Raw genomic sequence first — 57,671 nt, 5'->3', positions numbered from 1 at the left:
AAGAGTTAGTGCTGAAGAATTAGCTTATATACAACAGGATGATATTGCGGATAGTAAATTAGAAGGCTATGTAGCTGAAACTAAAACAAAAGTTTCTCTTGCAGATTGTTTTAAATACAAACAAACCTGGGCTTTTGCTTTTGGTAAATTTATGACAGATGGTGTTTGGTGGTTCTTTTTATTCTGGACTCCGGCTTATTTAAGTTCTGTTTACGGAATGGATTCAACTGAAGCGGCATTGCCATTATTTGTATTGTACATGATTACTTTATTGTCAATTATTGGTGGATGGCTTCCAACTTATTTCGTAGAAAAGAAAGGGATGAATCCATATGAGGGAAGAATGAGAGCGATGCTGATTTTTGCTTTTTTTCCTTTGTTAGCGTTGATTGCACAGCCATTAGGGTATATCAGTTACTGGGTGCCGGTAATTATTATAGGAATCGCAGGTGCGGCTCACCAATCATGGTCGGCTAATATTTTTACAACAGTTGGGGATATGTTTCCTAAAAAAGCAATTGCAACCATTACTGGAATTGGAGGTTTAGCAGGGGGTATTGGTTCTACTTTAATTAATAAAGGTTCCGGATTATTATTCGATTACAGTAAAGATACAAACATGTCTTTTATGGGGTTCCAGGGAATTGAGGCTGGGTATTTTATCATTTTTTCAATTTGCGCAGTATGTTATTTGACAGGCTGGATTGTTATGAAATCTTTGGTTCCTAAATATGCTCCGATTACTGATCTTTAAAAGATTAACACAAGCTAACTAATTAACCAACCAAACCAAACCAGATTATGAACCAAACCAACGCAGCGATAGGAAAATATCGCTGGACAATATGTAGCTTAGTTTTCTTTGCTACAACCGTAAATTATTTAGATCGAAATGTAATCAGTTATTTAAGACCTTTTCTTGCAGAAGCTTTTCATTGGACTCCGGAACAGGAAGTAATCGATTACTCTAATATAGAAATAGCTTTTAAAATCGCCTATGCATTAGGTATGCTGGTTGCAGGAGGGATTATTGATAAATTAGGTACAAAATTAGGTTATGCATTAGCAACCGGTTTATGGAGTTTAGCAGCAGTTGGTCATGCTTTAGCAACGGGTACAGGGGGATTTATAATTGCGCGTGTATTTTTAGGGATTACAGAAGCAGGAAATTTTCCTGCCGCTATCAAAGCAACAGCCGAGTGGTTTCCTCAAAAAGAGCGTGCTTTAGCAACTGGAATTTTTAACTCAGGAAGTAATATTGGAGCTATCATTGTTCCTTTATCGGTACCATTTATAGCTGAAAATTATGGTTGGCAATGGGCTTTGATTGCAACTGGTGTCATAGGGTTTATATGGCTGATTTTGTGGTTTATTTTTTATGAAGTGCCTCAAAAACAAAAGAGATTATCACAAGCGGAACTGGAATATATAAATGCTGATAAAGTTGATGTGATTGAAGCAGAGGATACTGAAAAAGTTTCCTGGTTGAAATTATTAAGTTTTCGTCAGACCTGGGCCTTTGCAATTGGAAAATTGCTAACAGATCCGGTTTGGTGGTTTTATTTATTCTGGTTGCCTGATTTTCTGATGAAACAATATAAGCTTTCGACTACCGAAATTATTTGGCCATGTGCTTTAGTTTATGTTATTGGAAGTGTTGGAAGTATTTTTGGAGGCTGGCTTCCGTTAAAATTAATTGAAAAAAACTGGCCAGCTTATAAAGCTCGTAAAACAAGTATGCTGCTTTATGCATTTGCAGTTTTACCGGTTTTATTTTCTCAATATTTAGGAACGATAAATATGTGGTGGGCTATTTTGGTAATTGGTTTAGCGGTTTCGGCTCATCAGGCCTGGAGTGCTAATATTTTTACAACTGTGTCCGATATGTTTCCTAAAAAAGCAACTGCTTCGGTTACAGGAATAGGGGGGATGTTTGGAGCTGTTGGTGGAATTTTATTAACCGCGGTAGTTCAAAAAAATATGTTTGTTTATTTTACTAAAATCGGTAAAATTGAAACAGGATACTTTATAATGTTCTGTATTTGTGGAGGTGCTTATTTATTAGCTTGGCTTATCATGCATATTTTAGTTCCAAAAATGAAAAAAGTAGAAGTGTAATAATTACACAAATAAATTTTCATTTGTATTATGATATTTAAATATAAAAATATAATTTTGTGCAATCGATTACATTAAAAATAAAAATATGACAAAATATAGTTCCAGATACGCATCAAGCCCAGAAGCTGTTAAAAAATATGATACTCAGGAATTGAGAAATGAATTCCTGATTGATGATTTGATGCAGGAAGATGAAGTAGTATTGGTTTATTCTCATTATGACAGATATATTACAGGTTCTGCTGTTCCTGTAAAAGGAGATTTAGTTTTAGAAACCATTGATCCCCTAAAAGCTCCATATTTTTTAGAAAGAAGAGAAATAGGGATTATTAATGTTGGAGGAAATGGTTCTGTAATTGTTGAAGGAAATGTATATGAATTAGGATTTAAAGATGCCTTATATATCGGTAGCGGTAACAAAGAGGTTATTTTTAAAAGTGATGACAGTAATAATCCGGCTAAATTTTACATCAACTCTGCACCGGCACATACAACTTACCCAACGGTAAAAGTAAGTCTGGCAGAAGCGAATAAATTACAATTGGGTACTATGGAAACTGCAAATCACCGTACCGTAAACCAAATGATTATTGGAAGTGTAGTTACTACTTGTCAATTACAAATGGGAATGACAGAATTACGTCCGGGAAGTGTTTGGAATACAATGCCGGCACACGTTCATGATCGTCGTATGGAGGTTTATTTCTATCTTGACATTCCGGAAAATCAGGCGGTATGCCATTTTATGGGACAGCCTCAGGAAACAAGACATATCTGGATGAACAATCATCAGGCAGTAATTTCTCCGCCCTGGTCTATTCACTCGGGTTCCGGAACAAGTAATTATACTTTTATCTGGGGAATGGCTGGTGAGAACTTAGATTACGGAGATATGGATGTTTGTAAAATCACTGATTTAAGATAAGAATCATGACAAATTTATTTGATATAAAAGGAAAAGTTGCCCTTATCACAGGAAGTACTCATGGTCTGGGAATGGCAATGGCAAAAGGATTAGGTCAGGCCGGAGCAACAATTGTTGTAAACGGAAATTCTTCTCAGGAAAAAATTGATGCTGCAGTAAAAGAACTTCAAAGTGAAGGAATCAATGCTGTTGGATATAAATTTAATGTAACAGAGGAAGAACAAGTTAAAAACGCTGTCCAAAAAATTGAAGCTGAAGTTGGACCTATTGATGTTCTAATCAACAACGCCGGAATTATTAAAAGAATCCCGCTAATCGATATGGAAGTTGCTGACTTTAGAGAAGTAATTGATATAGATTTAGTGAGTCCATTTATTGTTTCTAAGCATGTTGCTAAAGGAATGATCGAAAGAAGACAAGGGAAAATCATCAATATTTGCTCTATGATGAGTGAATTAGGAAGAAATACTGTTTCTGCTTATGCTGCTGCAAAAGGAGGTTTGAAAATGCTGACTAAAAATATGGCGACAGAATGGGCTAAATACAATGTTCAGATTAACGGAATCGGACCTGGTTATTTTGCTACTGAGCAAACTAAGCCAATACGAGTTGATGGACATCCTTTTAACGATTTTATCATCAGCAGAACACCTGCTGCGAAATGGGGAGATCCAAGTGATTTAGCTGGAGCTGCAATATTTTTGTCATCAAAAGCCAGTGATTTTGTTAATGGTCACATTTTGTATGTTGATGGAGGAATTCTTGCAACAATCGGAAAACCATCCAACGAAGAATAATTTTCAAATTATATTTTAAAATAAGACATGAGCTCTAATAAAACATTCATAAACGATAATTTTTTACTTGAAAATAAATACGCTGAAGAATTATATCATAATTATTCAAAAAATCAGCCAATTATTGATTATCACAATCACTTAAATCCACAGTTTATTACCGAAGATAAAATTTTTGATAATATCACAAATGTGTGGATAAACGGAGATCACTACAAATGGCGTGCAATGCGTACATTAGGAGTTAATGAGCAGTTTATTACAGGTAATGGTTCCGATAAAGATAAATTTCTGAATTGGGCAAAAACGGTTCCGTATACAATGCGTAATCCTTTGTATCACTGGACTCACTTAGAATTAGCGCGTTATTTTGATATCTACGATTTGCTAAATGAAAAATCAGCTGAAAGAATATATGAGGAAGCTTCTGCAAAAGTAAATTCAGCAGAATACAGTACACGCAATTTGCTTAAAAAAGTAAATGCTGAACTGGTTTGTACTACTGAAGATCCAATTGATACTTTAGAGTTTCACCAAAAATTAAACAGTAATCCTTTTGAAACTAAAATGAGCACGGCTTTCAGGCCTGATAAAGCTATTTTGATTTCAAATGACGGTTACAATGCTTATCTGGACACATTGGGGGATGTGTCCGGAGTAGCAATCAATACTTATGCTGATTTACTTTCTGCATTAAGAAAAAGAATTGATTTCTTTAGTGCAAACGGATGTAAGTTAAGTGATCACGGTTTAGATCAGATTTATTTTGAGAACTTTACTGAATCTGAAGTAAATGCAATTTTCAAAAAGAAAAGAGAAAATCAAACAATAACTCCGGAAGAAGCGTTGAAATTCCAAAGTGCTGTATTGTTGTTTTTGTCTGAAACATACCATGAATTAGGATGGGTTCAGCAGTTTCACTTAGGAGCTTTGCGAAATAATAATGCGCGTATGCACAGAATTTTAGGACCGGATACAGGTTGGGATTCTATCGGAGATTATCCACAGGCTCAAAAATTATCTGCTTTCTTAAATGCATTAGACAGTAAAGATAAATTAACAAAAACGATTATTTATAACTTAAATCCTGCTGATAACGAAGTGATGGCTACCATGATTGGTAACTTTAACGACGGAAGTGTTAGAGGAAAAGTACAGTTTGGATCAGGATGGTGGTTTTTGGATCAGAAAGACGGAATGACTAAACAATTAAACGCCCTATCAAACATGGGATTAATTAGCTGTTTTGTTGGAATGCTGACAGATTCAAGAAGTTTCTTATCTTTCCCAAGACATGAATATTTCAGACGTATTCTTTGTAATCTTCTTGGAGACGAAATTCAAAGAGGTGAACTTCCTGCAGATATGGAATGGATTGGAAAAATGGTTTCTGATATTTCATATAATAATGCAAAAGAATATTTTAAATTTTAATTAAATATTGATAATGAGTAAAGTAGTTGCATTCGGCGAAATAATGTTGCGTTTTTCTACAGAAAGGCATTTGCGTTTTTCTCAGGCTAAAGCGTTTACAGCGTCTTATGGCGGAGGTGAATTTAACGTTTGTGTTTCTTTGGCGAATTACGGAATTAATGCAGAGTTTGTTACCAGATTGCCTGAAAACGAAATTGGTTACTGCGCAGTGCAGGAAATGCGTAAAATGAATGTTGAATCTAAAAGTATTGTTTACGGCGGAGAACGTTTAGGGACTTACTATTTAGAAACAGGAGCAGGAACCAGAGGAAGCAATGTGGTGTACGATCGCGCGCATAGCTCGATGGCAACGATTCAAAAAGGAGATATTGATTGGAAAAAAGTACTTGAAGGTGCTACCTGGTTCCACTTTAGCGGAATTTCAGCTGCAATTTCTCAAAGTGCTGCAGAAGCTTGTCTGGAAGCAGTTCAGATAGCGCATGAATTAGGATTGACCATTTCATGTGATTTGAATTATAGATCAAAATTATGGCAATATGGCAAAACACCAAGCGAGGTTATGCCTGAGTTATTAAAATACAGTCACGTTATTTTAGGAGACATTGATACAGCTTATTTTATGTTAGGAATCCCTAAAGTAAACCCGGATTATCAAGACGAAAAATCATTACCGGCTTTATATTCTAAGTTATATGAGCTTTGTCCGAACTTAAAAACTGTGGCAACTACATTACGTTATTCCGTTAGTGCTTCTCATCAAAGAATCGGAGGTGTTTTATTTGACGGGAAAACCATTTTTAATGCTGCTGTACAGGAAGTAACTCCTGTAATTGACAGGGTAGGTAGCGGTGATGCATTTATGGGAGGATTAATCTACGGATTAGTTGAGTATAAAGAGGATAAACAAAAGGCATTAGATTTTGCAGTAGCTGCTTGTTGCTTGAAACATACAATTGCCGGAGATTACAATTTAGTTACATTAAAAGAAGTTGAAAACATGGCAGGAGGAAACTCTGCCGGATTAGTATCAAGATAAATAAAGTATGGCAAAGTATTCAAGAATTGAAGTAGCTCAGACGATGAAAGACAACGGGATGGTTCCTTTGTTTTTTCATTCGGATATTGAAATCAGTAAAAAAGTATTAAAAGCGTGTTATGATGGAGGTTCCAGATTAATGGAATTTACAAGCAGAGGTGATTTTGCTTTTGAGGTTTTTGGAGCATTAAATAAATACGCCCTGGCTGAATTGCCTGGAATGATGCTAGGTGTTGGTTCTGTTACTGATGCTGCTGCAGCTTCATTATACATGCAGCTTGGGGCTAATTTTATCGTAACTCCGGTATTTAGGGAAGATATTGCAATAGCATGTAATCGTAGAAAAGTGTTATGGTCGCCTGGTTGTGGAACGCTGACAGAAATTGCAAGAGCAGAAGAATTAGGCTGCGAAGTGGTAAAATTGTTTCCTGCGGATATTTACGGACCAGAGTTTATTAAAGCAATAAAAGGACCTTGTCCTTGGACGACTATTATGCCAACAGGAGGCGTTTATCCAACTGTAGAAAGTTTATCTTCATGGTTAAATGCGGGTGCTACCTGTGTGGGTCTTGGATCACAATTGATTTCAAAGGATTTGCTGGATAAGCAGGATTTTGAAGGATTAAAAAATAAAGTAAGTGATGTGTTGAACATCATAAAAGATATCAGAAAAAAATAAATAAGGAATAATTAGTTTGTTCCTTATTGTAAAGCAGTTTTTTTTAGAGTTTTAAAGGTTGTAATTGAACATTACGCTTGAAAAATAAAGCTTGTCACTCCTCACAGCAAGCTTTATTTTAATCTTTACAAGTGTAATGTTTCTTTTACAATAAAAAACGGATAAGGGATTAATGAGGTTATTTATAACACTTTTAAGAGAAGATTTAAAATGAAAAAATTAAATAGAGTAAATACAGGATTAGAAAAATTAAATCCAATTAAAGTAGTTCAGTTTGGAGAAGGTAACTTTTTAAGAGCTTTCGTTGATTATGCTTTTCAAAGATTAAACAATGAAGTTGATTTCAATGCCGGTATTGCAATTGTTCAGCCATTGAAAGATGGTATGGTAAACATGATTAACGATCAGGATGGTCTTTATACTTTGTTTATGAACGGCATTAAAAAAGGGGAAAAAATACAAGATATTCAGTTAATTTCTAATATTGTAAAATCTATAAATCCATATAATGATTTTGCAGATTATTTAGCATTAGCAAAAGAAGAAGAACTTCAATTTATTGTTTCAAATACTACTGAAGCTGGAATTGAATTTCTTGATACAGATACTCCGGATATGCAACCGCCAGCAGCATTCCCTGCAAAGTTGACGGTTTTGTTACACGAAAGATTTAAACATTTCAATGGAGATGCTTCAAAAGGACTGACTATCATTCCATGTGAATTGATTGATTATAACTCAGAAACGCTGAAAAAATGTATCTTACAATATTGTGATTTATGGAAATTAGAGGATTCATTTAAAACATGGGTTTCAGAAGCGTGTACGTATCACAGTACTTTAGTTGACAGAATTGTACCAGGATATCCAAGAGCTGAAATTGAAGATTACAACAGCAAATTAGATTATCAGGATAATTTAATTGTTGCTGCTGAACCATTTTTCCTTTGGGCTATCGAAGGTGGTGAAGATTTAAAACAAAAGCTTCCTTTTCATAAAACGGATTTGAATGTGAAAATCGTTGATGATATACGTCCTTTCAAAATGATCAAAGTTCGTATTTTGAATGGTGCACATACAGCAATGGTTCCTACGTCGCTTTTGTATGGTAACAAGTTAGTAATGGAGACTGTTAATGGAGATTTTACCGGGAAATTTGTAGACAATGTTATCAGTGAAATCAGCGAAACCCTTGCTATGGACAAAAATGAAATCACGGCCTATTCTGAAGAAGTAATGGATCGTTTTAAAAATCCATTTATCAAACACGCATTGGCTGATATTGCTTTAAATTCTATCTCAAAGTTCAAAGTAAGAGTTTTACCTAGTTTATTAGGATATTATAATACAAACAAAAAACTGCCTGTAAGTCTGACTTTTTCATTAGCTTCTTTAATCCAGTTTTACAAAGGAACATGGAACGGTGAAGTATTGCCTGTAAAAGATACTCCGGAATTAGTTGAAGCATTTAAAAATGCATGGCAATTAGGAGCTTTAGATTCTGTTGTAGCTGCTGTTTTAGCTAACACAGATTTTTGGGGTGAAGATTTAACAAAAATTAACGGTCTGTCTGAAGCATTAGTAGTAGCTTTAACTGAAATTGAAGCTAACGGAATTGAAAAAGGTTATGCTAATTTCAGCGCTAAAAACTAATTAAAACCTTTTTAAAATTATTATCATGCAAAAGAAATTAATAAAAGTAAATCCAATAGATAACGTAATTGTCGCTTTAACCGATTTGGTACAAAACGAACAAATTACATTTGAAGGAACTACAGTTTCACCAACAACTGATGTTAAAGCAAAACATAAAATCGCAGAGAAAGATTTTGCAATTGGTGATGAAATTATAATGTATGGCGTTTTGGTAGGAAAAGCTGTAGAACCTGTAAAAAAAGGAGAAGTAATTACCACCGAAAATGTAAAACATCAAAGTGAAAAAGTTTTTCGTAAAACTGGAAGTTTAGGTTGGACTCCACCAAATATAGATCGTTGGAAAGATAAAACTTTCAACGGATACCACCGTGCTGATGGACAAGTTGGGACCAAAAATGTATGGTTGTTTATTCCATTGGTTTTTTGTGAAAACAAAAATATCGAAAAACTGAAAGATATTTTTGAAAACGAATTATTGCCAAAAAAAGAAGTTTCTTATAAAAATTTATTACGTTCTTTAATTGAAGAAAAAAGCGTAGAAGAAGTTGCTGATAGAAAATCAAATGAAAATCTTTTAGATAATGTTGAAGTTAAATTCATTAATCATCAAGGTGGTTGTGGTGGAATTCGACAAGATTCGGAGTTGTTGGCAAAACTGCTTGCTGGATATGTAAACAATCCAAATGTTGCCGGTGCAACTGTTTTAAGTTTAGGTTGCCAAAATTTGCAAGTAGAGATTTTCAAAAACGCATTGAAAGAAATAAGTCCGAATTGTGATAAAGAAATTTTGATCTATGAGCAACAACAAATTGGTACTACCGATAAAATGTTTCAAATGGTGATTAAAGATTCTTATGAAGCCATTAAAAGAGCTAATAAAATCGAGCGTAAACCTGCTCCTGTTTCAAAAATAAGTATTGGTTTGGAATGTGGTGGATCTGATGGATTTTCAGGAATTTCTGCTAATCCGGCATTAGGAGTTGTTTCCGATATTTTCGCAGCTTTAGGAGGGAAAACTATTTTGGCAGAGTTTCCGGAATTATGTGGCGTTGAACAAGAATTGATGAACCGATGTGTGGATGAAGAAAAGGCAGACAAGTTTTTATCTTTGATGAAAGCTTTTGAAAAATCAGTTGTAGATGCAGGTTCAGGGTTTGATATGAACCCGTCTCCAGGAAATATTAAAGACGGATTAATTACCGATGCCATGAAATCTGCCGGTGCATCTAAAAAAGGTGGAACTGCACCTATCGTAGATGTTTTAGATTACGGTGAATATATTTCAAAACCAGGGTTAAATCTTCTAAATACACCAGGAAATGACGCCGAATGTACCACAGGATTAGTTGGAGCGGGAGCAACAGTTGTTTTGTTTACCACAGGTTTAGGAAATCCGATGGGTAATCCAGTTGCACCCGTTGTGAAAATTGCTTCAAACACGGCATTAACTAACAGAATGTCGGATATCATCGATTTCAATGCTGGAACTGTGATTACTGGTGAAAAAAACATTACCGAAGTTGGAGCAGAAATCGTAGATTATATTATAGAATTGGCAAGCGGAAACGTAGAAACAAAAGCAGATCAACTGAAACAAGATGTATTTATTCCTTGGAAAAGAGGAGTTTCTTTATAAAATTTTCCGCCATATAAGTTATATTAAGTTAATTTTATACACTATGTTTAGTAAAAAAGGCAGCTCAATTTAGAGCTGCCTTTTGATTTTTGAATCTAAATGTACTTTTGAGTATTTTTGCTATTATGCGTAAAAGTAAAATGAACTTATATAACTTATATGGTAGAAAAATTTAAAAGGTAGTTCTTGTTGAAGATTTACGAATGTGTAATTCAGGAGCAAGAACTACCTTTTTTTCGATTTTAATGGCGTCGGTTTTGTCTACCTGTTCTAAGAAAACACGTGCTGTCATTCTTCCCATCTCGAGTGGAGACTGATCTACTGAAGTTATGGAGAGTTCCATGAACTTAGTAAAAGGCTCATTACTGAATCCAGCCACGCAAAAGTCATTAGGGATACTTATATTTCTTTCTTTTAATTCCTGAATAGCTCCTAATGCAGCAAAATCACTTGAAGAAAATATAGCGTCTGGAGGGGGTTCAAGTTGTAATAAAATATCTATTGCCTCTTTTCCTGATTCTACACTACTTTTAATAGGGATGACATATTCTTCTTTAAAAGGTATTCCGCTATCTAGTAAAGCTTGTTTATATCCTAAAAATCTATTTTTGAATATGTCAAGAGATTGATCTCTGGAAAAATGAGCAATGTGTTTACATCCTTCATGAATTAGATGTTTTGTTGTAAGATATCCACCTTTGAAGTCATTAATTGTCACAGAGCTAACTCCATCAATGTTTCTGCTTCTATCAAAGAAAATTAAGGGGACATTTTTTTTTAATACGTTCAAAAATGCATCATAGTTTTGATCACTAACATCTGTAACAGACATTAAAATACCATCTACCTGTGCATCTATTAAAGCATATAGATTTTCATTTTCCCTTTTTGGATCATCATGAGTTTGTGAAATAATTACATGATAGCCATGAGGATAAAGTTCTTCTTCAATTCCTCTAATTACAGTTCCGAAAAAATTATTATCAACACGAGGAACTATAATTCCTATATTATTGCTTCTTCCGCTTTTTAAGGCCAAAGCTAATTTATTTTGCTTATAGTTCATTAAATCAGCTGTTTCCTGAACTAGTTCGCGTGTACTTTTTTTGATCTTAGGGCTATTATTTAATGCTCTTGAGACCGTAGCAGCAGTAATATTAAGTCTTTTGGCAATATCGTAAATAGTGGTTTTCTCGCTCATTCAAAAATTTATCTGATTATTTTTTCACAAAAATACCTTTTTTTTGAATAATTCAATGTAAATTGTTATCGATTACTAAAATAACATTTGTAAGATTAATTATCTAGTAATAATAGAATGTTTTACTTATAATTTTGTGATAAAGGAAACTATTTTTATAAAAAAAAATTAATACAAAAAGTATATTACTAAATAAATTAGTAGAAAATAAAAATAAATAGGTTTTAATGATATAACTGGTTATTTGTCATGTATTTATGTTTTTTATCTCTAATGTTGGTTAAGATTAAAACTATAATTAATTAGTGGTAAAACTAAGAGTTTATTCTTGTTGAAGATTTACGAATATGCAATTCAGGAGCCAAAACTACTTTTTTTTCAATTTTAATGGTTTCTGTTTTGTCAACTTGTTCCAGAAAAACTCTTGCAGACATTCTTCCCATTTCCAGTGGTGACTGATCTACTGAAGTTATAGAAAGTTCCATAAACTTGGTAAATGGTTCATTACTAAAACCTGCTACACAAAACTCGTTCGGGATATTTATGTTTCTTTCTTTTAATTCCTGTATAACTCCCAGTGCAGCAAAATCACTTGATGAGAATACAGCATCAGGTGGAGTTTCAAGTTCTAATAAAATATCTATTGCTTCTTTTCCAGCTTCAAGACTACTTTTAGACTGAATAACATATTTTTCGTTAAATGTGATTCCGTTGTCCAATAAAGCTTGTTTGTATCCCAAAAATCTATTTTTAAAAATTTCCAATGATTGATCACCAGATAAATGCGCAATATGTTTACATCCTTGATTAATTAATTGTTTTGTGGCAATGTATCCCCCTTTAAAGTCATTAATGGTTACTGAACTTACACCATCTATATGTTTGCTTCTGTCAAAGAATATCAACGGGACATTTTTTTCTAACACATTATGAAAAGCATTATCATTTTCATTAGTAACATCGGTAACTGACATTATAATGCCATCAACTTGTGCATCTATTAATGTGTAAAGGTTTTCGTTTTCTCTTTTAGGATTTTCATGAGTTTGACAAATAATAACCTGATAGCCGTGTGGATAAAGTTCTTCTTCAATTCCTCTAATGACAGATGCGAAAAAATTACTGTCAATACGAGGAACAATAACCCCTATGTTATTACTTTTCCCACTTTTTAAAGCCAGAGCCAATTTGTTTTGTTTGTAATTCATCGAAGCGGCTGTTTCAAGTACCAATTCTCTTGTACTGTCTTTTATTTTCGGATTATTATTTAAGGCTCTCGAAACCGTTGCTGCAGTGATGTTTAGCTTTTTGGCAATATCATATATGGTTATTTTCTCACTCATTCAAAAAAAATATTTTGATTATTTTAACACAAAAATACATTTTTTTTGGATATCCCAAGATAAAATGTTATCGATTACCTAAATTCTTTTTTTGATTTAAAACAATGGAACAATAATAAAAAATTATGTGTTTTTTTACAATAAGTGTAAATTAATTTTATAATTAAAATTGAATACATAAATTATATAGAAATAAATTTGTTGTATTCAATCTATTTTTCTATTTTCGTGTAATCGATTACATAATCGATGTAATCTTATTTTTATAATGGAAATATTTCACAAATGAATGTTTTTGAAAGCTTAAAGTGTAATTCAATTTTTCTTGTTATAACTTCTCTTTTTCTGTCATGCGGTGGCAAGGTTACCGATGCTTCAAATTCCCCGTGGGAAAGAATGGATTTGATTGTTAAAAGTATTCCTCAGGCTAAATTTTTAGAGAATAGTTATAATGTTATAGATTATGGCGCAATTGCTGATGGAGTAACAATTAATACCGTAGCTTTTGAAAAAGCGATAAAAGCATGTGCTGAAAATGGCGGGGGAAAAGTAATTGTTCCGACTGGTAAATTCTTGACAGGAGCAATACATTTGGAGAGCAATGTAAATTTACACTTAGAAGATAATGCTGAAATTCTGTTTAGTACAAATCCAAAAGATTATCCAATAGTTCATACTTCTTGGGAAGGAACAGAGTTGATGAATTATTCCCCTCTTATTTACGCTAAAAATAAAACCAATGTAGCTATAACTGGTAAAGGCACTTTGAATGGTCAGGCCAATTCTGCTAATTGGTGGGTCTGGTCAGGTGGTAAAAGTTATGGATGGGAAAAGGGAATTCCATCTCAAAATGATCCTGCCAATCGTGAAGTTTTAGTTGATATGGCTGAAAAGGGTGTTCCGGTAGAAGAAAGAATTTTTGGAGAAGGACGTTATTTGCGACCTAATTTCATTGAGTTTTTTGAATGTAATACTGTTTTAATAAAAGACGTTAAGGTTATCAATGCTCCTTTTTGGATTTTGCATCCAATGAAATCCAATAACATAATTATTGACAGTGTTACAGTAAATAGTCATGGTCCAAATAATGATGGATGTGATCCTGAATACTCACAAAATGTAATTATAAAAAATTGTATTTTCAATACCGGAGACGATTGCATTGCTATAAAATCTGGTAGGGATGCTGACGGAAGAAGAGTTGCGTTACCAAGCAAAAATATAATAGTACAAAACTGTAAAATGATTGATGGTCATGGAGGTGTTGTTATTGGCAGTGAAATATCTGCAGGTGTTAATAATGTTTTTGTAGAAAATTGTATTATGGATAGTCCAAATCTTGACAGGGCAATACGTATTAAAACAAATTCTAAACGAGGAGGAGTAATTGAAGATGTTTACGTTAGAAATTTGGATGTAGGTACTGTTAAAGAATGCGTTTTGAAATTAAACATGTTTTATAATGTATACGGTTCGCAGACAGGAAATTTTATTCCGGTTATAAGAAATGTAATTTTGGAGAACGTGAAAGTAAAAGAGGCTGGAAAATATGGTGTTTGGGCAGAAGGATATAAAGAGTCGCCGGTAGAAAATATTGTACTTAAAAATGTTAATATTGAAAAAGCAGATTCAATTTATTTATTGAAAAATGTAAAGAATTTTAATTTTATAAATACTTACATCAATGGAAAAAAGGTTGAATCCATCAAAAATTAAGTTTAAGAACTCTCTGTAATTAGTTTAAATGGCGAATTTTTATTAAATTTTAGTTTTAGGATTGTTTGTTTTATTTGTTGAATTAGTTTAAAAATGAGTTTGATAAAGTATCGAATTTCTTTCTTAACTAAGTTTTGTTAGTTATGAAGAACATTTTGTCAGTAGGATTGTTGTTTTTTTTATCAAATGCTATTTTGGGGCAAAGTACTTATCCTGTGGATAGTTCGTATACTATAGTAGCTACTTATACTAAATTGATAAAAAAGTATCCTTTCATAAAAATAACTGAAGAAGTAAAAAATAATAATGTTAATCAAATTAATGACGTTGTTTATAATGATAATAAAAACAGACCATTACATTTGGATGCATATTTTAGTACAATTAAAAAAAGAAACCCTGCTGTAATCATGATTCATGGCGGAGGCTGGAGATCCGGTAATAAGAGTCAGATGAAGGCTTTGGCGCAGGAAATTGCTTCAAAAGGTTATTCTTGTTTTGCAATAGAATACAGATTGTCATTAGAAGCTAAATATCCAGAAGGAATTCTTGATGTTAAAAATGCAATTAGGTTTATAAAAAATAATGCTAAAAAATTTAAAGTAAACCCAAATAGGATTGCTGTTTTAGGATGTTCTTCAGGAGGGCAAATGGCAGCTTTGATTGGAACAACAAATGATAATCCAGATTTTGACGATGTTCAGAATAAAAGCAAATATTCATCAAAAGTAAATGCAATTATTGATATAGACGGCGTTTTAGCTTTTAAACATCCAGAATCTTCTGAGGGAGAAATGGCAGCTTTTTGGTTGAAGGGGACTTCGACAGAGAATCCTGAAAATTGGAGAAATGCTTCTGCTTTAACACACACAGATAAAAACACACCGCCAATATTATTTATAAATAGCAGTATTGATAGATTTCATGCAGGAAGGAACGATATGATTGCGATTTTAAATCAGAATAATATTTATAACGAGTTTCACACAATTAAAGATTCTCCTCATTCATTTTGGTTTTTTAATCCCTGGTTTGATGAAACAGTTCTTTATGCAACCCGCTTTTTGGATAAAATTTTTTAAAAATATGAGAAGCGATTAGGAAGTAGTAGTTGAAACATTAAATTCTAAAATTAAATATTAACAACATGATAATTTCTCAAAAAATTAATTTCTATAAAAACGTAATTATTCTGTTGCTTCTTTGTTCTGGGAAAGTAATTGCGCAGAATATAGATCAGAGTCAGATTGTTATTTCTGATAATTTAAAATGGTCAGAAAGAATGGCATTATCAATAATTAAAAGACACCCAGAAGCATGGAAAATTGATAACCACGAAGCACCGAAATGGGATTATAAAATTGGTATGATTTTGACGGCCTACCAGAAACTATATAGTAACACAAACAATGCGAAATATTATGACTACGTAAAAGAATATGCGGATGTGTTTATTGATGAAATTGGTGGAATCAAAAAGTTTAATCCTGAAAATCATAGTCTTGATAATATAAATGCAGGTAAAATACTTTTTGATTTATACTATAAAACAAAAGAAGGAAAATACCTGACAGCATTAAAAACATTAAGGAATAATTTTGATGACTACCCAAGAACACCATCTGGAGGGTTTTGGCATAAAAAAATCTATCCTAATCAAATGTGGTTAGACGGTTTGTATATGGCAGAGCCTTTTTATGCAAGATATACGGCCGAATTTGAGAAAGGTGAAAAATTAAACGATGTAGCTCATCAATTTGAACTTCTTCACAAACATACATTTGATGAAAAAACAGATTTGTATTTTCACGCTTGGGACGAAAGTAAACAAATGCCTTGGGCTAATAAAGAAACAGGAACGGCTCCTCATATTTGGTTGAGAGCTCTTGGATGGTATGGAATGGCGTTAGTTGATGCATTAGATTATTTTCCCAAGGATCATCCAAAACGTAGTGAATTGATAGGTTATCTAAATGAATTAGCAATTGCAGTAAGCAAATATCAGGATAAATCCGGTTTATGGTATCAAATTCCAAATCTGCAAAAGCAAAAAGGGAATTATTTAGAATCGTCAGGTTCTTCAATGCTCGTGTATGCGCTTGCTAAAGGAGTACACAAAGATTATTTGCCTCTTAAATTTGAAAAAATTGCCAATAAAGGCTTTAATGGATTAATAAAGAATGTTATTAAAGTAGATAAAAATGGTGAAGTCCACATTACCCAAGTATGTGGAAGTGCGGGATTAGGAGGGAATCCTTACAGAGACGGTTCATTCGAATATTATATGAGCGAAAGAATTGTTACCGATAATTCTCATGGATTAGGAGCTTTTCTGCTGGCAGCAATAGAATTAGATAAATAGAATTTTCAATATATTCAAAATAAATTACTATGTTAAGCAACACATTAAATACCTTAAAAGTAGCCACACTTTTTGTTTTATTCACTTTCTTTAGTTGTAAAACGGCTTCCCCTGAACCTGTAAAAAATACTGAATCGCAGAATTATACTGTAATTTCAAAAGACTTAAAGTGGTCTGATAAAATGGCTTTAACTTTAATGAAACGCCATCCTGAATCCTGGCAGATAGATGATTCTAAAGCTCCAAAATGGGACTATGTTCATGGTCTTGTTTTGTATTCATTTGAAGAATTGTATAAAAAGAATCCAGATTCAAGATATGCAGCTTATGTACAGGGATATCTGGATGCTTTGATTGAAAATGACGGAACAATTAAAACATATGAAATGCAGAAGTATAATATAGATATGATTGTTGCCGGCCGTTTGCTTTTTAATGCGTATAATAAAACTAAAGAAGAAAAATATTTAAAAGCAATGCAGTTATTGCGCAAGCAATTAGCTGATCAGCCAAGAACACAGTCTGGAGGATTTTGGCATAAAAAAATCTATCCTAATCAAATGTGGTTAGATGGTTTGTATATGGGAGAACCTTTCTATGCTCAATATACAGCAACTTTTGAAAATGGAAAAAGTCTGGATGATATTGCGCATCAATTTGAACAAATTCAATTACATGCTACAGATCCAAAAACAGGATTGTTATTTCACGGCTGGGATGAAAGTAAGCAAATGCCATGGGCTGATAAAGAAACAGGAAATTCTCCAAATTATTGGTCAAGAGCTCTTGGCTGGTATGTAATGGCTTTAGTTGATGCATTGGATTATTTTCCAAAAGACCATCCAAAACAAAAAGAATTAGTTGGCTATTTGAATAATGTTGCAGAAAGTTTAGCAAAGTATCAGGATAAATCTGGTTTGTGGTACCAGGTAACGGATAAAATGGGTAAGGAAGGAAATTATTTGGAAGCTTCAGGCTCATCAATGTTTGCGTATGCATTTGCAAAAGGGGCTAATAAAGGTTATTTACCATCAAAATTCAAAAAAATGGCAAACCATGCTTTTGATGGTTTGACTACCCAATTAATAAAAGTTGATGCTGATGGTACAATTACCTTGACACAGGCCTGTCAGGTAGCTGGGCTTGGAGGAACTCCATACAGAGATGGTTCCTATGAATATTATGTAAATGAAAAAAAGAAAGATAATGACCCAAAAGCTACAGGGCCTTTTATATTAGCGGCATTAGAGTTAAACAGATAAGTATAATTTTTTTTTAATGAAATTTATAAAAATAACGTTTCTTTTTTTGTGTTTCACAGGAATACAGATCTTAACAGGACAGGAAAAAAATGAAAATAATTTTTCGAAGGTCTGGGTTGCTGATCAAGGTAACGGCACGTATAAAAATCCTATTTTATATGCCGATTATTCAGATCCGGATGCTATTAGGGTTGGGGATGATTATTACATGACAGCGTCATCATTCAATTGTGTTCCAGGACTGCCTATCCTTCATTCAAAAGATTTGGTAAACTGGAAATTAATTGGTTATGCACTTTCAAAACAAAAGCCTTTAGAGGTTTACAATAAAGTTCAGCATGGAAATGGTGTCTGGGCTCCATGTATTCGTTTTTATAATAATGAATTTTATATCTATTATCCTGATCCCGATTTTGGAATTTATGTTGTGAAAGCTAAAAAAGCAGAAGGCCCTTGGTCAGAACCGATTATGGTAAAAGAAGGCAAAGGCCTGATTGATCCAACACCGTTATGGGATGAGGATGGTAAAGCATATTTAGGTTATGCTTTTGCTGGAAGCCGTGCAGGAATAAAAAGTGTTTTGGCAGTTTGTTCAATGAGTTCGGATGGTTTGTCTGCCCATAATGATGATGTCATGATTATTGACGGGCATACTACAGATGAAGTAACTATTGAGGGGCCTAAGTTTTACAAAAGAAATGGCTATTATTACATATTCGCTCCTGCAGGAGGAGTAGCCACTGGCTGGCAAACGGTTATGAGATCCAAAAATGTATATGGACCTTATGAAAAAAGGAAAGTTATGGATCAGGGAAAATCAGCTGTAAACGGTCCTCATCAGGGAGCCTGGGTTCAGACACAAACAGGGGAAGATTGGTTTATTCATTTTCAGGATCAGTTTGCATACGGAAGAGTAGTTCATTTACAGCCTATGAAGTGGCAAAATGACTGGCCGGTGATTGGAAATGACGAAAATAAAGATGGTACTGGAGAGCCTGTTATGGCTTATAAAAAACCAAATGTAGGTAAAAAAATATTTCCTATTGAAACGCCACCGGAAAGTGATGAATTTAATAAACCAAAACTTGGGCTGCAATGGCAGTGGCATGCAAATCCACAGATTACCTGGGGACTTCCTACAGCAATGGGATATTATAATTTAAATTGTATTCCTGTTCCTAAAGATTATAATAATCTGTTTGATGTTCCTAATTTACTTTTACAAAAATTCCCTTCGGATGAGTTTACTGCAACAGCAAAAATTACGTTTAATTCCAGATTTGATGGTGAATATGCAGGATTGGTAATTATGGGTCTGGATTACAGTTTTTTATGTCTGAAACAAGAAGAAGGTAAACTGTTTCTTTCTCAAAGAACAGCTTTGAAAGCGGATAAAAAAGGGATTGAACTTGAAAGTAAAAAAATTGCAATAAAGGATAAAACAATTTACCTGCAAGTAAAAGTAAAAGCAGGCGGAATATGTAATTTTTTATATAGCATAGATGGACAAAAATTTAACTCTGTTGGCGATAATTTTACTGCACGAGAAGGCAAATGGATTGGTGCTAAAATAGGATTTGTGGCACTTAGAGAAGGTGTTATAAATGATGCTGGCAGTGTTGCAATAGATTGGTTTAGGATAACCAATTAAAGCAGAAAAAATAAATAACTAAATAAATAACCAAAATTAATTAACTAAATGAATCAACTTAAAAAAACAGTATTATTACTTTTAATAAGTACGAACTGTTATGTTAACGCACAGGAAAAAGCTAAAAAATGGCCGGATTTAATTATAAAAAGTTACTCAGCCTGGTTTGGTTCTGAAGAAGGTAAAAAAGTAGGTGAAAATGTTCTGCTTTATCAAAGAGATATTGGCGGATGGCCAAAAAATATCCAAATGTTGAAAGAATTGACTGAGGAAGAGAAAACTAAACTATTAGAACTAAAACCATCAGGAAAAGACTGTACAATAGATAACAGAGCAACAACCCAGGAAATACTTTTTGTATCTAAAATGTACGCTCAGACAAAAGATGAAAGATATAAAGATTCATTTTTAAGAGCTGTAAATTATTTACTTTCAGCGCAATATCCTAATGGAGGATGGCCTCAGTATTTTCCATTAAAAAAAGGATATTATACGCATATTACTTATAATGACAATTCAATGGTTGATGTTTTGAATGTATTAAAAGAAATAGCAAATCAAACTGAATATTACAGTATTAAACCATCGCAGGAAATTGTTGATAAAGCTAAAATAGCTGTTGAGAAAGGAATTGATTGCATCTTAAAAACCCAATACAAACAAAATGGTGTTTTAACTGTTTGGTGTGCACAACATGATGAAGTTACTTTTGCTCCAGCTGATGCAAGAGCTTATGAACTTGCTTCATTAAGCGGAAAAGAATCTGCAAAAATTGTATTATTTTTAATGTCTGTTGATAATCCTTCACCTGAAATTAAAACTGCTATTGTAAGTGCATATAACTGGTTTGAAAAAACAAAAATTACGAATCTTAGAGAAGAGCGAATATACGATGCAGATGGTAAAGTTATAGGTAAAAAAATGTATCCAACTGATGAGGTTGCGCCAATTTGGCCAAGATTTGCAGAACTTGATACAAATGAGGCTTTTTTCTGTGACCGTGACGGAATTAAAAAGAAATATATAACTGATATTGGTGAAGAAAGAAGAAATGGTTACTCGTGGTATTCTAATGAACCTAAAGAAGTTTTGAAAAAATACAAAAAGTGGTCAAAAAAAAATAATTTAGAAAAAACTGAATCAGAGTAATTCTATAATAGTAATTGATTGAGCATTTCCTTTGTGTTAAACAGTGAATTAGGATTTTGCCTGCAAAAATAAAAATTATGAATATTAGACTTTTTTTTCTGGTATTGTTTTCAACTGTTTCATTTGCTCAGGACAATAAATTTCCAACGGCAAAAGTAGATTCAATTGTAAGTGCAATTCAACTACCCAAAATTCCTTCGTATCAAGTTAATGTAGCGAAATTAGGAGCCAAAGGAGACTCTGTTTCTGATAGTAAGCCCTTTTTTGATAAAGCAATGGCATTGTGTAAGAAGAATAAGGGAGGAACTATTACAGTTCCAAAAGGAGTTTATCTTTTAAAAGGACCAATTCATTTTGTAAGCAATGTCAATTTAAAAATTGAGAAAGGCGCGAAAATTAAATTTAGTGATAAGCCTGAGGATTATTTACCAATGGTTTTAACCAGCTGGGAAGGTACAATACTTTATAATTACAGCCCGTTAATTTATGCATATGATTGTACCAATATTGCATTAACCGGTGAGGGAATTATTGATGGAGAAGGTGGTAAAACATGGAAAACCTTTAAATCTCAAGAAGGAAAAGGTAAAGAGCTGAGCCGGGAAATGAATCATAACAATGTTCCTGTCAATGAAAGGAAATTTGGGACAGGTTATTTTTTGCGTCCACAAATGATTCAGTTTTTTAACTGTAAGAATATTTTAGTCGAAAATATCCGTATTGAAAATTCTCCTTTTTGGTGTCTGCATTTATTAAAATCACAAAGTATAACCGTTAGAGGATTAAGTTATAAGTCATTGAATTACAATAATGATGGTATAGATCCTGAATATGCAAAAGACGTTTTGATCGAAAATATAACTTTCAATAACGGTGATGATAATGTAGCAATAAAAGCAGGAAGAGATCATGAAGGAAGAGCTAATGCAGTTACCCCAAGTGAAAATATTATTATTCGAAACTGTAATTTTAAAGGGCTTCACGGAGTAGTTATAGGCAGCGAAATGTCCGCTGGAGTACAAAACGTTTTTGTTGAGAATTGCAAAACCACTGGTTATTTAAAAAGAGGTATTTATTTAAAAACCAATGCTGACAGAGGAGGTTTTATAAAAAATGTTTTTGTTCGAAATATCCAGTTAGATGAAGTAGAAGATTGTCTTTATATCACAGCCAATTATCACGGAGAAGGAAAAGGATTTCAGTCTGAAATATCAAATGTTTCGTTTTCTGATATTTTATGTAATAAAGCCTCTGCCTCAGGGATTGTTATTCAGGGATTTGCTGATAAAAAGATCAAAAACATCTCTTTAAATAATATTGAAATTAAGTGGGCTAAAAATGCGATATCAAGTACAAATGCTGAGAATGTAATTCTGAATGAAGTTTTTATCGGAGAAAAAGCTACAGTTCCTTCAGCAGCAAAATAGTTTATTAAAAAATAAAAAATGAAACATTATATCTTAATTCTTTGGTTGATGTCAGCCACTTGTTTTGCACAAAAAACAACTGTTTATACCATTGGAGATTCAACAATGGCGAATAAAAAAGATCCGGAAAAAAACCCTGAACACGGTTGGGCTCAGGTATTACAACCTTTTTTTAAAGATAATATTATTATCGACAATAGGGCTTTAAATGGAAGAAGTACCAGAAGTTTTATAGCTGAAAAACAGTGGGATGCGGTATACCAAAAACTAAAAAAAGGTGATTATGTTTTTATTGAGTTTGGGCATAATGATGGGAAAAACATGGATTCATTACGTTATACAAACCCGCATACGGCTTACAGACATAATCTAATCCGTTTTGTAAAAGAAAGCCGTGCAAAAGGAGCAATTCCAATTTTACTGAGTTCAATTGCAAGAAGAAATTTTAATGAAAAAGGAGTGTTAATTGGAACTCACGGGGATTATCCTTTAGAAACCAGGTTGGTTGCGCAGGAATTTAATGTTCCTTTTATTGATTTGGAATATTTTACCGAATTATTAGAACAATCTTATGGACCTGAAAAATCAAAAGAGTTGCATTTACATTTCAAAGCAGGAGAAAATCCATATTATAAAGACGCTAAAGACGATGATACACATCTTTCTTTAAAAGGAGCAACAGAAATTGCACAAATAGTTGTTGAGCAAATAAAACTTTTAGAAGATTCTTCTGTTGAAACACTTAAGAAGGGAATTAAATAGCCTGAATAATCTTTATTAAATAAAATCGTATCCGGATAGGCTTTTTTACAGTTACGGATACGATTTTATATTTATAGCAAATGGAATAATTAAGCGAATGTTATTTTTTTTGTAACGGACTAACAATTTGAACATTCTGAAAAACAATGGCCCCTTTTACGACACCTGCAATAGTGCTCCTTAAGGCATCAATGATTTGCATTTTTAATTCGCTTTTAGGATAAATTAAACTCACCTCACGTGCAGGTTTTGGTTCTTTGAAATTACGAAGTTTTAATTTATCGGAGTCCTTTAAATCCAGTGTGTGTAAGTACGGAAGTAATGTTGTGCCCAAACCTTCATCTGCTAATTTTATTAGTGTTTCAAAACTTCCGCTTTGAATCTGGAAATTGTTTTGATCAATATCAGTTCCATTTTTGCATAAATTTAAAATACCGTCCCTAAAACAGTGTCCATCTTGTAAAAGTAAGATTTCATTGATGTTTAAGTCAGAAACTTCTATTTCGTCTTTTTGAAAACTGGAATGGTGTTCAGGAATATAGGCTACAAAAGGTTCAAAATACAATACAATTTCTTTTATTTTTTCGTCTTCAAGTGGGGTTGCAGCAATAGCCGCATCCAAATGACCGTTTTTTAGTTTTGTAATAATTTCATCGGTATTAAGCTCTTCAATCAAAAGCTTTACTTTTGGATATTTTTTTATAAAATTATTTAAAAACATCGGTAAAAGTGTAGGCATGATTGTTGGAATAATTCCTAAACGAAACTCACCGCCAATAAAACCTTTCTGCTGTTCGACAATATCCTGAATACGATTTGCCTCATTTACAATATTTTTTGCCTGATTTACAATTTTCTGACCAATATCTGTAAGTTGAATCGGTTTTTTGCTTCTGTCGAAAATTAAAATATTCAATTCTTCTTCAATTTTTTGAATCTGCATACTTAAAGTAGGCTGAGTCACGAAACATTTTTCTGCCGCTAATGTGAAATTTTTATGCTCGGCTACTGCTAAAACATATTGTAGTTGAGTTATAGTCATTTTAATAGTATTTTGTGATGCAAAAATAAGAAAATATAATTTTTCATTATAATTATTGCAAGGAAGTTATTTTAGATTTGTAAAAAGAATTGAAGAATTGTATATCTATTCACAATTAAAAATAGATAGGATAGCCGAACGAGTTTTAACGATTTGAGGAGCTCCATTCATACTTTAGAAGATTGAATTTATCGTCAGGAAACACTTCAAATGACGAAAAAGCAGTTCAATTAATAAAATACATTCTTATCAGATTTGCTTAAAACTGAAAGAGAAATTTTGAATAAGTCAGGAAAAATTAGCGATGAAGGTACAAATTATATGATGAATGTCTGGCTGGAAGAAGAGTTTTAATATGTTGTTTATGAATTGTTTGAAAATATGAATAGTCAAATGTATATATTCAGCTTTTTTACAAATGTTAAATTTCTATAAAATTTTTAGCTTCATACTTTGATTTTATCTGTTAAAAGTTATTTTTGCTTGAATGAAACTAATCGCTCGCATATTATTATTCATATTCATTGCTTTTTTAGCAACGCCAACAGTTGTGACGTTGATGAAGAAGAGTAATGATACATCTATGTTTTTTAGTTTTTCTGAAGAAGAGCACTCACACAAAGAACTTAAGGCAGCCGTTTATCCGGTAATATTGCAACATGAAGTTGCAATACCTCTTTATATACAGAAAAAAACAATAGTGTCTGAAAATATTGTCAAACTAGACAATATTTCTCCCAGCATATTTGCACCACCTCCAAACTTAGTGTAATACTTCCGATTATTTTAAACTAACTGTATTTGTAGTAAATATAGTAGATCTTTAATGTATCAATTTTTAGTATTGTATTATGTCAAAAAAAATTAATCTTTTTGCTAACCTTAAATCTGATTTTGCTTCAGGTTTGGTGGTTTTCTTGGTCGCTCTTCCATTGTGTTTAGGTATTGCAATGGCTTCCGGTGCACCTTTGTTTTCTGGAATCATTGCAGGTGTTATTGGAGGTATTGTGGTAGGTTATTTAAGCCAGTCACATATTAGTGTTTCCGGACCAGCAGCTGGTTTAACAGCTATTGTTTTAACCGCCATCACTGATTTTGGTGCTTTCGATGTTTTTTTACTATCAGTTTTTATTGCAGGATTAATTCAATTAGCATTAGGGTTTTTAAAAGCCGGAAGTATATCGAATTATTTTCCAACTAATGTAATTGAAGGAATGCTTGCCGGTATCGGTATTATTATTATTCTAAAACAAATACCGCACGCATTTGGTTACGATTCAGATTTTGAAGGGGATCAGGCTTTTATTCAAAATGATGGAAGCAATTCATTTTCTTTTCTATTTGATGTTGTTAATCACATTCACTTAGGAGCTGTAGTAATTTCATTAATTTCACTTGTGGTTTTAATTTCCTGGGATAAAGTCCCATTTTTAAAGAGATTAAAATTAGTACCAGGTGCCTTGGTAGCAGTTATTCTGGGGGTTTTATTAAATGAATTCTTTATATCGTCAGGAAGTTCGCTTGCAATTGCAAAAGAACATTTAGTTTCGTTACCGGTTCCAAAATCTTTTGATGATTTTAAGTCCATTATTATTACGCCAAATTTTAGTGCAGTTACAAATCCTCAAGTTTGGGTCGTAGCCATTACAATTGCCATTGTAGCTTCTATCGAAACGTTGTTGTGTATTGAAGCTTCTGACAGAATGGATGTTCAAAAGCGCTACACAGATACAAATGTAGAATTAAGAGCTCAGGGTGTTGGTAATATGTTAAGTTCCCTTTTAGGAGGATTGCCAATGACATCTGTAGTTGTGAGATCATCTGCAAATAATAATGCTGGAGCAAAATCAAAAATGTCTTCAATTATTCATGGTGTACTTTTATTAATTAGTGTTTTGTCTATTCCGGCAATATTAAATAAAATTCCATTGGCAACATTAGCTACAGTTTTGATTTTGGTAGGATATAAATTAGCAAAACCTGCTACATTTTTACATTTCTGGCATAAAGGAAAATATCAGTTTATTCCCTTTATTGCAACCTTGGTATTTGTTGTTGCAACAGATTTACTAAAAGGTGTGGCGTTGGGAATTATAATCAGTATCGTTTTTGTATTGAGAGGTAACCTAAAAAGAGCTTATATCTTCAAAAAAGAAGAATACGAAGATGGAGACATTATTCACATCGACTTAGCTCAGGAAGTATCATTTTTGAATAAAGCTGCTATAAAACAAACACTAAGTGAAATCCCTGAAAACTCTAAAGTTATCATCAATGCACATGATACAGAATATATTGCCCATGATGTATTGGATTTAATCAGAGAATTTAAAGAAACTCGTGCTATTGATGAAAATATCAAGGTAAAACTGAAAGGTTTTAAAGAAGCTTACGAATTAGAAAATACTCCGGATAATAATAATCATGTTTCTATTGAACACTATTATGATGTAGCAAAGAGAGTATTAGTGAAAAAAGAAGAAGCAAAAGAAAAATTTTAAAACAAAATAAATAATTAATGTATTTCTAAAAGAGAGCGGAATCTTAAAATTTAGATAACTTTACATGAGTTCTTTTGTAATTGTTATCACACAGAAATACCATTCAAAAAAATAAAAAACAATGATAGAGTTTTATAAACAAATACTTGAAAACAACAAAAAATGGGTCGAAAATTCATTAGCAAAAGATCCTAATTATTTCGCAGATTTAGCAAAAGGACAAACTCCACCATTGTTATGGATAGGTTGCTCTGACAGTCGTGTTCCTGCTAATGAAATTATTGGAGCAAAGCCAGGTGAGGTTTTTGTACACCGAAATATTGCCAATATGGTCGTACACTCAGATATGAATATGCTAAGTGTTCTGGATTATGCGGTAAATGTTTTAAAAGTAAAGCATGTAATTGTGTGTGGACATTACGGCTGTGGAGGTGTAAAAGCAGCAATGGGGAACCAATCTGTTGGAATTATTGATAACTGGCTTCGTCATATTAAGGATGAATACCGTCTGCATGATAAATATCTGAATTCTATTCAGGATGAGGATGCACGTTTTAATGCTTTTGTTGAAATTAATGCTAAAGAACAGGTTTATAACCTTGCCAAGACTTCAATCGTTCAGGGAGCCTGGAAAAATGGTCAGGATTTAATGCTTCACGGATGGGTTTATGGATTAAATTCTGGTTTTGTAACAGATTTAAATGTAACAATCAGTTCGAATGAGGAGCTGGATCAGGTTTATCAATTAGATCTTTAATCAGACATAAAAAAAATCGCCCCATAAGAGGCGATTTTTTTTATTCGTTTTCATCCAGATTTTCATTGAAAGCAGAGGGCAACATTGTTGGAATAAATTTTATTAAAATTGGTAATAATAAACTTCCGCCCGGGAGTAAAAAAATGGTTAGTGAGGGAATCGTTTTACAGATATCCAAAAGCTGTTTTTTTACTTTTTTCTTTTCCTTGGCATCCAGATCTCTTGTTGTAGAGTACGCCAAAAGAACCATTAATTCTTTACTTTGAACAATTTCCTTAACCAGTCTGTTTTTGTTTCGGATAATCAGTTTTACGACTGTGTGCGTCATCTGGTCGTAAAAGTGTTTTACCGGATTAGAATAATTAAAATATGGAATTTTCTTTTTGTGCGTTGTGATGAATAAATTGGTTGTAGCAATACTTTGAGTTACGAAATCATCAGAAACCTTCATCATTGATCCTAACGAATATAAAAAGTAAGCTTCTTCATTTTCAACCACGCCGTCGCTCCATAAAGCCATTCCAGCCATATCGATTAAATAATAATGCTCTAATTTATTATCGAAATAACTTAGGGTTAAAGTTTCTAAAGTATCAACAGTAACTTTTGAAAATTTTGAGTACCGTATAGAAGCTTCAAAAAGTTTAATTAATAAGTCGTCGTGTTGAGATTTTACTGTTTTAGTTTTTAATGCTAATCCTACAATTCCAAGAACCGTTTCTTCAATTCTCTTGAGATATTTCTCCGGAATTGCGCCATGTTCTAAATATTGTCTAAAAGCCAGTACATCTATAAATAATAAAGCATTGGTTACAAGATGTGAGAAGTTTTTACTAATGATACTGTCATTGGTTTGAACTCTCTGATCAATTATATTTTCTAATGATAATGATGGAGTGTCTTTTGGAAGCAAAATTTTAAACAAACTAAACCCTTCCGGATTCATTTCTTTATAAAATTTTAGAACTTCAGAAATAAAGTTATTCGGCTCTGAATTTCTTTTTTCAAGGCAAAAAACATGATATAATGTATTTAATAAAGCAATTTTAGAAATCTCGGTCTTAAACCAGCCTTTTATAGGAATTGGGATTTGAGAATCAATAGAGATAATATGTCCATAGATAAAGCCTGTTTCTCTAACTTTATAGTAAAATGAATCTGCAGTCTCAAAAGGAATCGCTTCTGAGAACTTTTGTTCATTAAAAAATTTATCTATCCAGCCAGGTGCCGATGGGTTAATCATTAACTTGAGTTTGAGGATACAAAGCTATACCTTTTTCTTGTGTTAAGATTGATTTTTAAATGAAATAACCACTAGATTTTGTGAAATAGTGGTTATTAAGTTTTTAATTATTTAATGATGCCTGCACAAGCTACTCTGCCACCTGCATTGCCGGTTGGTTGAGTAGTAAAATCATCAGCACCCTGATGAACAATTAATCCTTTTCCTAAGATATTTTTAGTTTCATCATCACCGCCAATAGCCCATTCATCAGTCGTCATCGTTATAGTTCCGTTTCCATCAGCATCTGCTGTAAAATTACCAATGTCGCCTTTATGATATTCGCCAACTCCCCATTTTCCATGTTTTTTGAAAGTTGGATTCCAGTGTCCACCGGCAGAACTTCCGTCAGCAGCTGTGCAATCTGATTTTTCGTGAATGTGAATTGCATGGACACCCGGCTGTAAACCCGCTATTTTTGCCGTAAAAGTTACTTTGCCATTTTTTTCTGTAAATGTTGCGGTTCCTGTAACTTTACTATTGCTTTTTGGCTCTAAAGTTACAGTCAGCGTTTTAGCATCATTTGATTTTGTACTGGTCTTACAGCCAATTATTAAGGCAGTAATTATTGCGAACGAAACAATTATTTTTTTCATATGTGTGGCATTTAAATTAATGATAAGTAAATTTAGCATAAAACATAAGATATTCTTTAAGCATTTACGTTAAAAAAATCCAAAACTATTCGATGTTATTTAATTAACTTTAAACATAAAGCTTAGAAATATTGCTTAAATTAGTATTTGTTTTTAACGAAAAAAATATGCTTCTACGGTTTTTAAATTGTTGATTTTTAAAATTTTAATATTATGATAAAAAATATTTTTATCCTTTTTTTCTTTGGTTTTCTGTTAATTTCCTGTAATGTTTTTAAGTGCAAAAAAAAGGATGTCCTTTCTAAACTGGAAGGGAATTGGGAACTTAGTTATATCACTGGACCAAGAATTGCTTTTGAGGGGTTATATCCGAATAAAAAACCTTCAATAAATTTCAATACTAAAGAAAATTTGGTTTCGGGCAATAACAGCTGTAATTCTTATACAGGTCAACTTAATGTCTCTGAAAACAAAATTAATTTTAAGGAACCTATGGTTACAACCAAAATGATGTGTATAGATGGACAGGGCGAGCAGGTTTTTATGAGTACTTTGTCTAAAGTGACTTCCTATAATGTTACTGATGATGGAAGAACTTTAAATTTTATTTCTGGTAATATTGAAACGATGCGATTCACAAAAAGATAAAACCTACTTTCTTAAACTATAAAATATAATTTATGAAAACTAAAGTATTTGTTTTATTAGTCATATGCTCTTTTTTAATTTTTCCTGTATTGGCACAGGAAAAATCTAAAAAAGCACTTAAAGCAGAAAAAGAATTAGAGAAACAAAAAGAAATTAAAGGTCTTATCGATTCTAAGAATTTTGTTTTTGAGGCACAAAAAGTTATACCTCAAGGAGGCGGACTTTTAAATTTAGATTATAATACTTATTTTTTAAAATTCAACGAAACCAGGACAACTTGCGATTTGCCATTTTTTGGACGTGCATTTAGCGTACCTTATGGAGGAGGTGATGGCGGTGTAAAATTTGAAGGCATTCCTGAGGGTATCCAAGTTGAAAAAAAGAAAAAATCCTATAATATAAAAGCAACTGTAAAAGGTAAGGATGATGTTTATAATCTTTTTATGATTGTTTTTTTTGATGGGAGTGCATCTCTTTCAGTCAATAGTAATAACAGGGCATCGATTTCTTATGATGGGGAAATTGAGGCACCAAAACCTGAAGAAGTTAAAAAGTAGGCTCCGTAGTTTGGTTTAAAAAAAATTAAAATCCGCATTTGTTTCGGGACAAATGCGGATTTAACAAATTAAAAGCTAAAAAACTATTTTTGAATTAGAAGCAGTATGAATTTTCTACTACTAATTTTTCTGCGATTTTTTCTCTCAACGCTACTACATTTGGAAGATTAGTGTATTTTGTAAAACGTTTTAATCCCATTAACATCATACGTTGTTCGTCACCTTCTGCGAAAGAAGCAATTCCTTCTTTTCCTCTTGAGTTTACAATATCTACAGCTTTGTACAAGTATAATTTTGCCATAGCGATTTGCTCTTGTACTTTATCTTCTCCTTGAGATTTTGCTAATTTCTCCGTTCTCAAAATTGTACTTTCGGCCATATAAATTTCGATTAAGATATCAGAAGCAGCCATTAATAATTGTTGGTGAGAATCTAAATCCGGACCATATTTTTGAACAGCACTTCCTGCAACCATTAAGAAAACTTTTTTCAGGTTAGCCACGATTCCTTTTTCTTCTGCAAATAATTCAGAGAAATCCGGAGTATCAAAAGAAGGGATTCCCATTAATTCTTCCTGAACTTTCATTGCAGGCCCAAGTAAATCAACGTGACCTTTCATTGCTTTTTTGATCAGCATACCTACCGAAAGCATTCTGTTGATTTCGTTTGTACCTTCATAAATACGAGCGATACGGGCATCTCTCCATGCACTTTCCATTGGAGTATCTTCAGAGAATCCCATTCCACCGAAAATCTGAATTCCTTCATCAGCACAATTCTGAACATCTTCAGAAACTGCTACTTTCAGGATAGAACACTCAATAGCATATTCTTCAACACCTTTTAATTCAGCTTCCTGGTGAGAAGTTCCTTCTGCTTCACGAGCAGCAATTCTGTCTTCGATATCTTTTGCAGCACGGTAAGAAGCACTTTCTCCGGCGTAAGCACTAGTTGCCATTTCAGCCAGTTTAGAACGGATAGCTCCAAAGCTTGCAATAGCAGTATTAAACTGAATTCTTTCATTAGCATATTTTACAGCTCCGGAAGTAACTCTTCTTTGGGCATCTAAACACGCAGCAGCCAATTTAATACGTCCAACGTTTAAAGCATTCATAGCAATTTTAAAACCGTTTCCTCTTTCAGACAACATGTTTTCAACCGGAACTTTCGTATCGTTAAAGAAAACCTGACGCGTAGAAGATGCACGAATTCCTAATTTATGCTCTTCTTCATTCATAGAAATTCCGTTTGAAGGATCGTTTTCTACGATGAAACCAGTAATGTTTTTATCATCTCCAATACGAGCAAAAACGATGAAGACGCTACAGAAACCTGCATTGGAAATCCACATTTTTTGACCTGTAATTTTATAATGCGTTCCATCTTCAGATAAAACAGCTTTAGTTTTTCCTGAGTTAGCATCAGATCCTGCGCCTGGCTCAGTTAAGCAATAAGCACCGAACCATTCTCCAGAAGCTAATTTTGGAACATATTTTTTCTTTTGTTCCTCAGTTCCATAAAGTGTAATTGGCATAGTTCCAATTCCGGTATGAGCACCAAAAGCAGTAGAGAAAGATCCGGTTGCTCCAGAAATGTAGTCACAAACTAACATTGTAGATACGAATCCCATTCCTAATCCGCCGTATTCTTCAGGAACCGCAACTCCTAAAAGTCCCAATTCACCTGCTTTGCGCATACTTTCTTCTGTAAAAGCGTAATCTTTGTTCTCGAAGCGATTTTTGTTAGGCCAAATTTCTTTGTCAACAAACTCTTTTACAGAGTCACGCATCATTAACTGCTCTTCAGAGAAATCTTCTGGAGTAAAGATGTCCTCACATTTTGTTTCTTTAACTAAAAACTGACCACCACGTGTTACGTTTTTTTCGATTGTATCTGCCATTGCTTATGTTTTTTGTATGTTTTTTATTTATGGTTTTTGTACACAATCTTGTCATTTGGACGAAGGAGAAATCTTCGCAAGTAGCTCTACAAAGATTAACAGCTGTGTGGATAATCGTCGCGGAGATTTCTCCTTCGTCGAAATGACAAACTGAACGTATACTTTACTTAATAATATTTTCTTATAATACTTCGTAGATTCCAGCACTTCCTTGCCCAGTTCCCACACACATACTCACAATTCCGTATTTACTACCTCTGCGTTTCATCTCATCGAATAACTGAACAGAAAGTTTAGCTCCTGTACAACCCAGAGGGTGACCTAAAGCTATGGCTCCACCGTTTACGTTTACTATATCCGGATTTAATCCTAACTCGCGAATAACAGCCAAAGACTGAGAAGCAAAAGCCTCGTTTAATTCGACTAGCTCAATATCTTTCAATTCTAAACCAGCTTGTTTTAAGGCTTTCGGAATTGCTTTTACAGGACCAATACCCATAATTCTTGGTTCAACACCAGAAGAAGCAAAGTTTACCAAACGTGCAATTGGTTCAAGGTTTAATTCTTTTACCATTTCTTCACTCATGATTAAAACGAAAGCAGCACCGTCGCTCATTTGAGAAGAGTTACCAGCAGTTACACTTCCGTCAGCAGCAAAAACTGGTTTTAAACCTGCTAAAGCTTCTTTAGAAGTTCCAGCTCTTGGTCCTTCGTCTTTATTTACAACGTATGATTTTGTTTCTTTTTTACCATTTTCATTGATGAAAGTCTGCTCAACAGTAATTGGAACAATTTGTTTGTCAAATTTTCCTTCTGCCTGTGCTTTTAATGCTTTCATGTGAGAGTTATAAGCAAACTCATCCTGATCTTCTCTTGAAATTTTATATTGATTGGCAACCGCTTCAGCAGTTAAACCCATTCCCCAGTAATAATCTTCGTGACCTGCAGCAGCAACTTTATAATCCGGAGTTGGTTTGTAACCGCCCATCGGAATAAAACTCATGCTTTCTGCACCACCGGCAATGATACAATCTGCCATTCCTGACTGGATTTTAGCAGTCGCCATTCCGATAGTTTCTAATCCTGATGCGCAATAACGGTTTACAGTAACACCAGGAACATCTTCAACTTTTAATCCCATTAATGAGATCAAACGTCCTACGTTAAGTCCTTGTTCTGCTTCTGGCATGGCATTTCCTACCATAACGTCGTCGATACGTTTTTTATCGAAATTAGGCAGTTCGTCCATCATAAACTGGATCGTTTCTGCAGCTAATTCGTCAGGTCTTTTAAATCTAAAAACACCTTTTGGAGCTTTTCCAACTGCTGTTCTATATGCTTTTACTATATATGCTGTTTTCATAAATGATTGTATTAAGATTGGAGAATTAAGTATTAAGATTTTCCAATTGTTTTGTTGATATTATCTTTTAATGATCTTTGAAATGAAAAATTCATATTCGAAACTTCTACTAACTGATTAATAGTTGGTTGAATTAAATCTTCACTAACAAGCTTAAGTCTTTTTGCAAGTATTAATTGTGTTATTAATTCGAATGTTGAGCCATTTGCAATTCCTAAAAAGTGCATGAATTCTTTATCTGAATTTCTACCTGAACCTTCTGCAATATTTGAAGGAATAGAAACAGCACATTTTTTTATCTGATGAATTAAATTGAATTTTTCGTCATTTGGTAATAATGAAGAAATCTCATATACATGAACTGCAATATCCATTGCTTTCTGCCAAATCTTTAATTTTTCAAATTGGTGCATTTCTTAATACTTAATTCTTATGACTTAATACTAATTTCTCAAAGGTTTTCCTTTAGTTAACATATATTGAATTCTCTCTAAAGTCTTACGCTCAGTACAAAGAGATAAGAAAGCTTCACGTTCGATATCTAATAAATATTGCTCCGATACTAAAGTTGCTTCAGATAAATCACCACCAGCCATTACATAAGCCAGTTTGTTTGCGATTTTTTTATCGTGCTCAGAAATGTATTTTCCAGCCTGCATTTGATCTGTTCCAACTAAGAACATACCCAAAGCTTGTTTTCCTAGAACTTTAATATCATTTCTTCTGATTGGCTGTGTATAACCCGCTTCAGCTAATAATAATGTATGTTTTTTAGCTTCAGCGATCTGACGATCTTTGTTTACTACGATAATATCTTTACCATGTTGAAGAAGTCCGGTGTCAAAAGCCTCATAACCAGAAGTCGAAACTTTTGCCATAGCGATAGTTAAGAAATACTCTTGAAGAACGTTTAATTCCACATCATTTTTGCGGAATAAATCAGATGCTCTTAAAGTCATTTCTTTAGAACCACCACCACCAGGGATAACTCCAACACCAAATTCAACTAATCCCATGTAGGTTTCTGCAGCAGCAACCACTTTATCAGCGTGTAAGCTCATTTCGCATCCACCACCAAAAGTCATTCCGTGAGGAGCCACTACAACTGGAATAGAAGAGTAACGAACGCGCATCATCGTGTCCTGGAACAATTTGATTGCCATGTTCAATTCGTCGTATTCCTGTTCAACTGCCATCATGAAAATCATTCCGATATTAGCTCCAACAGAGAAATTCGCTGCCTGGTTTCCAATAACCAATCCTTGATATTCTTTTTCAGATAAGTCGATTGCTTTATTGATGGCTTGTAGAACATCGCCACCAATAGTATTCATTTTAGATTGGAATTCTAAGTTCAAAATTCCATCTCCTAAATCCTGAATGATTGCACCGCTGTTGCTCCAAACTTTTTTGCTTTCGCGAATGTTGTTCAGAATAATGAATGAATCTTGTCCAGGAACTTTTACTTGTGATTTTGTTGGAATATTATAGAAATAAGTCGCTCCTTCTTTTACAGAATAGAAACTATCGCTTCCAGAAGTCAGCATTTCATTAACCCATGCAGCAGGCTCTAAACCTTCAGCTTTCATGATTTCAATTCCCTTGGCAACACCAATGGCATCCCAGATTTCGAATGGACCATTTTCCCATCCAAAACCAGCTTTCATGGCATCGTCAATTTTGTATAATTCGTCTGAGATTTCAGGAATTCTGTTGGATACATAAGCAAACATTCCGGCGAAACTCTTACGGTAGAATTCTCCCGCTTTGTCTGTTCCTTTCACTAAAACTTTAAAACGATTGATAGGTTTATCGATTGTTTTAGTTAATTCTAAAGTTGCAAAATTTGCTTTTTTAGCAGCGCGGTATTCTAATGTATCTAAGTCTAAAGAAAGAATGTCTTTATCTACTTTTTTATAAAAGCCTTGTCCGGTTTTGCTTCCTAACCAATTATTTTCCATCATTTTGTTGATGAAATCAGGAAGTTTGAACAATTCGTGTTGTTCGTCTGTAGGGCAGTTTTCGTAAATACCGTTGGCAACGTGTACCAAAGTATCTAAACCAACAACGTCAACCGTACGGAAAGTAGCCGATTTTGGACGACCAATTACTGGACCAGTCAATTTATCAACTTCTTCGATCGTTAATCCCATTTCTTTAACTAAATGGAACAAACTCTGAATACCGTAAATACCAATTCTGTTTCCAATAAACGCCGGAGTATCTTTAGCAACAACAGATGTTTTTCCTAAGAATTTAGAACCGTATTCGTTTAAGAAATCCAATACTTCAGTTGAAGTTTTTGGTCCCGGAATAATTTCAAATAATTTTAAGTAACGCGCAGGGTTAAAAAAGTGAGTGCCGCAGAAGTGTTGTTGAAAATCTTCGCTTCTTCCTTCACTCATAAAATGAATTGGAATACCAGAAGTATTAGAAGTAACCAAAGTTCCCGGTGTACGGAATTTCTCGATTTGTTCAAAAACTAATTTCTTAATGTCTAAACGCTCTACAACAACCTCAATAATCCAGTCAACATTGGCAATTTTTGCCATATCATCAGTCGTATTTCCAGTCGTGATTCGGTTTGCGAATTTCTGACTGTAAATAGGAGAAGGTTTTGATTTTAATGAATTCGCCAAATGCTCGTTTACCACACGGTTGCGAACGGCTTTACTTTCAAGCGTTAATCCTTTTTTAGTTTCAGCTTCTGTCAACTCGCGGGGAACGATGTCAAGCAGTAAAACTTCAACACCAATGTTGGCAAAATGACAAGCTATTCCTGAACCCATAATTCCGGATCCTATTACAGCGACTTTTTTAATTGTGCGTTTCATATTTGATATTTTGTTTTTTTATTTTGAATTTCCTCAATAATTAAGGTTATTCTTTTTCTGTGTTTCCTGTTTGCTTCGCCAGTTCGCTGGCGCTCGTGTGATTAAATATGTTTTTGTCCTGAATCAATTCGTTGATGATTTCCGAAACTTCTATAAAATGCTGAAGTTTCTCATCTGAAACATGCTTTCGAACCGTTTCATTAAATTTCAGAACTGTATTTTTAGATAACTCTCTTTTTTCTTTTCCAAATTCGGTAAGATAAATCAAAACGCCTCTTCCGTCACTTGGATTTTTCTTTCGAACAATCAAACCCTTGTCTTCCATAGATTTTAATGTTCTGGTCAGGCTGGTAGCTTCCATTCCCATTCTTGGTCCCAAAGCTGTTGATGGAGTTCCTTCTTCTTTATCTATACTTAAAAGTGCAAAACCCGTTGCCATTGTAGCGTCATATTTAGCAGCTTCCTCATTATACATTCGGGAGACGGCCTGCCAGGTGGCTCTTAAAATATAATCTATTGTTTTATCTTTCATAAATAACGATATCGATTTCAAATATAATCAAAAAATACTATGCGTGCATATTATTTTTTGATAAATTTTAGGTTAATTAGAAAATGTCTTTGAATTAGTGTGTTTTTTGGATTCTTTTTAATTGAAATATACTATTCTTTTTTTATGTTTTTAAGAATTTACCGCTTCAAAAAATAGCATTATGATAAAATGATACAAAGCAATATTATGTAGATAAAATCCTGATTCAGGGCATTGAATCTTGTTCATCATATTTCGTCAATGCTTTTTGAAGTATTTCCTTCATTCGTTTTCTAAAACCTTCCGGACGCAAAATTTCAATTCCGCAGCCAAATCCCAATAGTAATCGCTCCATCTCATAATTCGGAATAATAAACAAATGAACAATAATACTCTTGTCCTCATTTTCCTGAATCAGTCTTTGTGTAGGATGCAAAGGCTTTGTCAGGACATAAGGAGCATTTTCAGCATCAATCCAAAGCTCAATGCGTCTGGGCTGCAAACCTGAATTTACTGTAACGCCAATCACATTTTTATAATACGATTCGGCATCAAAATCTTCTTCTAAATACGGAAGATTAAAATCGTAATCAATCGAAATGATTCTGTCCAGAGCTAAGTTGGTAATAGGCTGTGATTTTTTCTTCTTCCCAATTAAAAACCAGCGATTATTAAATTCCTTTAAAATAAAAGGATGAAAATGAAATTTGGTTTCGTCTCGCGATTTAAAAGATTTATAGGTAATAATCAGAACCATTTTCTTGATAATCGCCTGATATATTTCATCTAAATAATGAAGGCCTTTGAGTTTTTCATTCTTATCCAGATAAATTACCGGTTTGGTATGCGACTTTTCGGCATAGATTTTATCCTCCAGTCGTTGTAAAATATCCGATACGTCATTAAATAGAGAGAAATCCTTGAACTGCTTTAACATCGAAACCGTTTCTGTCAGGACATTCATATCCGTTTCTGTCAGCGGAATATCGGTTATCGTAAAATCTTCATCTTCATATTTATAATATTTTTTATCGTAAACTACAATTGGCGCATTATAACCCAATTTTTCACTTCGCATCAGCTGAATATCCATCTGAATGGTTCGCTTGCTGATTGGGTTTTCACGGCCTTCATATTCTTCCAAAGCCTGTGAACAGCATTCGATTAAATCTTCTAAAGTCCATTGCCTGTATTTATTCTGCAGACATTTGTCAATTGTTTTGTACCGAATTAAGGCATTTTTGTTTTGTGACATGGTTGTGTGTTTTTGCTCGCAAAGTCGCTAAGCCGCAAAGTTTTTTTTAGCCACAGGTTAAAACGATTAAAATGATTTTGCTCATTTTGTGTCATTTTGACGAAGGAGAAATCTTCGCAAGCAACTCCGCAACGAGAGTCCAATCTTTATGGAGCTTCTCGTGGAGATTTCTCCTTCGTCGAAATGACAAATAATACGTTTTGCTTTAATAAAAACTTTGCGACTTCGCGAGATTATTTTTTACCTTCTAAAATGCTTATCTCCTTTTCAATATTTTTCCTCGCTTTTTCTTCATATAAACCTCTGAATTCTTCGGTTTGAAAAATAAATTCATTTTCCAGAAAATGCTTCAACGCTTTGGCGCGTCCGGGTTTGTATAGAAAATCAGGATAAATGCGATATTCTTTTCGAATTTGTTCAAAATAGATTTTATAATCTTCCCAGTCTTTAGCCAGAATTTTCAAATCAAAATCAATTAACCAGTTTATATCTTCAATTGCGTTTTGCTGATGCTGTTGTGTTGCGCAGATCGCATCAAAAACCAATTGTTTATTTAGATTGACATTTTCAGGTAAAATCGACAAAGCATACTCAGCACTTTTGAGTTCGTTATCTTTTTTAGAAGCTGAATACACAAAATCATGATAAAAAATAGCAAATAATATTTCATTCGGATTTTGAAGTTTAGCGCGATACGTTTCAAAACCCTCTATCATTTCTTTTAAATGCGTGAGATTATGATAATGCCTTGATTTCTTGGAATATGCTTTTTCTAAATCCAGCCAGTTTAACTGAATTTCATTCACTGAAAAACCAATATTCGAGAGTAATTCAGAATAAATTTCTTTTAAATTCATCTTGTTTTTTACTCAAATTTAAAATTCTTTTTTTACTGCGCAAAATAATTGCGTAGTAGTTTTGAAATCTTTGCTCAGGAAATAAAACAAATAGTATTTCAAAAAATGAAACAAAAACTTTACTACGCAGAATAATTGCGTACTAGTTTTAAAATCTTTGTTCAGAAATAAAAGCAAACGTTCATAGAAATAAAAAATTGAGTCTAGATAGGTCAAGTCTGAGTTACTTCGAAAACACTTTCCAATGTACAAACTTGTACCATTACCTTTTAAACTCAAATTACAGTTGAAGCAGTAGCTCAGTGGTAGAGCAGGTAGTTTTGAAATTATCCTAAAGAGGTCAATCCAAACTTACTTCGTACACTTCTAATGTCCGGGTCGTGGGTTCGAATCCCATCTGCTTCTCTATTAATGGTCAATTGAAACTTACTTCTTATAGGTTAATTTCCCATCTTCCGAAAGGAAGTTGGCATTAAAGTTTTAAAATCATCATTAATAAAAAAGAGGGTCAAGATTAACTTACTTCTCGGGGAAATCCATCAGATAAAATAGTTCATCAATTACACTCCAATTTCAGGTCAAGTGTTTCTTACTTCAAAACTCTTTTAGGTAGAACTCAGAAACGCAATTATCTAAATTTTAAAAATTAAAAAAATGAAAACAACAGCATTATTAAAAATCAGTTTGCGTCAAAACGCTATTTTCATTCCGTCAGAAATGATTACGAATGACGTTAAAAATTTATCAGGAACAACATCCGTTTTGTTAGCCAATGTTTCAAAACTTGGATTTACATTTTCTGAGTCATTGCTTCACGCTTTAAACAATGTGAGCCCGAATTATAAAATCGAGGTTTTAGAAGTTTTGAGAGTAATTTTAGGAACAGATAAAAACTGGACGCCATTGGTAAAAGAATGGAATGTTCCAACAGGCGAATCTGTTATAGATCATATTCTAACTTATTTCTGGAATGTTTTAGGTGTGAAAAACGGAACTACTTTACAATGCGGACATATTATCCCTGATAATACTTTTCCATTAGAAAGATACAATGGTTGTCCGTTCTGCGGAACTCCGTTTGAATTTGGAAAACTGGAAAATATCGGACAAGGAAGTAAATTGAAAATGCTGGAATTATGGGCAGAAAAAGATTTAAATGATTTCTACATATCATTATTACAATCTAAAACCGCTTTAGACGCTACTCAGGTAGATAGTTTAAAAATGGCGATGAAATATTTGCCTTTGCCGAAAACCGAAATCGCAATGAAGGAAACTTTAATGCTGGTTATCGATCTTTTGATTGAAAATGGTAAAGAAGAAGAGGCTTCTCAATTTTTGAAAACGCCAACAGATATCTTACGATACTTGTGGTATAAAAACACAGGAATGCTTCAGATTATTGAGCCAAAAACGATTATCAAAAGAACATCAAAAAATGCACAGCATTTCCATAATGTTTTAGATACAAGCGTTCAGGCAAGAATTGCATCTCAAAAAGATTTGAAACTAAAATATTCCCGAAAAGAATGTTTAATGGTCGCAAACTGGTTGAATAATATGAACATGGACGTTGAAGCGATGTGCGAAACGATGCACCCAAAAAGAGGAATGTGGGTTCGTTTTATCCGCGCGCTTCGTTTGGCAGAATACAGCAAAAGAAAAGGATTCGAGAAATTGAACTTTTTAATGGATGTGTTCTACAACCAAGTGTACGATGTTTGGCAAAGCAAAGTAGATTCGTCAAGATTGAAATTTGATGCCGATAAAACATTTGCGTTATTAAAACAACGTCCAGGATTATTTGCTCGTTCGTTATTTTCGAATATGCTTTGGTTTGGAGCAGAGGAAACTGTTGCTCATTTTGAAGAAATCATCGATAAAGTTCCGGCTCGATTGGTGTTTACATTAAACATGTATGCGCAGAATTATTTTGATAAAAACATGCAGAGAAGCGTGAAACCTTTGGGTGGAACAAACAAACGAATTGAAGCAAACGCTCTATTGAAGTTGTACGAAGATTTTCAGTTGGAAGCAATGAAAAATCAAATCGAAGAATTGTGTCTTTTAGCCATGAAAAAACGATTTGCAAAAGTTGCTAATACCAATAAAACAATCTATATCGATCCGCAATTGTTTAACATTCCGGTTTCTATAGGAGATCGAAGTGATACAGTTCAGGATTTGCCAGTTGCTTTAATGGGAACACGTTTCCCAGTTGAAGGAAACGAAGTTCGATTGTTCATGCAGTGGGGTAAAGATTTGCCAGCGCAGCATTTAGATATGGATTTGAGCTGTCAGATTGCATATGAAGATCGCTTGGATATTTGTTCTTTCAGCCGATTGACAACTACAGGTTGTCAGCATAGTGGAGATATCCGTAGCATTCCGAATAAAATTGGAACGGCTGAATATATCAACATTAATATCGACGAATTGGCGAAAGCCGATGCGAAATTTGTGACTTTTACCTGCAATGCGTACAGCAACGGAAGTATAACTCCAAATTTGGTTGTAGGTTGGATGAACAGTAAATATCCGATGAAAATTTCGGAACGGACTGGTGTGGCTTACGATCCATCGTGTGTCGATCATCAGGTTCGTGTAACGCAAAATGTTGCCAAAGGTTTGGTCTTTGGAGTGTTGGATGTAGCCAAAAGAGAAATCGTTTGGTTAGAGATGACTTTCGGAGGTCAGGTTGTAGGCGGATTGGATTTCAAAGGCGTTCAGGCGTTGTTGTCAAAACTAAACAGCAAATTGAATATTGGTAGTTTGTTACAGCTTAAAGCGGAAGCTCAAGGTTTGACAATCACCGAAAATGAAATTGCCGATGAGGTTTATACAGCGCAATGGGCAATGAACCCAGCGGTTGTTACGCAATTATTGGTGGATTAAGTTGCAAAGGTTCATAGTAACAAAGTGACAAAGGTTTTTGTAGAGGCGCATTGCTGTGCGTCTCTGCAAAGATTGGTAAATTTAATCTCGCAAAGACGCGAAGTCGCAAAGTTTTTTTGCCACAGATTATGAGGATTAAAAGGATTATTAAAAAATCTGCAGAATCTGCAAAATCTGCGGGAAAAAATCTTTGAGGTTACTGTAACCACACAGTTTGTCATTTCGACCGAAGGGAGAAATCACACGCGGAATTCGACAAAGATTGACGAAGTTCTGTGTGGTGTTTCTAGTGTGATTTCTCCTTACGTCGAAATGACAAAAAGCACGTTTACAGTTTTTATAAAACTTTACGAGAAATAAATTATCCAAGCAAAATAACTGCGTAGTAATATTTTAATCTTTGAAAAAAAATGATAGATATGAGAAATTCAGAATTTGAAATCCATCCTTTTAATGAAGCTTTTTATATTCAAGCTTTATTAACCAAAACACGTTCAATTTTTAATGATGTTGAATTATTAAATGAAATTTTTGAAAGTGAATATTATGATTGTCAAAACGATGATCTAATTCTAGATTTATGTCAAAATATTATTCTTAATGTAGGAGGGATTTCTCGATTTTTTTGGCCTCCAAGCAGTGATGTATATCATAAAAGTCGAGGAAAAAAGCTACGCGAAGTTTATCATATTAGTAATTCAAGTATTTTAAAAAATAGACATATGCGAAATCTTATCGAACATTTTGATGAGAAATTAGATGATTTTTTAAAAGAATTTATTAGAGGGACAGTAATGCCAAAATATGTGGGACCAATAACTTACGTTGATGATCAAAGAACATTTTTTAGGGCATATTTTCTTGATAAACATATTTTTAAGATGTTTAATGTGGAATATCAAATGGAATCAATTATAGAAGAGCTTAATAGAATTCATGAAATTTTATTACGACAACAAGAAAATGGTGATCGATTTCAATTGGAATAAATATCTAAAGAAAAATATGTTTTAAAAAAAATAAAATGAAACCACCAATCTATCAAATATTTGGATCTGAAAATTCACTTGATGTCGATTTAGTTTTCTTTATTCAAGAAATGCCGGAAACGATTTTAGAAAAACTTTCACTCTCTAAAAAACTCAGTGAGTCGATAACATCATTTTATTCTGAAAAGCAAATCAATGCAAATCTAGCGGTTCAAAAAAACGGTCATTTAACGGAGGTTTACAAAGGCACAACAGACGAATTGAATAATGCATTGTTTCATACGTATCAAAATCATATTCAGAAATTTGATAATCAAATAACAAAACTTTTGGTGAGAGATATTGATTTGAAATTTTTGAGAAGTACCCGAATGATTTTGTCTTTTTTAAGCAAAACTGAATATCGTCCAGTAATAAAAAGTGCTTTGAAAGGTGATTTAGATGAAAAGATTCAGGCATTAGAAAAAATAGATTTAAAACATATTGATTCTTTCGGAAAAGATAAAAACAACCTGGATAGTATTAAATCAATTGCATTTCAGTTAGGACAGGCGATTTCGCTTCATGAAGGAAAAGAATTCTATACAAAAAATGAAATTGCATTTGAGTTTCCTGATTTGCGAAAATATCTTTTTAGAGAAAATACAGATTTTGAAAACCTCCAGCAATGGCTTCTCAATTTTGTAATGATACTCAAAAACAGAAGCTTTAAAATGAAAAACAAGGAAGAGTATAAATATGAAGATGAAAATAAATTTAACTACGCAAAATAACTGCGTATTCAATTTTGAATATTTGTTAAAAGATTAAAACTAATGAATACAACGCTTTTAAAAGAAATGATTTCGCAAAATTATGTCAGAGTAAACAAACATCCTGAGCATGATTTGTATATTTATAATTACACTCAAAATGCCCAATTTGAGAGAGTCTGGAATGAAATTACATTAAGCTGCCGGGGTTTGATTTTAGATGCAAATGGAAATGTTGTAGCCAGACCTTTTCCTAAGTTTTTTAATTTGGGTGAAATGGAAAATCAAATACTTCCCAATACAACTTTTGAAGTGTTTGATAAAATGGACGGTTCGCTTGGCATTTTGTATTGGATAAACGATGTACCATTTATGGCGAGCCGGGGTTCGTTCGCTAGCGATCAGTCGGATAAAGCAAATGAAATGCTTCATGGAAAATATAAGGATTCATGGTCATTACTGGATAAAGCCAAAACGTATTTGTTCGAAATTATCTATCCTGAAAACCGAATCGTTTTAGATTACGGAGCATCAGAAGAACTGGTTTTACTGGCTGTTATCGATACGCAGTCCGGAGCAGAATTTCCGCTGCAAGATATTGGATTTCCAATAGTTGAAAAATACGATGGGATAAAAGATATTCTGACTTTAAAAGAAATGAATACCTCAAATAAAGAAGGTTTCATCATTAAATACGCCAATAATTTTCGGGTAAAAATTAAATTCGAAGAATACCTTCGTTTACACCGAATCGTTACTCAGGTTTCTAATTTGAATATCTGGGAATATTTAAAAACCAATCAGTCATTCGAAGAAATTTTAGAGCGTGTTCCTGATGAATTTTTTAACTGGGTAAAGTTGACTAAAACAAATCTGGAAAATGAGTATAAAGCAATCGAAGCGCAATGTAAAGCTGATTTTAAAGCGTTAGAATCCCGTAAGGAAACCGCTTTGTATTTTCAAACGTGTAAATATCCAGGTGTTTTGTTTTGGATGCTCGATGGAAAAGAGTATTCAGATACAATCTGGAAAATGATTCGGCCAAAATTTGAAAAACCGTTTAACAGAGAAGAAGAATAAAATTTAATTTAAACTGCGCAAAATAATTGCGCAGTGACAAAGCTATATTTGTCAAACAAAAATAAAGGTCATGATTATAAAACTAAAATCGGAAAATAAATACTTTTTAGACATTCTTTACAAGAACCCGAACACCGATCAGGGACTTTATCTGAAAGAATTGAAAAACGGGATTTTAATTGGAAATGTAATTGCCGAAAACGAATATCACTGTGTCTTTTTAGACGGCAAAAACAGTTATCTGCCGGAAGAAGGCAATCAAATCGATTTTCAAAGTTACTGCAGTCCGTTGCTGGCATTAAACATCATGACGGAGTTTTTTAATCATTTATACAAAGAAAACAAAGTTTTAAGCGAAACGATGATTTCCTGGTTAGAGAAAAATTACGATGAAGTAGATACCGGAAAATGTACAATCGAAGTTCCAACATTCTTTATAGATTCAGGCTGGTATAAAAATGAAAAATACCTTTTGTCGAAATATATTGATGGTATATCGCTTCAACACAAAATTGGAAATAATTTCGAATTAAGGATAGAAGGAGCAACGGTAAGGGAAGCAATTCAGAAATTCTCGTTGGTAGCATTATTTACACATTTCACCAACAGGTACGCAGTGTACACTTTTATTGATGATTTTTTCATTCAGAAGCATATTACGATGTTTACCAATCTTACCGGAATTCCGTATTTCATATTTTATCTTTTTATAAAAAGAATCATGCGTTCTCCGGTGCAGTTTGAGAAATTTAAACCGCAGTTAGAAGCGTATTTTGATAATGAAGTTCAGTTTGTTTTTACAGATACGCATCAGTCGAGAAAAGAATTCATTTGCAGTAAAATTGATTTTGATGAAACTGTTTTGGATTTCGGTTGTGGAGAATTACAATATTTCAAATTATTAAATAAAAGAGGATTTACGCAGGAATATTACGCTTACGATGAGGTCGATTTTAAACACGTTGCAGATAAAATTCAGGCTATTGAAAGAGCAGATCATTTGGTTTGGGTTGAAAAATTAGAAGAGCTTAAAGATTTTGAAGGCCAGATTATTTTAAGCGAAGTGATTGAACACAATTCGTTAGAAGAAGCAAAATCATTGTTGATCTGGATTCGGGATAATACCAATTTTACGGGATTATTTGTAACAACACCGGATAAAGATTTCAACGTAAATTATGAATTGACAGAAGAGTTCAGACACGATGATCATGATTTCGAATTATCGAATGAAGAATTTGTAAAGTTAATTGAGGAGATTTTTCCAAATCCAAAAACATTTTATGGAGTAGGAGATTGTGTAAAAGGAATTTACCCGACAAGTGCGGTAATTATTCAAAAAAAGTAAAGAGATGTTAGATTTTAAAGTAAGAAACAGAATAGAGTGGTTCTGCACAAATAGGATAAATGATTTTTCGCCAACCATTTCTCCGGCTCCAAAAAGCAAAGACAAAAACGAAATCGAAAGCATCGAAGAAGCGGTCAATTATTATTTGAAAAATGGTGTGACTGATTTCGTGGTTCAGAAAAAATATATGGGTTCCTACTGCACGATTTATCTGAAAAGAAATCTCGATGAAACATATTTTGTTTCCAGAAATGGTTTCAAATTAGATCACATCAATGTTGAGCAGGCGATAAAAAGTCTGAAAGAGTTACATGCCAAAATGCTGATTGCTTTTCCTGATTTTGAAACGCTTTTGATTGCTTCAGAATTGTTGCCGTGGAAAGTTTTGGGAGCGGGATTAATTGAAAAAGAATTCACAGGTTATTATGATGCTTTACAAACGCACAATTTGTATTTGAAAAATTCGGGATTGCTTGAAAAACTGGTTTCGGTAAAAAATGAGGAATCGTTTACAGCTTATGTTTCGGATAAAAAGCAATTGACCAGAAAAGAATTCGGCAGTAAATACAAAACGCATATTGTTCGTCAGTACGAAGCTTTACAGGCAGTAAAAATTCCGGATTTAGGTAAACAGCAGGAATCATTAACTGTATTCAAAAATCAAATTGATACGTTTGGAACTGAAGGTGAAATACATTTTAAGCCTTTCACGATTTTAAAAGAAATCAGAATTTCGGGTGAAGAAGTATTGCCAAACAGTAATTTAACGTATGAACTGGTAAATGATGATGCATTTCTGCATTTAGAAATTACGGATTCTAATAAAGAAGAAAAGCTAAAAGAGATTTACGCTTTTTTTGAAAAACTGACTGAAGCCAATGAAGAAGGAATCATGATAAAACCGACTCAGAATTACATTAAAAACCTGCCGCCATGTTTTAAAGTAAGGAACAATAATTATCTCACGATGATTTACGGAGTGAATTTCCATCAGGATTTTGAGCATTATATCGATAAGAGAAACATAAAAAAGAAACTGGAACAATCGATAAACGGCTGGGAAATCAATCAGAAGATGCTTCAGATTCCGTACAAAGATTTAGGCGACGAAAATTATTTGATGCGTTTGCTTCTTTTGAAAAGAATCAATAACGAAGAAATAGAAAAAACATTAGATCCAAGATTGTAAGTAAGTCGAAAGTTTAAAGTCTTAAAGTTGCAAGTCGAAAGACATTGTTAATATTAACTTTATACTGTTTTTTACAAGACTTTATGACTTTAGGCTTTAGACTTTATGACTAAAAAAAAATAAAATGAAAAAGATACCTACACTAACGATATTAGTCGGCTGCCCGGCATCAGGAAAAAGTACGTTTGCCGAATGGAAAGTGAGAACTGAAGCCAAAACCATGCGAATCAGTCGTGATGAAATCAGGTTTTCGCAATTTCAGGAAGTGATGGACCAGTCAGTAGAAAGTATGATTACGAAGATTATCAATGTGCAGATTAAAACGTTGCTTTCAAACGGATGGAATGTAATTTTGGATACTTGCAACGTTAAAGCCGAATACCTGAAACAACCGGTAACCGAATTCTCAGAAATGGCAAATATCGAATTTAAAGTTTTTGATTTACCATTAGAAGAACTTTTTACCCGAAATGATAAAAGAGACCGAAAGGTGCCAAAAAAGGTAATCGAAAACATGTATCACCAATTGCAGAAAACCAAACAAAAATTTGATTTTAAATCCATCAGAAAAGTCGAAAAGAATCTGGAATACTGCGATCAAAATCCAGATCTGCCAAAAGCAATTATCTGTGACCTTGACGGAACACTGGCTTTGATGAACGGGCGGAATCCGTTTGATGCAAGCAAATGTGACGAAGATGAAATCAATAATCCGGTGGCCAATGTGTTGAGAAACTACAAGAAATTAGGTTACGAAATATTACTGGTTTCCGGAAGAGAAGACCGATACAAAGAACCAACGTTGCGATTTCTTCAAAAACACGAAATCGAATACGATGATTTGATTATGCGTAAAACCAAAGACAGCCGAAAAGATTCAATCATCAAAACCGAAATCTATAACGAATTTATAAAAGATAAATACTTCGTAGAATTTGTTTTAGACGATAGAAACCAAGTGGTCGATACCTGGCGAAATGATTTGAAATTACCTTGCTTCCAGGTGTATTACGGGGATTTTTAGGGTTTTGGGTTGAGGTCTTACCGCAAAGATTACCCTCATTTTTGTCATTTCGAGGAACGAGAAATCTTCGCAAGTAACTCCGCAACGAAAGTTCAAGCTTTGTCGAGCTTCTTACGGAGATTTCTCCTCCGTCGAAATGACAAACGTTACGAAAAAAAACTTTGCGACTCTGCGACTCTGCGAGATTTTTTTACCACAAAGGCATAAAATATTTCACGCAGATTTTGCAGATTCCAGCAGATTTAAAATGATTTTTAAAAATAATCTGCGAGCATCTGCTTAAATCTTTTTTAAATCTGCGTGAAACTAAAAATCAGCGCTTTAATGGCAAAAACAAAAAATAATTTAAGGTAAAGAGAGGGAAATTTTACCACAAAGGAATAAAATATTTCACGCAGATTTTGCAGATTTTAGCAGATTTGTTAGATTCTTTTTTTTAAATAATCTGCGAGCATCTGCTTAAATCTTTTTTAAATCTGCGTGAAACTAAAAATCAGCGCTTTAATGGCAAAAAACAAAAAATAATTTAAGGCAAAGAGAGGAAAAAAACTTAGCATCTTATTCTCTCAGAACCTTAGCAACTTTAAAAAAAAATGAAAACATACATAGACATAGGAATCAACCTAACCAACAAACAATTCCAAAACGACATAGACGATGTCGTACAAGACGCTTTAGATGCCGATGTATCGCAAATGATACTAACTGGAACAAGCGTACGAAATAGTGAAGAATCCGCAAAGATTGCCAGGCAGTATCCGGGCGTGTTGTATGCGACAGCAGGAATACATCCGCATGACGCGAAAAGTTTTGATGCGCAGAGCATTTCGAAACTAAAGGATTTATTACAACAGAAACACGTAGTTTCCGTTGGTGAGTGCGGACTCGATTTTGATCGTGATTTTTCGCCCAGAAACAAACAGGAAGAATGTTATAAAGCTCAGTTGGAATTGGCGATTGAAGTCCAGAAACCGTTGTTTTTGCACGAAAGAGCCGCTTTTACACGATTCATGGACATCACAAAAGACTATCTGCCGAAACTGCCAAAGGGCGTGGTGCATTGTTTTACGGGAAGTTTACAAGAAGCCAAAACCTATCTCGACAACGGATTTTATCTGGGTTTTACGGGAGCGATTTCGGATGCCAAACGTTTTGCTCATTTAAAAGAAGTCATTCAGTACGTGCCGCTCGACCGAATGATGATTGAAACCGATGCGCCGTTTATGCTGCCAAAAAATGTGCCGAACAGCCTTTTGAAGAAATACCACGAACGCCGTTGCGAACCTGCTTTTCTGCCTTTTGTGGCGGGAACTGTGGCGCAGTTTAAAGGAGTTTCTTTGGATAAGGTAGCGGAGGAAACTACCAGAAATGCTAAAGTCTTTTTTGGGATTTAGGATTTTTCTAATAGCTTTTGAAATAGAAAACAGCTGTCCGAACGGCAGGATGAATCGCAATAGCATTTTATTATTTGTAGTAAATGAGTTTAGGAGATGTAATATTTGTTTAATTTGCCTAAAAAATACGGAATGAAATTTATAACCAACAGAACCATAATTCTAAAATCATTTATTGCGGCAATAGCCGTATTAGGAATTAAAAATTTTATCTTTAAACATCTTTCGCTTTACGGGCAGGACTTTCACGATTTGATTGAACTGGCTGATATTTCGATTATTTTTACCGGAGCTTTTTTTGTTTTCGGATTACTGTTGGCAGCAACGATGACCGATTTTAAGGAAAGTGAAAAAATCCCTGGCGAAATAGCTTCTAATCTCGAAGCGATCAAAGATTGGATTTATCTGGCTTTCAGGGCACCCAGAACAGGAACTTCTGATTTGTGTAGGCAAGAATTAAACCCCGTTTTTTTGCGTCAGGAAATGATTGCCATTACGAATGGCATTGTGGAATGGATCAATTCTAACGGAAAAGATTCTAATGTTATCTTTCCCTTAATTCGGAAATCAAATGAGATCGCCTATTATTTTGCCGAAAGAGGTGTCGATAAAGAAGCCATAAAAGGCATACAGGAAAATACCAATGCGATGCGAAAACAGCTTACGCGTGCCTATTCGATTTCGAGAAACAACTTCATCAAGCCGGCTTATACCTTGCTCCACAGTATTTTGTTTATTGTCATGTCACTGTTGCTCATTACCAAATTCAAAAGCCCCTCGGCCGATTATCTGGTAACTTCTGCCATCACCTATCTGTTTTGCTATTTGTACTTATTGATTAGCGGCCTCGACGATCCTTTTGATATTTTCAATGGCGATACCAATGTCGATTTGAAACCCATTGACCGATTCAGGCAGCGTTTGGTTTCAGATTTTTTGGTTTAAAGCTTAAAAAAACATTGGGCAGAATAAAAACTTTGCGTCTCTGCGCCTTTGCGAGATTAAAAATACACAGCTTTAAATCACGTATTATTACCTGATTTAAAGCTTTGTTGTTTATCTATATTTGAAACCAGCCATGAAAGAAAAAATACTCCAAAAATTAAAACAGATAGAACTCGAAAAAGACGTAGAAATACTCTTTGCCGTAGAATCAGGAAGCCGTGCCTGGGGATTTGCTTCTCCGGACAGCGACTACGATATTCGATTTATCTACAAACACAAACCCGACTATTATTTGTCACTTTGGGAACAACCGGACGTAATTGAATTCATGACCGAAGACGATCTTGACGGTTCCGGCTGGGATTTACGGAAATCCATAAAATTGTTAGCAAAATCTAACACACCTTTGATCGAGTGGTTGTTTTCGCCAATAGTGTATTATGCAAATGATGATTTCGCAAAACAAATGCAGGAGATAGCCACGGAATGTTTTTCACCAATAGCGGTTTTACACCATTATTTAGGAACGACAAAAAATTTCATGGAAGTCTGCGAAATGGAAGAAGTAAAACTAAAAAGTTATTTCTACGCCTTACGCACCGCTTTAGCCGGAAAATGGATCATAGAAAACAACACTTTTCCGCCCGTTGCTTTTGATGATTTATTGCCAATTGCGCCACAAAACATACAAGACAAAATAATAGAATTACAAAATATAAAAGCCAGCCAAAACGAAAAGTATTTGCATCCAAAAGAAGTTGTAATAACTGATTTTTTATTGGAAACAATACAATTTAATCAGGAGAATGCGAGTAAGTTGGGAAGTGGGAAGAAAGTAAATGAGGAGTTGGATTTATTTTTTAGGCAATTAATAAAATAATTATGTTACAGAAAATTAGTTGGGATACTTTTAAAATAAAAAATGAAAATCAGACTAAATCTTTTGAAGATTTATGTTATCATTTGTTTTGTAGAGAACATAATCTTTCAAATGGAATAAAAGCTGATTTTAATCAAGCAGGTTTAGAAACTTATCCAATTAAGTCAAATATAACAAGTAAGATTATAGGATTTCAAGCTAAATTTTTTGAACCATCAATTAGTTATTCTCAAATTGAAAAATCTATTAAAAAAGCATTATCTAATTATAAAAAAGACAAATTAAAAGAAATTTATATTTATTTAAATGTTAATGCAGTATTGTCTTCAAAAGCAGCAAAAAAGATTGAAGATATTTCTAAAAAAGAGGGGGTTTCGATTGTTTGGATTAGTAAAAGTAAATTTGAAATTTTATTAAATCAGCCTAAAAACTTTGATTTAGCACAATTGTATTTTGGGCTAAGTGATGAGTTTGGATTTATTAAAAATTCACTAAGAAAGAATGAAGTAACTTTTATAAATTCTAAAGAGTTTATAAAACTTCCTTTGGTAGATTTTGAGAATCAAATTGTTGATATTGATTTAGATTCAAATAAGTCATTTTTAATAACAGGGAATCCGGGTTCTGGAAAAAGCCAATTTATGAAACAATTATTTGTAAAATATTCAGGCTTACATTTAAGCTTAAATGATTTTCAAGTTTTGATAAATAATGGTGCACTACCTATGTTGATTAATTTAAAAGATTGTTTTTCAGATAGTCTAGAGAATATTATACGCAATAGGCAAAAGAATTATAAGGTAAGTAATAATCTTAAATTTATTTATCTATTAGACGGTTTAGATGAACTTAATGAAGACAAGGCTGAACAGGTAATATGTTATATAAAAAACCTTGAAAGTGAAACTAACACAAAAAATGTGATAATTTCTTGTAGAAAAGGAAATTTAAATAGATTGAAAGCAATAACACATTTGCCTAATATTGCAAAGTGTCAAATAAATGATCTAGATCAGTCTTATATTTTATCATATTTTTTGAATAAAAGTAATTTATCAAAAGAGATAGAATTAAAAAACTTGATATCAGTTAACAAAGAATTGATTGAAGAAATTAAAGATATTTATTTAATAAAAATATTGTGGGATATTATAGAAAAATTGCATTTAAAAAGTACAATTATTGAGTTAATTGAACATAAAATTAATGAGCTTATAAATGATTCAAACCATAGAAATGAAATCCAAACTTTAAATTTGTTCAATCCAAAAGAAGAGGAGATATTGTTGTTAAATGAAAACATTTCATATAAATATAGTACACTTTATCAATTTCGCTTCCAACAAAAGGAGCTACAAAAATTTTTATTAAAAAAATATACGAGACTTGATTATAGTTCTGTAAATGATATTATAAATTATAATTCAAGTTTGTTTTTTGATATTTCGACAACTAATTTTAACGTTGAAAGTTCTTTTATTTATCAACATAGAAGATATCAAGAATATTTTTTTGCTAGAAAACTAAAAAAGAAATATGAATTAAATCCAAAAGTACTTCGTAAAAAAGATTTATTAATTAGTTCTGATTTTTTTGATGATATATTTTTAAAATTTTTAAGAAGTGAATATGAAAAAGATATTGAAAAAAATCTTCCTTTTTTATTAGAGTTAAATTTAATAAATATCTATAACGGAAAAAGTGACAAATATTATGCTGATGAGCCTTATTTCAAGGAATCAAAATTCTTTTTATTCGTTTTGTCATTACAAAGCAATACTGTTTTTGAAGAATTAATTAATGATGAAAATTTAAATCTTGAAAAATATATTTATTTCACTTACAATGAGGTTCAACAATTTTATGAAAAAGGACATAAAGAATTTGCATTAAAAATTCTTTCATCTATTGATTCTGATGAAGAGTATAAAGTTAGTTTGAAAGAACTTAAAGGAGCTTTTTTTATAAAATTTCAAATTGATAATGAAAGTGATTATGTGGAGTATTTTAAGAAAGATTTGAGAAAAAAATATAAAACCTATTCGAATGTTAAAGATTACATGAATGATGATCAGTCAGAGAAAGAAGTCATTTTAAAAGCATTTTTTGATATTGGTTTAAAATATAAGTTTAAGGATTTATTAAAAATGATAAAAAATCTAACGGACTATGAATTATTAGTTTTCTTGTCATTTTTGAGTGATGTTCAAAACTTAAATAAGTTATTAAATAATAAAGAATTAAGGTTAGAGATTAGTCAGAAAATAAAAAAGTATAAAATTGAACCTAACATAGATAATATTGTCGTTTACTTTTTTATGAAGTTTTTTGATATTGAAATCCCTAATGATAAAACTATAAAAATTCAAACATTTCTTGTGAATATTTCTCAAAGAATAAATTCACATTTTTTCGGGAGATTTATTAAGCCTTATACTTTGATTTCTTATATACTTGGGCAGGATGAATTTAATAATACATTAGATTTAAAAGATAAATATAAAACTCAAGATGCTATTGTAACGTATTGTTTTGTGTTTGAAAATTATGTGAACTCAATTAAAGGTTCTTATAATATTGAAATGGCAATAAATGCTTTTATTTATAAATACGATAATTGGGAATCACTTGATGCAAATCCTAAAGAATGTATGTCTATTTTATGGAGTAATTTTTATTCTTCTTTTATAGAAAAAGGAAAGGAAAAGAGATTACTAAATTATATTCTTAAGATAAGCAATAATTATATAAATAAATATACATTTTTTAAAGAGCTTAATCAGGTAAGTGATGCTTTTCATAAAATAGTTTGTGAAGAAGATATTTTAGAGTTTGAAGACGAGCTCAATATTTGGAAAGATGATTTTCCTAGATATGTAGAAAGATGCTTGATATTAAGTGGGTTTTATTCTTCAATTGATCAAAATAAATCAATTTTTTATTTGAAAAAGGCTATTTTAAATAGTTTTTTAAGGCATGGATGGAGAAAGGATATTATTATTTCATATTATTTAAATACTTCATTTGAACGCATAATAACAAATAATTGGAAATCAAAAAAAGAAATTCTTAAAATAGCTGATAGTATTTTTAGTTTAAATCTAAAGTTATATGAAATAACAGATTTGAAAGAAACTAAATGGGGAATTGTTAGTTTTATTGGTGTTATATCTTATTTTGATTTGAAATTAGCTAGAAAATATTTTAAAAAGTTTAAGAATATATATTATGATCATTCAATGGTAATTAACCGTTGTTTAAGAGAAATTTTAATTTTGGAAATTAGTAATAATTTTATTTCGATTACTAAAATAGAAAAAGAAATGAATGGATTATCAACTATGAGAGATTATCAAGGAAAAGTAGCTGATAGTTATTATGAAGATAAAATCATCATTTACATGGAAGTTTTAAAATCTAATTTTTACAATAAAGAAGATAAGAAAATCGCTTTTGATAGTGCTTATAATCAGATTTCACTTTTAAAAGAAAAAAAGAATTATCAAAATGTAAGTATTTCATCTGAATTATTAGCTAGTTTTAATACTCTTTGTAAAGAATACAAAAAAGATGTTGTATTTTCAAAAGTAGATGTTGAAATAGAGGATTGTCGTTATAAAATTATTAATGAAGAAGATTTTAAGCTTGAAATAATTAATTTGAAATCTAACGAAGATTTAGAAAAATTATATAAAAAATTTAAAAATTCAACCCAATTTCGTATTGAACTTAAAAATATTGACACATGGAAGTTACTGATTGATAAAACATATTTATTAGAATCAAATTTAAATATGTTTATTGATTTATTAAAAAGTCTTTATTATTTAGATTATGGTAATGGTTATTCATATAATGCAAATTATTTATATTTAGGTGTTAAATATGCATTTAGTCAACAGGAATATAAAAATGAAATCTTAGAATATTATTCAAAAGAATCTGGACATTCAGGTTTTTATAATTCAATTTTAATTTATGAACAAATAGGGAATAAAAATATGACCGTTAAGTTGTTTGATAGATTTCATAAGTTTTGTGATTTTTTGGTAAATTAGTAAACATGACCATCGCAAACCTAAAATCCCAAAACCTAATCCTTTTCGAAGTCATTTCGGGAAGTAAATCGTTTGGCTTAAATACACCAACATCTGATACCGATATCAAAGGCGTTTATTATCTTCCAAAAGAAAAATTCTTTGGGTTAGATTATATTCCACAGATCAGTAATGAAACCAATGATGAGGTGTATTATGAAATTGGCCGTTTTGTAGAATTATTGCTTAAAAATAATCCTAATATTCTGGAGATTCTGGCTTCGCCAGAAGATTGTATTTTGTACAGACATCCGTTAATGGAGCATTTGCAACTAAAAGATTTTCTGTCGAAACTCTGCAAAGATTCTTTTGCGGGTTATGCCGTAACGCAAATCAAAAAGGCGAGAGGTTTAAACAAGAAAATCGTAAATCCGCTGCCAAAGGAAAAGAAAAGCCTTTTGGATTTTTGTTATGTTTTAGAAGATTATAAAACCGTTTCGGTATTAGAATTTCTGACGGAAAATGATTTAAAGCAGGAACAAATTGGTTTAGTCGATCTTCCAAATTCAAAAGGAATGTTTGCAATGTTTTACGATTCCTGGAAAACATTGGGTTATAAAGGCATTATTCAAAAAGAAAACTCAAATGAAGTTTCGCTTTCATCGATTCCAAAAGGGGAAAAACTAATTGGTTATTTGTCGTGCAATCAGGACGGGTATTCCAAATACTGCAAAGAATACACCGAATACTGGAACTGGATCGAAAAACGCAACGAAGACCGCTACAACACCAATCAGCAGCATGGTAAAAATTACGACAGCAAAAACATGATGCACACGATTCGGCTTTTGCAGACCGCAGAACAAATTCTTTCGACGGGAAAATTAAATATCAGGGTTTCAAATCGGGAGGAATTACTCGACATCAAAGCCGGAAACAGAGAATACGATGATTTACTCGAAATGGCAGATAATTTAATTGCTTCAATCGAAAGTCATTATCAAACCTCAACTTTACCTGAAAAACCGGATGAAGAAAAAGCGATCCAAAATTTAATCAAAATTAGAGAAGAATTATACCTTTAAAAACAAAAAAAATGCGCAATTCTCATTGCGTATTTTATATATAAGAAATTCTTTTATCAAGAATATTATTTCCCTTTCATCAACTTCTCTAAATATTCAACCTTATCTTTTTCAGCCTGAACCAAACGTTCATAAAGTTCCACAACTTTATCAAGAGGATTGAAAGTACAATGATTATTAGTGTTATTTAAATAACCATTATTAGCACTATTATCATAAAAATTATTAAAGAAATTAAAAACAGATTCTTCCGAAAAGTTTTCAATAGCTTCAACCGTAACTCCCAGAGCTTTTGCAATTTCTACAAGTTTTTTAGAATCAACTTCTTCGCTTCCTTCAATTCCGGAAACAGTTTGCTGACTTATGCCAATAGCTGCTGCAAGCGCTTCTTGTTTCATACCACGAAGCTCTCTGATTCGGCTTATATTTCTGCCAATGTGTTTTGGTTTTGTTGCTGTGCTCATAATTCAAAGATATTTAATTTTTTTAAAAAAAATAGTGATCTGTAAAAAACACGATTGATTTGGTAAAATACTCTTTAGGTTATTTTTTGTACAGCGTAAATATATGCTTTTTCTTACTTTCGTAAGTCTAAATAATTATGTCTTGTCCTGAAATAGCTATACACAATTCACGAGTGTATGGAACACAAGGAACAGGAAGTTTATGCTCCCCGGGATCGTAAACAAAGTCATTATGACAAAAGATTGATTTTAAGAGTTGTAAAGGAAGTGGAAGCGGGTCTTCCACGCAAGGAAGCCAACCGTATTTA

General features: G+C 32.9%; 47 protein-coding genes and 1 tRNA gene (1 of these 48 running past the window's edge). 35 read left to right on the top strand and 13 right to left on the bottom strand.

The window, feature by feature from the left end; translation table 11 throughout:
- The 9 genes from JE46_RS16090 to JE46_RS16050 all read left to right on the top strand — a co-directional run.
- Nucleotides 1–754, top strand: partial view of an MFS transporter gene (locus JE46_RS16090; protein WP_031456304.1) — the 3' portion only. Its footprint begins 692 nt before the window's first position; only the last 754 of its 1,446 coding nucleotides appear in the window; the start codon falls outside the window, past its left edge; the stop codon is at nt 752–754.
- Between the two features lie 47 nt (nt 755–801).
- Entirely contained in the window at nt 802–2,118 is a 1,317-nt protein-coding gene (locus JE46_RS16085) for an MFS transporter (RefSeq protein WP_031456303.1), read from the top strand.
- An 88-nt stretch (nt 2,119–2,206) separates the two neighbouring features.
- Nucleotides 2,207–3,046 (top strand): 5-dehydro-4-deoxy-D-glucuronate isomerase, encoded by an 840-nt coding sequence (gene kduI, locus JE46_RS16080; RefSeq protein WP_031456302.1) that lies wholly within the window; start codon nt 2,207–2,209, stop codon nt 3,044–3,046.
- 5 nt (nt 3,047–3,051) lie between these two features.
- On the top strand, nt 3,052–3,843 hold the full coding sequence (locus tag JE46_RS16075) for a gluconate 5-dehydrogenase (RefSeq protein ID WP_031456301.1): 792 nt from the start codon (nt 3,052–3,054) through the stop codon (nt 3,841–3,843).
- Nucleotides 3,844–3,870: 27 nt separating this feature from the next.
- Nucleotides 3,871–5,277, top strand: coding sequence for a glucuronate isomerase (gene uxaC / locus JE46_RS16070; RefSeq protein ID WP_031456300.1), 1,407 nt, complete (start codon nt 3,871–3,873; stop codon nt 5,275–5,277).
- 13 nt (nt 5,278–5,290) lie between these two features.
- Nucleotides 5,291–6,313 (top strand): sugar kinase, encoded by a 1,023-nt coding sequence (locus JE46_RS16065; RefSeq protein WP_031456299.1) that lies wholly within the window; start codon nt 5,291–5,293, stop codon nt 6,311–6,313.
- 7 nt (nt 6,314–6,320) lie between these two features.
- Nucleotides 6,321–6,992, top strand: coding sequence for a bifunctional 4-hydroxy-2-oxoglutarate aldolase/2-dehydro-3-deoxy-phosphogluconate aldolase (locus JE46_RS16060; RefSeq protein ID WP_031456298.1), 672 nt, complete (start codon nt 6,321–6,323; stop codon nt 6,990–6,992).
- Between the two features lie 210 nt (nt 6,993–7,202).
- Nucleotides 7,203–8,645, top strand: a complete 1,443-nt coding sequence (locus tag JE46_RS16055) for a tagaturonate reductase (RefSeq protein WP_031456297.1) — start codon at nt 7,203–7,205, stop codon at nt 8,643–8,645.
- Between the two features lie 25 nt (nt 8,646–8,670).
- Nucleotides 8,671–10,284 (top strand): UxaA family hydrolase, encoded by a 1,614-nt coding sequence (locus JE46_RS16050; protein ID WP_031456296.1) that lies wholly within the window; start codon nt 8,671–8,673, stop codon nt 10,282–10,284.
- Nucleotides 10,285–10,456: 172 nt separating this feature from the next.
- Here the strand turns inward: JE46_RS16050 and JE46_RS16045 are convergent, their stop codons facing one another.
- Together JE46_RS16045 and JE46_RS16040 are read right to left on the bottom strand one after the other, a co-directional pair.
- Entirely contained in the window at nt 10,457–11,485 is a 1,029-nt protein-coding gene (locus JE46_RS16045; protein WP_031456295.1) for a LacI family DNA-binding transcriptional regulator, read from the bottom strand.
- A 314-nt stretch (nt 11,486–11,799) separates the two neighbouring features.
- Nucleotides 11,800–12,828, bottom strand: coding sequence for a LacI family DNA-binding transcriptional regulator (locus tag JE46_RS16040; RefSeq protein ID WP_031456294.1), 1,029 nt, complete (start codon nt 12,826–12,828; stop codon nt 11,800–11,802).
- A gap of 285 nt (nt 12,829–13,113) precedes the next feature.
- On the opposite strand from JE46_RS16040, the gene JE46_RS16035 reads away from it, so the two are divergent.
- From JE46_RS16035 to JE46_RS16000, 8 genes are all read left to right on the top strand, one after another.
- Nucleotides 13,114–14,544: a glycoside hydrolase family 28 protein gene (locus tag JE46_RS16035; protein ID WP_031456293.1), complete on the top strand. Its 1,431-nt coding sequence runs from the start codon at nt 13,114–13,116 to the stop codon at nt 14,542–14,544.
- A 143-nt stretch (nt 14,545–14,687) separates the two neighbouring features.
- Complete coding sequence (locus JE46_RS16030; protein ID WP_031456292.1) at nt 14,688–15,626, top strand: alpha/beta hydrolase; 939 nt, start codon at nt 14,688–14,690, stop codon at nt 15,624–15,626.
- Between the two features lie 65 nt (nt 15,627–15,691).
- A complete protein-coding gene (locus tag JE46_RS16025) occupies nt 15,692–16,906 on the top strand; it encodes a glycoside hydrolase family 88/105 protein (protein ID WP_031456291.1) in 1,215 nt (404 codons plus the stop codon).
- Between the two features lie 29 nt (nt 16,907–16,935).
- Nucleotides 16,936–18,168 (top strand): glycoside hydrolase family 88/105 protein, encoded by a 1,233-nt coding sequence (locus tag JE46_RS16020; RefSeq protein ID WP_031456290.1) that lies wholly within the window; start codon nt 16,936–16,938, stop codon nt 18,166–18,168.
- Nucleotides 18,169–18,184: 16 nt separating this feature from the next.
- Nucleotides 18,185–19,819, top strand: a complete 1,635-nt coding sequence (locus JE46_RS16015; RefSeq protein ID WP_031456289.1) for a glycoside hydrolase family 43 protein — start codon at nt 18,185–18,187, stop codon at nt 19,817–19,819.
- Between the two features lie 48 nt (nt 19,820–19,867).
- On the top strand, nt 19,868–20,968 hold the full coding sequence (gene pelA, locus JE46_RS16010; RefSeq protein ID WP_031456288.1) for a pectate lyase: 1,101 nt from the start codon (nt 19,868–19,870) through the stop codon (nt 20,966–20,968).
- 77 nt (nt 20,969–21,045) lie between these two features.
- Complete coding sequence (locus tag JE46_RS16005; RefSeq protein ID WP_031456287.1) at nt 21,046–22,395, top strand: glycoside hydrolase family 28 protein; 1,350 nt, start codon at nt 21,046–21,048, stop codon at nt 22,393–22,395.
- An 18-nt stretch (nt 22,396–22,413) separates the two neighbouring features.
- Complete coding sequence (locus JE46_RS16000; protein ID WP_031456286.1) at nt 22,414–23,157, top strand: rhamnogalacturonan acetylesterase; 744 nt, start codon at nt 22,414–22,416, stop codon at nt 23,155–23,157.
- A gap of 100 nt (nt 23,158–23,257) precedes the next feature.
- Here JE46_RS16000 and JE46_RS15995 read toward each other — a convergent pair whose 3' ends face one another.
- A complete protein-coding gene (locus JE46_RS15995; protein ID WP_031456285.1) occupies nt 23,258–24,199 on the bottom strand; it encodes a LysR substrate-binding domain-containing protein in 942 nt (313 codons plus the stop codon).
- A 487-nt stretch (nt 24,200–24,686) separates the two neighbouring features.
- Between JE46_RS15995 and JE46_RS15990 the strand changes: the two genes are divergently transcribed.
- The 3 genes from JE46_RS15990 (at nt 24,687) to can (ending at nt 27,457) form a co-directional block, all read left to right on the top strand.
- Nucleotides 24,687–24,971 (top strand): hypothetical protein, encoded by a 285-nt coding sequence (locus tag JE46_RS15990; RefSeq protein WP_031456284.1) that lies wholly within the window; start codon nt 24,687–24,689, stop codon nt 24,969–24,971.
- A 79-nt stretch (nt 24,972–25,050) separates the two neighbouring features.
- Nucleotides 25,051–26,700 (top strand): SulP family inorganic anion transporter, encoded by a 1,650-nt coding sequence (locus JE46_RS15985; protein ID WP_031456283.1) that lies wholly within the window; start codon nt 25,051–25,053, stop codon nt 26,698–26,700.
- Between the two features lie 121 nt (nt 26,701–26,821).
- A complete protein-coding gene (gene can, locus JE46_RS15980; protein ID WP_031456282.1) occupies nt 26,822–27,457 on the top strand; it encodes a carbonate dehydratase in 636 nt (211 codons plus the stop codon).
- A 40-nt stretch (nt 27,458–27,497) separates the two neighbouring features.
- Here the strand turns inward: can and JE46_RS15975 are convergent, their stop codons facing one another.
- Nucleotides 27,498–28,700 (bottom strand): LETM1-related biofilm-associated protein, encoded by a 1,203-nt coding sequence (locus JE46_RS15975; RefSeq protein ID WP_031456281.1) that lies wholly within the window; start codon nt 28,698–28,700, stop codon nt 27,498–27,500.
- 107 nt (nt 28,701–28,807) lie between these two features.
- Entirely contained in the window at nt 28,808–29,335 is a 528-nt protein-coding gene (locus JE46_RS15970; protein WP_031456280.1) for a superoxide dismutase family protein, read from the bottom strand.
- A 213-nt stretch (nt 29,336–29,548) separates the two neighbouring features.
- On the opposite strand from JE46_RS15970, the gene JE46_RS15965 reads away from it, so the two are divergent.
- Together JE46_RS15965 and JE46_RS15960 are read left to right on the top strand one after the other, a co-directional pair.
- On the top strand, nt 29,549–29,983 hold the full coding sequence (locus tag JE46_RS15965) for an META domain-containing protein (protein WP_031456279.1): 435 nt from the start codon (nt 29,549–29,551) through the stop codon (nt 29,981–29,983).
- Nucleotides 29,984–30,015: 32 nt separating this feature from the next.
- Nucleotides 30,016–30,540 (top strand): DUF4251 domain-containing protein, encoded by a 525-nt coding sequence (locus tag JE46_RS15960; protein ID WP_031456278.1) that lies wholly within the window; start codon nt 30,016–30,018, stop codon nt 30,538–30,540.
- Between the two features lie 94 nt (nt 30,541–30,634).
- On the opposite strand, the gene JE46_RS15955 is transcribed toward JE46_RS15960, so the two are convergent.
- The 7 genes from JE46_RS15955 to JE46_RS15925 form a co-directional block, all read right to left on the bottom strand.
- Nucleotides 30,635–32,440: an acyl-CoA dehydrogenase family protein gene (locus JE46_RS15955; protein ID WP_031456277.1), complete on the bottom strand. Its 1,806-nt coding sequence runs from the start codon at nt 32,438–32,440 to the stop codon at nt 30,635–30,637.
- A gap of 181 nt (nt 32,441–32,621) precedes the next feature.
- The gene (locus JE46_RS15950; protein ID WP_031456276.1) at nt 32,622–33,803 is read right to left on the bottom strand and encodes a thiolase family protein; all 1,182 of its coding nucleotides are present in this window, start codon (nt 33,801–33,803) and stop codon (nt 32,622–32,624) included.
- Nucleotides 33,804–33,835: 32 nt separating this feature from the next.
- Nucleotides 33,836–34,216 carry a four helix bundle protein gene (locus JE46_RS15945; RefSeq protein ID WP_031456275.1) on the bottom strand — a complete coding sequence of 127 codons (381 nt, stop codon included), beginning with the start codon at nt 34,214–34,216 and terminating at the stop codon, nt 33,836–33,838.
- A 30-nt stretch (nt 34,217–34,246) separates the two neighbouring features.
- The gene (locus JE46_RS15940; RefSeq protein WP_031456274.1) at nt 34,247–36,637 is read right to left on the bottom strand and encodes a 3-hydroxyacyl-CoA dehydrogenase/enoyl-CoA hydratase family protein; all 2,391 of its coding nucleotides are present in this window, start codon (nt 36,635–36,637) and stop codon (nt 34,247–34,249) included.
- 46 nt (nt 36,638–36,683) lie between these two features.
- A complete protein-coding gene (locus tag JE46_RS15935; RefSeq protein WP_031456273.1) occupies nt 36,684–37,169 on the bottom strand; it encodes a MarR family winged helix-turn-helix transcriptional regulator in 486 nt (161 codons plus the stop codon).
- A gap of 226 nt (nt 37,170–37,395) precedes the next feature.
- Nucleotides 37,396–38,424 (bottom strand): helix-turn-helix transcriptional regulator, encoded by a 1,029-nt coding sequence (locus JE46_RS15930; RefSeq protein WP_031456272.1) that lies wholly within the window; start codon nt 38,422–38,424, stop codon nt 37,396–37,398.
- 233 nt (nt 38,425–38,657) lie between these two features.
- Nucleotides 38,658–39,281, bottom strand: coding sequence for an HD domain-containing protein (locus JE46_RS15925; RefSeq protein ID WP_031456271.1), 624 nt, complete (start codon nt 39,279–39,281; stop codon nt 38,658–38,660).
- Nucleotides 39,282–39,569: 288 nt separating this feature from the next.
- Between JE46_RS15925 and JE46_RS24070 the strand changes: the two genes are divergently transcribed.
- The 13 genes from JE46_RS24070 (at nt 39,570) to JE46_RS15865 (ending at nt 56,899) form a co-directional block, all read left to right on the top strand.
- Nucleotides 39,570–39,686 (top strand) — tRNA-OTHER (locus tag JE46_RS24070).
- A 249-nt stretch (nt 39,687–39,935) separates the two neighbouring features.
- Nucleotides 39,936–42,176 carry a hypothetical protein gene (locus JE46_RS15920; protein ID WP_031456270.1) on the top strand — a complete coding sequence of 747 codons (2,241 nt, stop codon included), beginning with the start codon at nt 39,936–39,938 and terminating at the stop codon, nt 42,174–42,176.
- 419 nt (nt 42,177–42,595) lie between these two features.
- On the top strand, nt 42,596–43,165 hold the full coding sequence (locus JE46_RS15915; protein ID WP_031456269.1) for a hypothetical protein: 570 nt from the start codon (nt 42,596–42,598) through the stop codon (nt 43,163–43,165).
- 35 nt (nt 43,166–43,200) lie between these two features.
- A complete protein-coding gene (locus JE46_RS15910; protein WP_031456268.1) occupies nt 43,201–43,938 on the top strand; it encodes a hypothetical protein in 738 nt (245 codons plus the stop codon).
- Between the two features lie 42 nt (nt 43,939–43,980).
- Nucleotides 43,981–44,997, top strand: a complete 1,017-nt coding sequence (locus JE46_RS15905) for an RNA ligase (RefSeq protein WP_051872903.1) — start codon at nt 43,981–43,983, stop codon at nt 44,995–44,997.
- Nucleotides 44,998–45,067: 70 nt separating this feature from the next.
- A complete protein-coding gene (locus JE46_RS15900) occupies nt 45,068–46,345 on the top strand; it encodes a methyltransferase domain-containing protein (protein ID WP_031456266.1) in 1,278 nt (425 codons plus the stop codon).
- Nucleotides 46,346–46,349: 4 nt separating this feature from the next.
- A complete protein-coding gene (locus JE46_RS15895; RefSeq protein ID WP_031456265.1) occupies nt 46,350–47,534 on the top strand; it encodes a DNA ligase-like domain-containing protein in 1,185 nt (394 codons plus the stop codon).
- Between the two features lie 124 nt (nt 47,535–47,658).
- Entirely contained in the window at nt 47,659–48,558 is a 900-nt protein-coding gene (locus tag JE46_RS15890; protein WP_031456264.1) for a phosphatase domain-containing protein, read from the top strand.
- Nucleotides 48,559–49,151: 593 nt separating this feature from the next.
- Nucleotides 49,152–49,952: a TatD family hydrolase gene (locus tag JE46_RS15885; protein WP_031456263.1), complete on the top strand. Its 801-nt coding sequence runs from the start codon at nt 49,152–49,154 to the stop codon at nt 49,950–49,952.
- Nucleotides 49,953–50,084: 132 nt separating this feature from the next.
- A complete protein-coding gene (locus tag JE46_RS15880) occupies nt 50,085–50,897 on the top strand; it encodes a hypothetical protein (protein WP_157505935.1) in 813 nt (270 codons plus the stop codon).
- 133 nt (nt 50,898–51,030) lie between these two features.
- Nucleotides 51,031–51,777: a nucleotidyltransferase domain-containing protein gene (locus tag JE46_RS15875; protein WP_031456261.1), complete on the top strand. Its 747-nt coding sequence runs from the start codon at nt 51,031–51,033 to the stop codon at nt 51,775–51,777.
- A gap of 2 nt (nt 51,778–51,779) precedes the next feature.
- On the top strand, nt 51,780–55,835 hold the full coding sequence (locus JE46_RS15870) for an NACHT domain-containing protein (protein ID WP_031456260.1): 4,056 nt from the start codon (nt 51,780–51,782) through the stop codon (nt 55,833–55,835).
- A gap of 5 nt (nt 55,836–55,840) precedes the next feature.
- Nucleotides 55,841–56,899 carry a nucleotidyltransferase domain-containing protein gene (locus JE46_RS15865; protein ID WP_031456259.1) on the top strand — a complete coding sequence of 353 codons (1,059 nt, stop codon included), beginning with the start codon at nt 55,841–55,843 and terminating at the stop codon, nt 56,897–56,899.
- A 65-nt stretch (nt 56,900–56,964) separates the two neighbouring features.
- Here the strand turns inward: JE46_RS15865 and JE46_RS15860 are convergent, their stop codons facing one another.
- Nucleotides 56,965–57,363: a helix-turn-helix domain-containing protein gene (locus tag JE46_RS15860; protein ID WP_031456258.1), complete on the bottom strand. Its 399-nt coding sequence runs from the start codon at nt 57,361–57,363 to the stop codon at nt 56,965–56,967.
- Nucleotides 57,364–57,671: the final 308 nt, after the last annotated feature.

The sequence above is a fragment of the Flavobacterium chungangense LMG 26729 genome (assembly GCF_000735715.2).
In the GTDB taxonomy this organism is placed as follows: Bacteria; Bacteroidota; Bacteroidia; order Flavobacteriales; family Flavobacteriaceae; genus Flavobacterium; species Flavobacterium chungangense.
The sequence above is the reverse complement of the archived record's forward strand: the minus strand, read 5'-3'. Positions and strand labels throughout refer to the sequence as shown.

Bases quoted from the DNA above. Each gene is read 5' to 3' on its own strand.
- JE46_RS16085 (WP_031456303.1), top strand. From the start codon at position 802: ATGAACCAAACCAACGCAGCGATAGGAAAATATCGCTGGACAATATGT.
- kduI (WP_031456302.1), top strand. From the start codon at position 2,207: ATGACAAAATATAGTTCCAGATACGCATCAAGCCCAGAAGCTGTTAAA.
- JE46_RS16075 (WP_031456301.1), top strand. From the start codon at position 3,052: ATGACAAATTTATTTGATATAAAAGGAAAAGTTGCCCTTATCACAGGA.
- uxaC (WP_031456300.1), top strand. From the start codon at position 3,871: ATGAGCTCTAATAAAACATTCATAAACGATAATTTTTTACTTGAAAAT.
- JE46_RS16065 (WP_031456299.1), top strand. From the start codon at position 5,291: ATGAGTAAAGTAGTTGCATTCGGCGAAATAATGTTGCGTTTTTCTACA.
- JE46_RS16060 (WP_031456298.1), top strand. From the start codon at position 6,321: ATGGCAAAGTATTCAAGAATTGAAGTAGCTCAGACGATGAAAGACAAC.
- JE46_RS16055 (WP_031456297.1), top strand. From the start codon at position 7,203: ATGAAAAAATTAAATAGAGTAAATACAGGATTAGAAAAATTAAATCCA.
- JE46_RS16050 (WP_031456296.1), top strand. From the start codon at position 8,671: ATGCAAAAGAAATTAATAAAAGTAAATCCAATAGATAACGTAATTGTC.
- JE46_RS16045 (WP_031456295.1), bottom strand. From the start codon at position 11,485: ATGAGCGAGAAAACCACTATTTACGATATTGCCAAAAGACTTAATATT.
- JE46_RS16040 (WP_031456294.1), bottom strand. From the start codon at position 12,828: ATGAGTGAGAAAATAACCATATATGATATTGCCAAAAAGCTAAACATC.
- JE46_RS16035 (WP_031456293.1), top strand. From the start codon at position 13,114: ATGAATGTTTTTGAAAGCTTAAAGTGTAATTCAATTTTTCTTGTTATA.
- JE46_RS16030 (WP_031456292.1), top strand. From the start codon at position 14,688: ATGAAGAACATTTTGTCAGTAGGATTGTTGTTTTTTTTATCAAATGCT.
- JE46_RS16025 (WP_031456291.1), top strand. From the start codon at position 15,692: ATGATAATTTCTCAAAAAATTAATTTCTATAAAAACGTAATTATTCTG.
- JE46_RS16020 (WP_031456290.1), top strand. From the start codon at position 16,936: ATGTTAAGCAACACATTAAATACCTTAAAAGTAGCCACACTTTTTGTT.
- JE46_RS16015 (WP_031456289.1), top strand. From the start codon at position 18,185: ATGAAATTTATAAAAATAACGTTTCTTTTTTTGTGTTTCACAGGAATA.
- pelA (WP_031456288.1), top strand. From the start codon at position 19,868: ATGAATCAACTTAAAAAAACAGTATTATTACTTTTAATAAGTACGAAC.
- JE46_RS16005 (WP_031456287.1), top strand. From the start codon at position 21,046: ATGAATATTAGACTTTTTTTTCTGGTATTGTTTTCAACTGTTTCATTT.
- JE46_RS16000 (WP_031456286.1), top strand. From the start codon at position 22,414: ATGAAACATTATATCTTAATTCTTTGGTTGATGTCAGCCACTTGTTTT.
- JE46_RS15995 (WP_031456285.1), bottom strand. From the start codon at position 24,199: ATGACTATAACTCAACTACAATATGTTTTAGCAGTAGCCGAGCATAAA.
- JE46_RS15990 (WP_031456284.1), top strand. From the start codon at position 24,687: ATGAAACTAATCGCTCGCATATTATTATTCATATTCATTGCTTTTTTA.
- JE46_RS15985 (WP_031456283.1), top strand. From the start codon at position 25,051: ATGTCAAAAAAAATTAATCTTTTTGCTAACCTTAAATCTGATTTTGCT.
- can (WP_031456282.1), top strand. From the start codon at position 26,822: ATGATAGAGTTTTATAAACAAATACTTGAAAACAACAAAAAATGGGTC.
- JE46_RS15975 (WP_031456281.1), bottom strand. From the start codon at position 28,700: ATGATTAACCCATCGGCACCTGGCTGGATAGATAAATTTTTTAATGAA.
- JE46_RS15970 (WP_031456280.1), bottom strand. From the start codon at position 29,335: ATGAAAAAAATAATTGTTTCGTTCGCAATAATTACTGCCTTAATAATT.
- JE46_RS15965 (WP_031456279.1), top strand. From the start codon at position 29,549: ATGATAAAAAATATTTTTATCCTTTTTTTCTTTGGTTTTCTGTTAATT.
- JE46_RS15960 (WP_031456278.1), top strand. From the start codon at position 30,016: ATGAAAACTAAAGTATTTGTTTTATTAGTCATATGCTCTTTTTTAATT.
- JE46_RS15955 (WP_031456277.1), bottom strand. From the start codon at position 32,440: ATGGCAGATACAATCGAAAAAAACGTAACACGTGGTGGTCAGTTTTTA.
- JE46_RS15950 (WP_031456276.1), bottom strand. From the start codon at position 33,803: ATGAAAACAGCATATATAGTAAAAGCATATAGAACAGCAGTTGGAAAA.
- JE46_RS15945 (WP_031456275.1), bottom strand. From the start codon at position 34,216: ATGCACCAATTTGAAAAATTAAAGATTTGGCAGAAAGCAATGGATATT.
- JE46_RS15940 (WP_031456274.1), bottom strand. From the start codon at position 36,637: ATGAAACGCACAATTAAAAAAGTCGCTGTAATAGGATCCGGAATTATG.
- JE46_RS15935 (WP_031456273.1), bottom strand. From the start codon at position 37,169: ATGAAAGATAAAACAATAGATTATATTTTAAGAGCCACCTGGCAGGCC.
- JE46_RS15930 (WP_031456272.1), bottom strand. From the start codon at position 38,424: ATGTCACAAAACAAAAATGCCTTAATTCGGTACAAAACAATTGACAAA.
- JE46_RS15925 (WP_031456271.1), bottom strand. From the start codon at position 39,281: ATGAATTTAAAAGAAATTTATTCTGAATTACTCTCGAATATTGGTTTT.
- JE46_RS15920 (WP_031456270.1), top strand. From the start codon at position 39,936: ATGAAAACAACAGCATTATTAAAAATCAGTTTGCGTCAAAACGCTATT.
- JE46_RS15915 (WP_031456269.1), top strand. From the start codon at position 42,596: ATGAGAAATTCAGAATTTGAAATCCATCCTTTTAATGAAGCTTTTTAT.
- JE46_RS15910 (WP_031456268.1), top strand. From the start codon at position 43,201: ATGAAACCACCAATCTATCAAATATTTGGATCTGAAAATTCACTTGAT.
- JE46_RS15905 (WP_051872903.1), top strand. From the start codon at position 43,981: ATGAATACAACGCTTTTAAAAGAAATGATTTCGCAAAATTATGTCAGA.
- JE46_RS15900 (WP_031456266.1), top strand. From the start codon at position 45,068: ATGATTATAAAACTAAAATCGGAAAATAAATACTTTTTAGACATTCTT.
- JE46_RS15895 (WP_031456265.1), top strand. From the start codon at position 46,350: ATGTTAGATTTTAAAGTAAGAAACAGAATAGAGTGGTTCTGCACAAAT.
- JE46_RS15890 (WP_031456264.1), top strand. From the start codon at position 47,659: ATGAAAAAGATACCTACACTAACGATATTAGTCGGCTGCCCGGCATCA.
- JE46_RS15885 (WP_031456263.1), top strand. From the start codon at position 49,152: ATGAAAACATACATAGACATAGGAATCAACCTAACCAACAAACAATTC.
- JE46_RS15880 (WP_157505935.1), top strand. From the start codon at position 50,085: ATGAAATTTATAACCAACAGAACCATAATTCTAAAATCATTTATTGCG.
- JE46_RS15875 (WP_031456261.1), top strand. From the start codon at position 51,031: ATGAAAGAAAAAATACTCCAAAAATTAAAACAGATAGAACTCGAAAAA.
- JE46_RS15870 (WP_031456260.1), top strand. From the start codon at position 51,780: ATGTTACAGAAAATTAGTTGGGATACTTTTAAAATAAAAAATGAAAAT.
- JE46_RS15865 (WP_031456259.1), top strand. From the start codon at position 55,841: ATGACCATCGCAAACCTAAAATCCCAAAACCTAATCCTTTTCGAAGTC.
- JE46_RS15860 (WP_031456258.1), bottom strand. From the start codon at position 57,363: ATGAGCACAGCAACAAAACCAAAACACATTGGCAGAAATATAAGCCGA.